This is a genomic window from Pseudomonas sp. B20(2017) (assembly GCF_002113125.1).
Classification (GTDB): Bacteria; Pseudomonadota; Gammaproteobacteria; order Pseudomonadales; family Pseudomonadaceae; genus Aquipseudomonas.
Genome location: NZ_NEJP01000005.1, coordinates 300,147 through 341,760 on the forward strand (window position 1 = coordinate 300,147; position 41,614 = coordinate 341,760).

The 41,614-nt window shown below is 60.8% G+C and carries 35 protein-coding genes, 2 tRNA genes and 1 pseudogene (1 of these 38 running past the window's edge); 20 read left to right on the forward strand and 18 right to left on the reverse strand.

Translation table 11 applies throughout. The features are described from left to right. The 5 genes in view from murI to hemA are tightly spaced (each overlapping or abutting the next) and all read right to left on the reverse strand, a layout consistent with a single transcriptional unit that may run on beyond the window. Positions 1 to 546, reverse strand: partial view of a glutamate racemase gene (gene murI / locus CAF63_RS09970; protein ID WP_085684801.1) — the 5' portion only. It extends 246 nt beyond the left edge of the window; the window shows 546 of its 792 coding nt (coding positions 1-546); it begins with the start codon at positions 544 to 546; the stop codon falls past the left edge of the window. Then, positions 539 to 1,294 carry a molybdopterin-synthase adenylyltransferase MoeB gene (locus tag CAF63_RS09975; protein WP_085684803.1) on the reverse strand — a complete coding sequence of 252 codons (756 nt, stop codon included), beginning with the start codon at positions 1,292 to 1,294 and terminating at the stop codon, positions 539 to 541. The genes murI and CAF63_RS09975 overlap by 8 nt, the downstream gene beginning before the upstream one ends. After that, positions 1,288 to 2,118 (reverse strand): peptide chain release factor N(5)-glutamine methyltransferase, encoded by an 831-nt coding sequence (gene prmC, locus CAF63_RS09980; protein WP_085684805.1) that lies wholly within the window; start codon positions 2,116 to 2,118, stop codon positions 1,288 to 1,290. The genes CAF63_RS09975 and prmC overlap by 7 nt, the downstream gene beginning before the upstream one ends. After that, a complete protein-coding gene (prfA, locus tag CAF63_RS09985; RefSeq protein WP_085684807.1) occupies positions 2,119 to 3,201 on the reverse strand; it encodes a peptide chain release factor 1 in 1,083 nt (360 codons plus the stop codon). Beyond that, on the reverse strand, positions 3,198 to 4,484 hold the full coding sequence (gene hemA, locus CAF63_RS09990; RefSeq protein ID WP_085684809.1) for a glutamyl-tRNA reductase: 1,287 nt from the start codon (positions 4,482 to 4,484) through the stop codon (positions 3,198 to 3,200). Before hemA ends, prfA begins: the two co-directional genes overlap by 4 nt. 182 nt (positions 4,485 to 4,666) lie before the next feature. Between hemA and CAF63_RS09995 the strand changes: the two genes are divergently transcribed. The 8 genes from CAF63_RS09995 (at position 4,667) to ychF (ending at position 11,591) form a co-directional block, all read left to right on the forward strand. Next, positions 4,667 to 6,391 carry a tetratricopeptide repeat protein gene (locus CAF63_RS09995; protein WP_085684811.1) on the forward strand — a complete coding sequence of 575 codons (1,725 nt, stop codon included), beginning with the start codon at positions 4,667 to 4,669 and terminating at the stop codon, positions 6,389 to 6,391. Positions 6,392 to 6,394: 3 nt separating this feature from the next. Beyond that, a complete protein-coding gene (gene lolB, locus CAF63_RS10000) occupies positions 6,395 to 7,012 on the forward strand; it encodes a lipoprotein insertase outer membrane protein LolB (RefSeq protein ID WP_085684813.1) in 618 nt (205 codons plus the stop codon). A gap of 3 nt (positions 7,013 to 7,015) precedes the next feature. Further along, positions 7,016 to 7,867: a 4-(cytidine 5'-diphospho)-2-C-methyl-D-erythritol kinase gene (ispE, locus tag CAF63_RS10005; RefSeq protein ID WP_085684815.1), complete on the forward strand. Its 852-nt coding sequence runs from the start codon at positions 7,016 to 7,018 to the stop codon at positions 7,865 to 7,867. 37 nt (positions 7,868 to 7,904) lie between these two features. Continuing rightward, positions 7,905 to 7,979 (forward strand) — tRNA-Gln (locus CAF63_RS10010). Positions 7,980 to 8,026: 47 nt separating this feature from the next. Then, positions 8,027 to 8,968 (forward strand): ribose-phosphate pyrophosphokinase, encoded by a 942-nt coding sequence (locus CAF63_RS10015; protein ID WP_003171603.1) that lies wholly within the window; start codon positions 8,027 to 8,029, stop codon positions 8,966 to 8,968. 141 nt (positions 8,969 to 9,109) lie between these two features. After that, positions 9,110 to 9,712: a 50S ribosomal protein L25/general stress protein Ctc gene (locus CAF63_RS10020; protein ID WP_085684817.1), complete on the forward strand. Its 603-nt coding sequence runs from the start codon at positions 9,110 to 9,112 to the stop codon at positions 9,710 to 9,712. 171 nt (positions 9,713 to 9,883) lie between these two features. Continuing rightward, positions 9,884 to 10,468 (forward strand): aminoacyl-tRNA hydrolase, encoded by a 585-nt coding sequence (gene pth, locus CAF63_RS10025; protein WP_007951726.1) that lies wholly within the window; start codon positions 9,884 to 9,886, stop codon positions 10,466 to 10,468. Positions 10,469 to 10,490: 22 nt separating this feature from the next. After that, positions 10,491 to 11,591: a redox-regulated ATPase YchF gene (gene ychF / locus CAF63_RS10030; protein ID WP_085684819.1), complete on the forward strand. Its 1,101-nt coding sequence runs from the start codon at positions 10,491 to 10,493 to the stop codon at positions 11,589 to 11,591. A gap of 63 nt (positions 11,592 to 11,654) precedes the next feature. On the opposite strand, the gene CAF63_RS10035 is transcribed toward ychF, so the two are convergent. Continuing rightward, complete coding sequence (locus CAF63_RS10035; protein WP_085684821.1) at positions 11,655 to 12,872, reverse strand: MFS transporter; 1,218 nt, start codon at positions 12,870 to 12,872, stop codon at positions 11,655 to 11,657. 333 nt (positions 12,873 to 13,205) lie between these two features. On the opposite strand from CAF63_RS10035, the gene CAF63_RS10040 reads away from it, so the two are divergent. Further along, positions 13,206 to 15,263, forward strand: coding sequence for a methyl-accepting chemotaxis protein (locus CAF63_RS10040; RefSeq protein WP_085684823.1), 2,058 nt, complete (start codon positions 13,206 to 13,208; stop codon positions 15,261 to 15,263). Positions 15,264 to 15,378: 115 nt separating this feature from the next. Beyond that, a tRNA-Met gene (locus CAF63_RS10045) sits at positions 15,379 to 15,455 on the forward strand. An 84-nt stretch (positions 15,456 to 15,539) separates the two neighbouring features. On the opposite strand, the gene CAF63_RS10050 is transcribed toward CAF63_RS10045, so the two are convergent. After that, the gene (locus tag CAF63_RS10050; protein ID WP_085684825.1) at positions 15,540 to 16,640 is read right to left on the reverse strand and encodes a M14 family metallopeptidase; all 1,101 of its coding nucleotides are present in this window, start codon (positions 16,638 to 16,640) and stop codon (positions 15,540 to 15,542) included. A 155-nt stretch (positions 16,641 to 16,795) separates the two neighbouring features. On the opposite strand from CAF63_RS10050, the gene ggt reads away from it, so the two are divergent. Next, entirely contained in the window at positions 16,796 to 18,628 is a 1,833-nt protein-coding gene (ggt, locus tag CAF63_RS10055) for a gamma-glutamyltransferase (protein ID WP_085684827.1), read from the forward strand. 96 nt (positions 18,629 to 18,724) lie between these two features. On the opposite strand, the gene CAF63_RS10060 is transcribed toward ggt, so the two are convergent. The 5 genes and pseudogenes from CAF63_RS10060 to CAF63_RS10075 form a co-directional block, all read right to left on the reverse strand. After that, positions 18,725 to 19,357 carry a LysE family translocator gene (locus CAF63_RS10060; RefSeq protein ID WP_085684829.1) on the reverse strand — a complete coding sequence of 211 codons (633 nt, stop codon included), beginning with the start codon at positions 19,355 to 19,357 and terminating at the stop codon, positions 18,725 to 18,727. Positions 19,358 to 19,431: 74 nt separating this feature from the next. Continuing rightward, positions 19,432 to 20,031: a flavin reductase family protein gene (locus tag CAF63_RS10065; protein WP_085684833.1), complete on the reverse strand. Its 600-nt coding sequence runs from the start codon at positions 20,029 to 20,031 to the stop codon at positions 19,432 to 19,434. Between the two features lie 87 nt (positions 20,032 to 20,118). After that, positions 20,119 to 20,550 carry a methyl-accepting chemotaxis protein gene (locus tag CAF63_RS29215; RefSeq protein ID WP_256574502.1) on the reverse strand — a complete coding sequence of 144 codons (432 nt, stop codon included), beginning with the start codon at positions 20,548 to 20,550 and terminating at the stop codon, positions 20,119 to 20,121. Positions 20,551 to 20,706: 156 nt separating this feature from the next. Beyond that, positions 20,707 to 21,435: pseudogene (locus CAF63_RS29220) on the reverse strand (PAS domain-containing protein); the annotation flags it as partial. 117 nt (positions 21,436 to 21,552) lie between these two features. Then, a complete protein-coding gene (locus CAF63_RS10075) occupies positions 21,553 to 22,866 on the reverse strand; it encodes an MFS transporter (RefSeq protein WP_085684835.1) in 1,314 nt (437 codons plus the stop codon). Between the two features lie 199 nt (positions 22,867 to 23,065). Here CAF63_RS10075 and CAF63_RS10080 point away from each other — a divergent pair, with 199 nt between their 5' ends. The 5 genes from CAF63_RS10080 (at position 23,066) to CAF63_RS10100 (ending at position 30,065) form a co-directional block, all read left to right on the forward strand. Continuing rightward, positions 23,066 to 24,484, forward strand: a complete 1,419-nt coding sequence (locus CAF63_RS10080; RefSeq protein ID WP_007951749.1) for a short-chain fatty acid transporter — start codon at positions 23,066 to 23,068, stop codon at positions 24,482 to 24,484. Between the two features lie 211 nt (positions 24,485 to 24,695). Continuing rightward, the gene (locus tag CAF63_RS10085; protein WP_085684837.1) at positions 24,696 to 26,393 is read left to right on the forward strand and encodes a molecular chaperone HscC; all 1,698 of its coding nucleotides are present in this window, start codon (positions 24,696 to 24,698) and stop codon (positions 26,391 to 26,393) included. Positions 26,394 to 26,404: 11 nt separating this feature from the next. Further along, entirely contained in the window at positions 26,405 to 28,123 is a 1,719-nt protein-coding gene (locus CAF63_RS10090) for a J domain-containing protein (RefSeq protein WP_085684838.1), read from the forward strand. Positions 28,124 to 28,184: 61 nt separating this feature from the next. Beyond that, the gene (locus tag CAF63_RS10095; protein ID WP_085684840.1) at positions 28,185 to 29,357 is read left to right on the forward strand and encodes a hypothetical protein; all 1,173 of its coding nucleotides are present in this window, start codon (positions 28,185 to 28,187) and stop codon (positions 29,355 to 29,357) included. 180 nt (positions 29,358 to 29,537) lie between these two features. After that, on the forward strand, positions 29,538 to 30,065 hold the full coding sequence (locus CAF63_RS10100; RefSeq protein WP_085684842.1) for an SET domain-containing protein-lysine N-methyltransferase: 528 nt from the start codon (positions 29,538 to 29,540) through the stop codon (positions 30,063 to 30,065). 8 nt (positions 30,066 to 30,073) lie between these two features. Here the strand turns inward: CAF63_RS10100 and can are convergent, their stop codons facing one another. Beyond that, on the reverse strand, positions 30,074 to 30,718 hold the full coding sequence (can, locus tag CAF63_RS10105) for a carbonate dehydratase (protein ID WP_007951756.1): 645 nt from the start codon (positions 30,716 to 30,718) through the stop codon (positions 30,074 to 30,076). A 142-nt stretch (positions 30,719 to 30,860) separates the two neighbouring features. On the opposite strand from can, the gene CAF63_RS10110 reads away from it, so the two are divergent. Further along, on the forward strand, positions 30,861 to 31,265 hold the full coding sequence (locus tag CAF63_RS10110; RefSeq protein WP_085684843.1) for a serine kinase/phosphatase: 405 nt from the start codon (positions 30,861 to 30,863) through the stop codon (positions 31,263 to 31,265). A 131-nt stretch (positions 31,266 to 31,396) separates the two neighbouring features. Here CAF63_RS10110 and rimI read toward each other — a convergent pair whose 3' ends face one another. Together rimI and CAF63_RS10120 are read right to left on the reverse strand one after the other, a co-directional pair. Then, a complete protein-coding gene (gene rimI, locus CAF63_RS10115; RefSeq protein WP_085684844.1) occupies positions 31,397 to 31,849 on the reverse strand; it encodes a ribosomal protein S18-alanine N-acetyltransferase in 453 nt (150 codons plus the stop codon). After that, positions 31,842 to 32,594: an energy transducer TonB gene (locus tag CAF63_RS10120; protein ID WP_085684849.1), complete on the reverse strand. Its 753-nt coding sequence runs from the start codon at positions 32,592 to 32,594 to the stop codon at positions 31,842 to 31,844. Before CAF63_RS10120 ends, rimI begins: the two co-directional genes overlap by 8 nt. Before the next feature lie 231 nt (positions 32,595 to 32,825). Between CAF63_RS10120 and mksB the strand changes: the two genes are divergently transcribed. From mksB to mksF, 3 genes are read left to right on the forward strand one after another with little or no spacing between them, the layout of a single operon-like run. After that, a complete protein-coding gene (gene mksB / locus CAF63_RS10125) occupies positions 32,826 to 34,106 on the forward strand; it encodes an Mks condensin complex protein MksB (protein ID WP_178081281.1) in 1,281 nt (426 codons plus the stop codon). Next, the gene (gene mksE, locus CAF63_RS10130) at positions 34,096 to 34,797 is read left to right on the forward strand and encodes an Mks condensin complex protein MksE (protein ID WP_007951764.1); all 702 of its coding nucleotides are present in this window, start codon (positions 34,096 to 34,098) and stop codon (positions 34,795 to 34,797) included. Before mksB ends, mksE begins: the two co-directional genes overlap by 11 nt. After that, entirely contained in the window at positions 34,794 to 37,634 is a 2,841-nt protein-coding gene (mksF, locus tag CAF63_RS10135; RefSeq protein WP_085684853.1) for an Mks condensin complex protein MksF, read from the forward strand. The genes mksE and mksF overlap by 4 nt, the downstream gene beginning before the upstream one ends. Positions 37,635 to 37,848: 214 nt before the next feature. Here the strand turns inward: mksF and CAF63_RS10140 are convergent, their stop codons facing one another. Genes CAF63_RS10140 through CAF63_RS10150 form a run of 3 tightly spaced genes read right to left on the reverse strand, consistent with a single transcriptional unit; the run spans position 37,849 to position 41,414 of the window. Next, positions 37,849 to 40,152, reverse strand: coding sequence for a PqiB family protein (locus CAF63_RS10140; RefSeq protein WP_085684855.1), 2,304 nt, complete (start codon positions 40,150 to 40,152; stop codon positions 37,849 to 37,851). After that, positions 40,145 to 40,768, reverse strand: a complete 624-nt coding sequence (locus tag CAF63_RS10145; protein ID WP_085684857.1) for a paraquat-inducible protein A — start codon at positions 40,766 to 40,768, stop codon at positions 40,145 to 40,147. Before CAF63_RS10145 ends, CAF63_RS10140 begins: the two co-directional genes overlap by 8 nt. Next, complete coding sequence (locus CAF63_RS10150; protein ID WP_085684859.1) at positions 40,755 to 41,414, reverse strand: paraquat-inducible protein A; 660 nt, start codon at positions 41,412 to 41,414, stop codon at positions 40,755 to 40,757. The genes CAF63_RS10145 and CAF63_RS10150 overlap by 14 nt, the downstream gene beginning before the upstream one ends. Between the last annotated feature and the right edge of the window lie 200 nt (positions 41,415 to 41,614).

Below are 41,614 nucleotides of genomic sequence, written 5' to 3' on the forward strand. Positions count from 1 at the left end.
GAGGATGATCGTGTCGCAACCGGCCCCCAACAGGGGGTCGACGTAATGCTGCAGTAGCAGACGCAATTGTGCGCTGTGCAGATCACCGCTTTCGATGAGTTCGACCAGCCCGGGACACGGTTGAGTAATCACTCGCACATCCGTGGCGAAGCGATCGAGCAAAGCGGCAAATTTGGCGCTCTGCAAAGTGCCGGTTGTGGCGAGCACTCCAACGACACCGCTGCGGGTCGCAGCGGCGGCCGGCTTGACCGCCGGTTCCATGCCGACAATCGGCCACTCTGGAAAGTCACGGCGCAGATCGGCGACGCCGGCCACGGTCGCGGTGTTACAAGCGATCACCAGCGCCTTGGCACCCTGCTCGCGGAAAAAACCAGCCATAACGCTGCAACGCTGGCGGATGAATTCCGGGGTTTTCTCGCCATAAGGAATGTGGCCGCAATCGCCGAGGTACAGCAGCGATTCATTCGGTAGCAGATGCTGGATTTCCGCCAGCACCGACAGACCGCCGACGCCGGAATCGAAGACGCCGATCGGCGCTTCACGCATGCTGCGAACCACAGACGCTGCAACCGGGATCGCGCTTGACTCGCAGCTCACGGAATCGTGAGCCCAATGCATCGATTAAAAGCAGACGCCCCACCAGTGGCTCGCCAAACCCCGCCAGCAACTTCAAGGCTTCCAGCGCTTGCAGGCTGCCAACCAGACCCACCAGCGGCCCGACCACGCCGGCTTCGCTGCAAGTCAGTTCGGCTTCGCTGCCGTGGCCGTAAAGGCAGTGATAGCAAGGGCTCTCGGCGCGACGCGGGTCGAACACCGAGAGTTGCCCTTCGAGGCGGATCGCCGCGCCGCTGACCAGCGGTTTACGCGCAGTCACACACGCGGCGTTGACCGCTTCGCGGGTGGAGAAATTGTCCGAGCAGTCGAGCACCAGATCCACCGCTGCCACCGCTGCGGCGAGAGAATCCTCGTCCAGCGCCTGACGATGGGGCACCAGTCGGATTTCAGGGTTGATCGCGCTCAGGCGCTTGAGCGCCGAGTCGACCTTGGTCATGCCGACGCTGTCGGTATCGTGGATGATCTGGCGTTGCAGGTTGGTCAGGTCGACCGTGTCGAAATCTGCCAAATGCAGTTCACCGACACCCGCCGCCGCCAGATACAAGGCCACCGGCGCACCGAGACCACCGAGGCCGACGATCAATACCCGGCTGTCCTTGAGCTTCAACTGGCCATCGATGTCGATGTGTTGCAGCAGGATCTGCCGACTGTAGCGCAACAACTCCTGATCATTCAGCACGGCAGGCGCCCCAGGCTGATCCGTTGATGGCCGCCCAGATCGGTGCGGCTGTGGACTTCTTCGAAACCTTGCGTCAGCAGCAGATCGCGCACGGCTTCGGCTTGATCATAGCCGTGTTCGAGCATCAGCCAGCCACCGGCCTCCAGATGCGCCGGCGCCTGGGCGATGATCAGGCGCAGGTCGTCGAGCCCGTCGACGCCGGCCACCAAGGCGCTTGCCGGCTCGAAGCGCACATCGCCTTCCACCAGATGCGGATCGGCGGCGCGGATGTATGGCGGATTGCTGATGATCAACTCGAAACGTTTGCCTTCGAGGGCGCTGAACCAGTGACTGCTCAGCACCGTGGCGTTGTTCAGGTGCAGGCGCTGGCGATTGCGCTCGGCCAGGGCCACGGCTTCCAGCACGCGATCTACGGCGGTGACCTTCCACGCCGGGCGTTCGCTGGCCAGAGCCAGGGCAATCGCCCCGCTGCCGGTGCCGAGGTCGAGAACTTTGGCCGGGGTTGCCGGCAGCAATTCCAGTGCGGCTTCCACCAGCAGCTCGGTGTCCGGGCGCGGGATCAGCGTGTGCGGCGCGACTTCCAGATCCAGCTTCCAGAAACCCTGCTGGCCCAGAATGTAAGCCACCGGCTCGCCGCTGCGACGGCGTTGCAGGTACTCGGCGAAGACCAGTGCGGCCTCGCTGGGCACGATGCGCTCGGGCCAGGTGTGGAGAAAACTGCGCGACTTGCCCAGCGCGGCGGCCAGAAGCAATTCGGCGTCCAGACGCGCGGTGGGCGAGTCCGGCAGTTCGGCGGCGCGCAACAGGCTGGCGATGATGGTCATTTACTCACCTATCGCTGCGAGCTGGTCGGCCTGGTATTCGGCCAGCAACGGCTCGATTACCGCTTCGACGCCACCGGCGAGGATTTCATCGAGGGAATACAGGGTCAGGTTGACGCGATGGTCGGTGACCCGGCCCTGGGCAAAGTTATAAGTGCGGATACGCTCGGAGCGGTCACCGGAACCCACCAGCAATTTACGTTCGCTGGCGATGGCGTTGGCCGCTGCAGCCGTCTGCTGGTCGTTGAGCTTGGCCGACAGCCAGGCCATCGCACGGGCACGGTTCTTGTGCTGGGAACGTTCTTCCTGGCACTCGACAACGGTGCCGGTCGGTATGTGCGTAATACGGATCGCCGAATCGGTGGTGTTGACGTGCTGACCCCCGGCCCCGGAGGAGCGGTACGTGTCGACGCGCAAATCCGCCGGGTTGATCTCGATGGCTTCACGCTCGTCCGGCTCGGGCAATACCGCCACGGTGCAGGCCGAAGTGTGGATACGGCCCTGGGATTCGGTGGCGGGTACACGCTGTACGCGGTGCGCGCCGGATTCGAATTTCAGCTTGCCATAAACGTTGTCGCCTTCGATGCGGGCGATGACTTCTTTATAGCCACCGTGTTCGCCTTCGTTTTCCGAAAGGATCTCCACCCGCCAGCCACGGCGTTCGGCGTAACGCGAGTACATGCGGAACAGGTCGCCGGAGAAGATCGCCGCCTCGTCGCCGCCGGTGCCGGCGCGAATTTCGAGGAACACGTTGCGCCCGTCGTTGGGATCCTTGGGCAGCAACATGCGCTGCAGGTCGGATTCCAGCGTGATCAGCAATTCCTTGGCTTCGCGGACTTCTTCCACAGCCATTTCGCGCATGTCCGGGTCGCTGTCCTTGAGCAGCGCCTGCGCGCCTTCGAGATCGCTTTGTACGCTGAGCAGCTTTTTATAGCCTTGTACCACCGGCTCAAGTTCGGCGTATTCCTTGGAATAGGCGCGAAATTTGGTCTGGTCGGAAATGACTTCGGCGTCGCCGAGCAGCGCGGTCAGTTCCTCGAAACGGTCCTGGAGGATGTCCAGCTTATTGAGCAGTGACGCTTTCATTGCGGTTTTTTATCCGAAAAGCTATCCGGTGAGCCCTCGAGGGCAAAGAGTTCCTGAGCCATGGCCAGCGCATCGAGGCGGCCTTCGGCAGAAAGCCTTTTCAACTGTACACTCGGGGCGTGCAGGAGTTTGTTGGTCAGGCCACGGGCCAATTGCCCGAGCACGTCTTCGGCGTTGCCGCCATTGGCCAGCAGGCGCAGAGCCTTTTGCAGCTCCTCGTCGCGCAGGCGTTCGCTCTGTTGACGATAGGCCTTGAGCACATCGACCGCTGCCAGCTCGCGCAGACGCACCATGAAGTCGTCGGCACCGACCGAAACCATCTCTTCGGCGGCCTGGGCTGCACCCTGACGGCTCTTGAGGTTTTCGGCGACCACTTCGTGCAGATCGTCGACGCTATAGAGGTAAACGTCGTCGAGCTCGCCGACTTCTGGCTCGATGTCACGGGGAACGGCGATGTCGACCATGAAGATCGGCTTGTGCTTGCGCAGCTTCAGCGCGCTTTCCACAGCGCCTTTACCGAGGATCGGCAACTGACTGGCGGTAGAACTGATAACGATGTCGCTGCGCACCAGTTCGGCCGGGATGTCCGAGAGCAACACCGCGTGGGCACCGAACTGCTCGGCCAGCAGGCTGGCGCGCTCCAGCGTCCGGTTGGCAACCACGATGCGCTTGACGCCCAGTTCATGCAGATGGCGGGCGACCAGGGTGATGGTCTCGCCGGCGCCGATCAGCAGGGCCTGGCTGCGCTGCAGGTCGCTGAAAATCTGTTTGGCCAGGCTGACGGCGGCAAACGCGACGGACACCGGGTTTTCGCCGATGGCGGTGTCGGTGCGTACTTGCTTGGCGGCATTGAAGGTCGCCTGGAACAGTCGCCCGAGCAGCGGCCCGATGGTGCCGGCCTCGCGGGCCACGGCGTAGGCCGATTTCATCTGGCCGAGAATCTGCGGTTCGCCCAGCACCAGCGAGTCGAGCCCGGAGGCGACGCGCATCATGTGACGAACTGCCGCATCATCTTCATGCACATAAGCACTCGCGCGCAGCTCATCGAGGCTTAAATGGTGATAGTCGGCCAGCCAGCGCAGCACGATATCGGCCGAAAGCTGATCCTGTTCTATATACAGCTCACTGCGATTGCAGGTGGAGAGGATCGCAGCTTCGCGGCTGTCGGTGAGTCGGCAGAGCTGCTGCAAGGCCTCCACCAGCTGCTCAGGGGTAAAGGCCACGCGCTCGCGGACGTCTACTGAAGCAGTCTTGTGGTTGATACCGAGTGCAAGGAAGGCCATTCAAGGTCGCTGATGGTGACGTGAAGCCGGCAATTGTCCTACTTCGTCAGATTCAGAACAACTACCGCTGACTATTGTCCCAATTGTCGGCCCCTATAATGGCCACAATCGAGACTCGGTTATGTTTGGCCGAAGGCTTGTGTCATGATGATCCGACCGCAGGTTAGTCGTCCTCTTCCTATATGAATAGATCTTCCGCGTTGCTCCTCGCTTTTGTCTTCCTCAGCGGCTGCCAGGCCTTGGCCCCCGTTTCGCAGGACGGTGCCTCACCGGTCGAAGACACCACGCCGGCCCCTGAAAAGCCCAAGGTTTACAGCTCGTTCAGCCAGGAAACGGTATTCAGCCTGCTGAGCGCCGAACTCGCCGGTCAGCGCAATCGTTTCGACATTGCCCTGGATAACTACGTGACCCAGGCCATCAACACCCAGGATCCGGGCGTTTCCGAGCGTGCGTTCCGCATTGCCGAGTACCTGGGCGCCGATCAGCCAGCCCTCGATACCGCGCTGATCTGGGCGAAAAACGCCCCGGACGACCTCGAAGCGCAACGCGCCGCTGCCGTGCAACTGGCCCGCGCCGGGCGTTATGACGACTCGATGGTCTACATGGAGAAAGTCCTGCAGGGCAAGGGCGACACCCATTTCGACTTCCTCGCGCTGTCGGCCGCCGACACCGATCAGGAAACCCGCAACGGCCTGATGAAAAGTTTCGACCGCCTGTTGCAGCGTCACCCGAACAACAATCAGCTGATTTTCGGCAAGGCCCTGCTGATGCAGCAAGACGGCGACACCAAAGGTGCGCTGACCCTGCTCGAAGACAATCCGCCGGAAGACGGCGAGATCGCCCCGATTCTGCTGCGTGCACGCCTGCTGCAAGGGCTCAACCGTGGCGACGAAGCCTTGCCGCTGTTGCAGAAAAGCATCAAGAAATACCCGGACGACAAGCGTCTGCGCCTGACTTACGCGCGGATGCTGGTAGAACAGGACCGGATGGACGACGCCAAGGTCGAGTTCTCCACCCTGGTTCAGCAATACCCGGAAGACGACGAGCTGCGTTATTCGCTGGCGTTGGTCTGCCTGGAAGCCAAGGCCTGGGACGAGGCCAAGGGTTATCTGGAAGACCTGATCGCCCGGGAAAGCCATGTCGATTCGGCGCACCTGAACCTGGGCCGCATCGCCGAGGAACGCAATGATCCGCAAGGCGCGCTCATCGAGTACGCCCAGGTCGGCCCCGGCAACGACTATCTGCCGGCGCAACTGCGTCAGGCCGATATTCTGATGAACAACGGCAAGACCGCCGAAGCCCAGAGCAAACTGGCTGCCGAGCGTGACGAACAACCGGATTACGCGATCCAGCTGTACCTGATCGAAGCCGAAACCCTGTCCGCCAACAATCAGGGCGACAAGGCCTGGAAAGTCCTGCAACAAGCCTTGCTGCAGTATCCGGACGATCTGAACCTGCTTTACACCCGCGCAATGCAGGCGGAAAAACGCAATGACCTGGCGCAGATGGAAAAAGACCTGCGCCTGATCATCAAACGCGACCCGGACAACGCCATGGCCCTCAATGCCCTCGGCTACACTCTGTCCGACCGCACCACCCGCTACGCTGAAGCCAAGGCACTGATCGAGCAAGCGCACCAGATCAACCCGGAAGACCCGGCGGTTCTCGACAGCCTTGGCTGGGTGAACTTTCGCATGGGCAATCTGGATGACGCCGAGAAATACCTGCGTCAGGCCCTTGAGCGCTTCCCCGATCACGAAGTCGCCGCGCACCTGGGCGAAGTCCTCTGGGCCAAAGGAAATCAGCGCGAAGCCAAACAAATCTGGGGCAAGTTCCTCAAGGACCAGCCTGACAGCACCATCCTGCGCAGCACCATCAAGCGCCTGACCGGATCCGAGACTCTTTAACTCATGTTTTTGCGCCACGTCATCGTTTTCAGCTTCATCGCCCTGCTCGCCGGTTGCGCGGGTTTCGGCGCCCGTGAGTCGGTCGAAGGCCACGGTAATCCGGGCCAATGGCGCGAGCACAAACAGCAACTGACCGGCCTCGACGGCTGGCAGATCGACGGCAAGATCGGTATCCGCGCCCCGAAAGACTCGGGCAGCGGCACGCTGTTCTGGCTGCAACGTCAGGATTACTACGACATCCGCCTGTCTGGCCCGTTGGGGCGTGGCGCCGCGCGACTGACCGGCCGCCCGGGCGCGGTGTCGCTGGAAGTGGCGAATCAGGGCCGTTATGAAGCACCGACTCCGGAAGCGCTGGTCGAAGAGCAACTGGGCTGGAAATTGCCGGTCTCGCATCTGGCCTGGTGGGTCCGCGGTCTCCCGGCCCCCGACAGCAAAAGCCGTCTGACCCTGGACGGCAACAGTCGACTGGCCAATCTGGATCAGGATGGCTGGCAGGTCGAATACCTCAGCTATGCCGAACAGAACGGTTACTGGCTGCCCGATCGGATCAAGCTGCACGGCAGCGATCTGGACGTAACGCTGGTCATCAAGACCTGGCAACCGCGCAAATTGGGGCAATAACGCATGACCGCTCCACGCCTGACGCTGCCATCGCCAGCCAAACTCAATCTGATGCTGCACATTCTCGGTCGCCGTGAAGACGGTTATCACGAGTTGCAGACGCTTTTTCAGTTCCTCGACTACGGCGACGAAATCACCTTCGCTGTGCGGGACGACGGCGTGATTCGCCTGCACACCGAATTCGACGGCGTGCCCCACGACAGCAACCTGATCGTGCGTGCGGCGAAAAAACTGCAAGAGCAATCCGGTTGCGCCCTTGGCATCGACATCTGGATCGACAAGATCCTGCCAATGGGCGGCGGCATCGGTGGCGGCAGCTCGAACGCGGCCACCACACTGCTCGGCCTCAATCACTTGTGGCAACTGGGCTGGAATGAAGACCGGCTGGCGGCACTGGGTCTGACGCTCGGCGCCGACGTGCCGGTGTTCGTGCGGGGCCATGCGGCTTTCGCCGAAGGGGTCGGCGAGAAACTGACCCCGGTCGAGCCCGCCGAACCGTGGTATGTCGTACTCGTTCCGCAAGTCTCTGTTAGTACGGCAGAAATTTTTTCAGATCCATTGTTGACACGTAACACGCCGCCCATTAAAGTGCGCCCCGTTCCCGAGGGAAACAGTCGAAATGACTGCTTGCCGGTGGTATCGAGGCGTTATCCAGAAGTACGTAACGCATTGAATTTGTTAGGTAATTTTACCGAAGCAAAACTTACCGGAACTGGAAGTTGTGTGTTTGGGGGCTTCCCAAGCAAAGCTGAAGCTGATAAAGTCTCGGCCCTTCTGACAGAGACCCTTACAGGGTTTGTAGCAAAAGGAAGCAACGTTTCGATGTTGCATCGCAAGCTGCAAAGTCTGCTCTAAAGGAATCAAGTGCCCGGCACTTGAAAGCAACAGATACAGGGGCGTCGCCAAGCGGTAAGGCAGCAGGTTTTGATCCTGCCATGCGTTGGTTCGAATCCAGCCGCCCCTGCCATTTTCCTATACTCATCCAGGTATACCCTCAGCCTTCAGGTACTGCGCGTGTCCAAGATGATGGTCTTTACGGGGAACGCTAACCCCGATCTGGCTCGGCGTGTCGTACGTCAGCTGCATATCCCTCTCGGTGACATCTCTGTCGGTAAATTCTCCGACGGCGAAATTACAGCCGAGATCAATGAAAACGTTCGTGGTAAAGACGTCTTCATTATTCAGCCGACTTGCGCTCCGACCAACGATAACCTGATGGAACTGGTAGTGATGGCTGATGCCTTCCGCCGCTCCTCGGCTACTCGTATCACTGCTGTTATTCCTTATTTTGGTTATGCCCGTCAGGATCGCCGTCCGCGTTCCGCACGTGTGGCTATCAGCGCGAAAGTCGTTGCTGACATGCTCACCGTAGTCGGCATCGACCGTGTTCTCACGGTTGATCTGCATGCTGACCAGATTCAGGGTTTCTTCGATATTCCGGTAGATAACATCTACGGCTCCCCTGTTCTGGTGGATGACATCGAAGATCAGCGCTTCGAGAACCTGATGATCGTGTCCCCGGACATTGGTGGCGTCGTGCGTGCACGTGCCGTTGCCAAGTCCCTGGGCGTGGATCTCGGGATCATCGACAAACGCCGTGAGAAAGCCAATCACTCTGAAGTGATGCATATCATCGGTGATGTCGAAGGGCGTACCTGCATCCTGGTCGATGACATGGTCGATACCGCCGGCACTCTGTGCCACGCGGCCAAGGCCCTGAAAGAGCATGGCGCAGCCAAGGTCTTTGCCTACTGCACACACCCTGTGCTGTCGGGTCGGGCCATCGAGAATATCGAAAATTCCGTGCTGGACGAGCTGGTGGTCACTAACACCATCCCGCTGTCCGCTGCAGCACAAGCCTGTGCACGTATCCGTCAACTGGATATCGCACCGGTTGTTGCCGAAGCGGTTCGCCGCATCAGCAATGAAGAATCGATCAGCGCGATGTTCCGTTAAGGGCCCTGCCCTTCTCGAAATGTCTCGTTGACGAAAAGCGCCCCGCCCCGGCATTCCTGCCGGGGCGGGGCTTTTTTGCCCATACCGTGTTCGGCGCTGGTCGCAAACGCCACTCGGTCATGGCTATTTTGGAGATACAAAATGAACGATTTTACTTTGAATGCTGAACTGCGTTCCGACCTGGGGAAAGGTGCGAGCCGCCGCCTGCGTCGTCTCGCCAACCTGGTTCCAGCTGTTGTTTACGGTGGCGACAAAGCCCCTGAATCCATCAGCATGCTGGCCAAAGAAGTTGCCAAACTGCTCGAAAACGAAGCTGCCTACAGCCACGTTATCGAACTGAACGTTGGTGGCACCAAGCAAAACGTGATCATCAAGGCTCTGCAGCGTCACCCGGCCAAAGGCCACGTGATGCACGCTGACTTCGTACGCGTTGTAGCTGGCCAGAAACTGACCGCTATCGTTCCTGTGCACTTCATCAACGAAGCTGCTCCAGTGAAGAAAGGCGGCGAAATCTCGCACGTTATTGCCGAGATCGAAGTTTCCTGCCTGCCAAAAGATCTGCCTGAGTTCATCGAAGTCGATCTGGCTGACGCTGAAATCGGCACCATCGTTCACCTGTCGGACATCAAGGCTCCTAAAGGCGTTGAGTTCGTTGCTCTGGCACACGGCGATGACAAGGCTGTTGCCAACGTCCACGCTCCACGTGTTGCTCCAGAAGCTACCGAAGAAGGCGCAGCAGAGTAATTCACTCTGTCATGCCTGAGTGAGCAGGTAACATCGCGGGCTGGAACGTAGCGAGAAAGCGGGCGGGAACGCGGAGTTTACATCCATGGTAAATGAGCATTTTTCGTCCACTTTCGCCGCCTTCACGGATTGCGGCGATGTTATCCACCACTCAAAGGAAGGGCCCCTATCGTGACTGCCATCAAACTGATCGTTGGCCTGGGAAATCCAGGCGCTGAATACGAGCAGACCCGGCATAACGCAGGGGCCCTTTTTGTTGAGCGCATCGCCCACGCACAGAACGTGAATCTCGTGGCCGATCGCAAGTATTTCGGCCTGACCGGGCGTTTTTCGCATCAGGGTCAGGACGTTCGTCTGCTGATTCCCACCACCTATATGAACCGCAGCGGCCAGGCCGTGGCGGCACTCGCCGGTTTCTTCCGCATCAAGCCTGAAGAAATTCTGGTGGCACACGACGAACTCGATCTGCCTCCGGGCGTCGCCAAACTCAAGGTTGGCGGCGGCCATGGCGGTCACAACGGGTTGCGCGACATCATTGCGCAATTGGGCAATCAGAATACGTTCCACCGCCTGCGGCTTGGCATCGGCCACCCGGGCGTCGCCAGTATGGTTTCAAATTTCGTCCTGGGTCGTGCGCCACGCGCCGAACAGGAAAAACTCGATGCCAGCATCGACTTTGCCCTCGGCGTGCTGCCGGATATCCTCGCCGGTGAATGGAACCGCGCGATGAAAAACCTGCACAGCCAGAAGGCCTGACTCTAATCCGAGGGGAAACACCATGGGATTCAATTGCGGCATCGTCGGCCTGCCTAACGTCGGCAAGTCCACCCTGTTCAACGCCCTGACCAAATCCGGGATCGCGGCCGAGAACTTCCCCTTCTGCACCATCGAGCCGAACAGCGGCATCGTGCCGATGCCGGACCCACGCCTGAATGCTCTGGCGGAAATCGTCAATCCAAAGCGCATCCTGCCGACCACCATGGAATTCGTCGACATCGCAGGCCTGGTGGCAGGCGCGTCGAAAGGTGAAGGCCTGGGCAACAAGTTCCTGGCCAACATCCGCGAAACCGACGCCATCGCTCACGTCGTGCGCTGCTTCGAAGACGAAAACGTGATTCACGTTTCCAACAGCGTCGACCCGAAGCGCGACATCGAAATCATCGACCTGGAACTGATCTTCGCCGACCTCGACAGCTGCGAGAAGCAACTGCAGAAGGTCGCACGCAACGCCAAGGGTGGTGACAAGGATGCGGTGGCCCAGAAGGCCCTGCTTGAGCAATTGATCCCGCACTTCACCGAAGGCAAGCCTGCACGCAGCCTGATGAAGAACATGAGCGCCGAGGAAAAGGCGATCATCAAGGGCTTTCACCTGCTGACCACCAAGCCGGTCATGTACATTGCCAACGTCGCTGAAGACGGTTTCGAGAACAACCCGCACCTGGACGTGGTCAAGGCCATCGCCGAAGAAGAAGGCGCCATGGTCGTTCCGGTCTGCAACAAGATCGAAGCGGAAATCGCCGAGCTGGACGACGGCGAAGAGAAAGACATGTTCCTCGAGGCCCTGGGCCTGGAAGAGCCAGGCCTGAACCGCGTGATCCGCGCCGGCTACGAAATGCTGCACCTGCAGACCTACTTCACCGCCGGTGTCGAAGAGGTCCGCGCCTGGACCGTCCGCGTCGGTGCCACCGCCCCGCAAGCCGCTGGCGTGATCCACACCGACTTCGAGAAAGGCTTCATCCGCGCCGAAGTGATCGCCTACAACGACTTCATCCAGTACAAGGGCGAAGCGGGCACCAAGGAAGCCGGTAAATGGCGTCTGGAAGGCAAGGACTACATCGTCAAGGACGGTGACGTGATGCACTTCCGCTTCAACGTGTAAAAGCTGCACCCAAGGAAAAGCCGCGTTTGATACGCGGCTTTTTTATGCCTGAAATTCAGCCCGTCAGACCTTTTTGGTTCTTGGCAGGAAGATCGCCAGCACCCCGAACAGCGGCAGGAACGAGCACAGGAAGTACACGTATTCGATGCCGTGAATGTCCGCCAGATGACCGAGCAACGCCGCGCCAATCCCGCCAAAACCGAACATCAGCCCGAAGAACACCCCGGCAATCATCCCGACATTGCCCGGCACCAGTTCCTGCGCATACACCACGATCGCCGAAAACGCCGACGCGAGAATGAAGCCGATTACCACGCTCAGAACGCTGGTCCAGAACAGGTCGACATGCGGCATCAACAGGGTGAATGGAGCCACGCCAAGGATCGAGAACCAGATCACCGCCTTACGCCCGATCTTGTCGCCAATCGGCCCGCCGAAGAATGTGCCCGCCGCCACCGCGCCGAGGAACAGGAACAGATGCAGCTGGGAACTTGCCACCGACAGGTCGAACTTCTCGATCAGGTAGAAGGTGAAGTAACTGGTCAGGCTGGCCATGTAGAAGTACTTGGAGAACACCAGCAATCCGAGTACCACCAATGCACTGATCACCCTGCCCTTCGACAGTCCATGAGTGGCGGCCTGGCCGGTCTTGAGCTTGAAAAGGTTCAGGTGATGGGCGTACCAGCGGCTGATGCGATAGAGGACGAACAGCGCAAACACCGCGAACAGGCCGAACCACGCCACGTTGCCTTGCCCAAAGGGAATGATGATCGCCGCCGCCAGTAACGGACCGAATGCCGAACCGGCGTTACCGCCGACCTGGAACGTCGATTGCGCCAGACCGAAACGCCCACCCGATGCCAGCCGCGCGATACGAGAAGCTTCAGGATGAAAGGTCGAAGAGCCAATGCCAATCAGCGCCGCCGCCAGCAGAATCAACGGGAAACTGCCGACCATCGACATCATCACAATCCCGATCAGCGTACACACCGAACCCGCCGGCAAGAGCCACGGTTTCGGATGCCGGTCGGTGTGATAACCGACCCACGGCTGCAACAGCGAAGCGGTCAACTGGAAGGTCAGGGTAATCAGGCCGACCTGTGTGAAGCTCAAGCCATAATTGGCCTTGAGCATCGGATAGATCGACGGCAGCACTGACTGGATCAGGTCATTGATCAAATGCGCCAGCGCCACCGCGCCGATGATGCGCATCACCAGTGGACTGCTTTGAGGAGAAGCGGACGCCGGGGCAGCGGCGGTCTGAACGTTGCTGATAGCCATGGGAGTTTCCGGACTGCAGATGGGTGCACGCGGGCAGGTGCGTCAATGTGCCATTTTTCGGTGCGCCAGCGCCATCCCCTTAGCCAGCTAACGAACTATTCATTCGTCGTCACTGAAGTGATAGCGCAACGCCATGGTCTGAATCTTGCCTTGCTTATCCGCTTGAACGCGGCGCCCTTACAAAGGGCATCGAGAATGGGAAGTTTCGCTACAGAGCCAGCCTACAGAGCGGGCGAGAGTGAACTTTCGAGGCCTTTTAGCAGGGCACCAATCCCGGTCGCAACGACCGCGATGCACGCCGATGGTGCGTGGTGTCCAGAGGAGTCATGAGGCATGCAGGCTTTTTTATCACCGGGGATCGGATTGCTGGGGCGGTTTGGCTTCGCGCGTAAATTCCAGTTGTTGTTTCTACTGTTTATCCTGCCTTTGGCCGGCAGCCTGTTGATGATCGGCCAGGATTATCGCGACAAACTCAATCTGATCGCCGGCGAGCGCGCCGGTGTGCGGCAATTGCTCGCCCTCGATGCACTCGACAACCTGCTCGCCGCCCAACGCGACCGCGCCGCCCGCTGGCGCGCCACGGAAACCAACCGTCAGCCGACGCCTGCAACCCTTGCGGCGATGGCTGCGTTCGATGGCGTACAACCTGCTCTCGCCCAAGCCACGCTGGATCTGGGCAATGCCTTGCAAGCCGAAGGCGCGGAAGGCGAAACCCTGACCCGCTATCAGGCCCTGCAAGCCGCGCTCAATGGTCTGGACTCGAAAAGCCTTTCCGGTGTTGGTTGGTGGCCGGACGGTTACGACCGTTTCACCAACGCCCTCAGCGCCCTACAAGCCTTGCGCGAGCAGATCGCGATGGACAACCGCCTGATCCTCGCGCCGTGGCTGGAAACCTATCTGCTGACGCAAATTTCCACCCAGCACGCGCCAGATCTGATCGAGCGTGTCGGCCGACTGGCAGCTGTGGGTCAGGCGTCCGTGGTGTCCGGCCAGTTCACCCTGCAAAGCCGTCTGCAACTGCGCGACCTGCGCAGCCGCATCGGCGATGCCCGCGAACAACTAGTGAAAACCGCGAGCTTGCTCGAAGCGCGTCTGCCGCCGGCCCTGCAAGGCTGGGCCGGGCAGTATCACGACAGCCTCAAACAGCTGGATGCCGGTTTGAAAGTGCTGGATGACGGCGTGTTCGGCGGCAGCATCAATCTCAAGCCTGAAGAATTCGAGCGCAGCCTCGACGCCCTGCTCGGCAACCTCGCCACGCTGCGCCAGCAATCGCTGGTGTCGCTGGATCAGCGGCTGGATGACTACCACGGATCGGCGATTCGTCAGTTCATTCTTGTCGCGGCGGTCTTCGGTTTCCTGTTGCTGGCGGCGCTGTACTTGTTCATCTGCCTGCAAGCCTCGATCCGCCGCAGCGCCAGCGGCATCACGCTGCTGGCCGAGGCCTTGCGCGACGGCAATCTGAGCCTGCAAGTGCCTGTCGTGGGCCGTGATGAACTGGCGTCGATCAGCACCGCACTCAACGTGGCCGTGGTGCAATTGCGCACCAGTCTGCTCGGTGTCGATCACGAGACTTCGCAATTGAGCAACGCCGTGCGCAGCCTCAACGATCACTCCAGCGGCGCTCTCAGCGAAGTCGAAGCGCAGCAATTGCAGATCAGCCAGATCGCCGCAGCGGCCACGCAACTGGCTGCGACGTCTCAAGGTGTGGCGCAGAGTTGTGAACAGGCTTCCGGCAGTGCCCAGCAAACCCGGCGCATCGCTGCCGACAGCAGCCGCGACAGTCAACGGACCACGGCGAGCATTCAACAGCTCAATCAGCGCCTGAACGAAACCGCAGCAGCGCTCGGCCGGGTCAGCGAGCAAGGGCAGCAGATTCAATTGGTGGTCGACACTATTCGTGGCGTCGCCGAGCAGACCAACCTGCTCGCACTCAACGCCGCTATCGAAGCAGCTCGCGCCGGAGAACAAGGTCGTGGTTTTGCCGTGGTGGCCGACGAGGTGCGCAGCCTGTCGCAACGTACGCAATCGTCCACGGCGCAGATCGCCGGCACGGTCGACAGCCTGCGCAACACGGTCAATGAAGCCGTGAGCCTGATGGAGGCTGCGTGCGGCCAGGCGCAATCGGACGCGGAAGCGGTCACGGGACTTGGCGAACGCCTGGGAGAAATCGCCAGCGCCGTGCAGAGCGTCACCGACACCCTCGCCCAGATCGCCACGGCGGTCGAAGAACAGGCCAGCACCGCCGATGAGGTCAGCGGCAATATCCAGCAGGTGGATCAGGCGGCGGTTCGCCTGCTCGAAGGCGCGCGGGCCGTGAACCTCGCGGCGGACACCTTGAGCCAGGGCAGCCATGCCTTGAGTACCAACACCGGAAGATTTCAGCTGCATTGAAAGCCCCTCCCGCCCCGATTTTCGGTGCGGGAGGATAAGCGGTTGAAAATAAGAAGAAATATTTTGAATTTACGCTTGACGCTTTTCCATTTCAGGGGAATAATGCGCGCCACTTGGCTACATAGCTCAGTTGGTTAGAGCATAGCATTCATAATGCTGGGGTCCGGGGTTCAAGTCCCTGTGTAGCCACCAAGTACTAAAAACGGCTTACCGAAAGGTAGGCCGTTTTTTTATGCCTCGAGAAAAGTGCCGGCCATCGTCAGCCGGCATTTTCTTTTATCCGGCCAGTGCCGCCAGCCCTTTCGCCCAGATCTGCCGCGTGCGTAACCCGACCATCGCCCGCCAGTCCGGGTCGGCGGGATAGAACTGCTCCAGCAAATTCAATTTGATCTCGCGCCCCGTCGCATCCAGCGGATCGCCATGCAGATGCAGCCAGTGATCATCGCGCAGGTAACGATGCACGTCCGGCCCCGGATAAGTCCCGCACTCGATCACGAACGGCATCAGTTGCACAGTCGGCAGCGCATTGAGCAGTGCCTGCGAGGTGTAACCGGTGGCGGTTGCCGCAACGCCGGTTTCACTCAGGGTTTCGGCACCGGTGTGCAGCGTGTAGAGCCACGGACCGTAAATCGATTGCGCCTTGGCCAGCGCTGGATACGGCGCCTGGGTAATCGTCAGCAGCATCGGATGGCCGTACTCGCCGGCGCCGGTGTGCAGGTCGAAACACATCACGGCTTCAGCACCGGCCAGATGATTCCCGATGATTGAATGCAACGTGCGATTCGACCAGCTCGGCGCGAGTCCGCCAAAGAACAATCCGTCGGGATGACTGTGCTGCCCGCCCTCGACAATCGACATCACCGCCGGCCAGCCGTGCTCGGCAATTTGCGCATCGAGCAAGGCATCAGCCTTTTGTCGCTCGGGGCCGTTCAAATCGGTACAGGCGTAAATTTCATGGAGCGCCGCGTAAGCGCGGTTATCCGGAAGCGGTCGGTTGAAATCCAGATGATTGCGGTTGAGGTCGATGTTGTCTTCGTTGACCCGCCGCAGCCATGCCGTGCCCCACGGGTTGATCAGGTGAATCATCACCACCGCGACATCCTTCGGCAGCGACTCCGGCGTGAAATGCTTGAGCCAGTCGATCTGGCACTCCGAACCGTAATAGCCCTCAACTCCGTGGGTGCCGCTGAGCGCCACCAGGCGCCGCTTGGCCGCTGGATTCCCCAGCACCGCGACATCGGTACTCAAAGACTCGCCAAACGGCCCATTGAGCGGGTGCGCGTACGAAGAGAGCGTGGCACCCGCCACCTTCGCGGCGGCTAGAAAGCGCTCGCGCTGTTCGCGATAGCTGGGCCGGGTCGGAAACTCGTTGTGCATGGCGACCTCTTGTTGATTGTTCTGGCTTCACGTTTGCCCATGACCCTACAGAAAATCCGCCAAGGCATGAAGGACAAAAATACCTGCGGTTTGCGTCGTACACGGTCGGTCGATACAGTCCGTCAGACTTTTATCCCACGGACGGAGAGCCCCGCGTGTTTCCAGCCCTGCCCCTGAACCGTTTTCGCCTGCCCGCCCTGACGCTGATCATCAGCGCCATCGCCCTCACGGCCTGCAACGCCCCGCCCTCCTCGACCCTGCCGCTGGCGCCGGAAGCCGCCTCCGGCTATCGCACCGGCCTGCAAGCCAGCCACGCCGAGAAACACATGGCCGCCGCTGCCAATCCGCTGGCAGCCGAAGCCGGTCGCGAGATGTTGCGTAAAGGTGGATCGGCCATCGACGCGGCCATTGCGATGCAAGCCGTGTTGACCCTGGTCGAGCCGCAGTCCTCCGGGATCGGTGGTGGCGCGATGATCGTGCTGTGGGATGGCAAACAGGTGCGCACCTACGACGGTCGCGAAACCGCACCGGCCGGCGCGACCGAGAAGCTGTTTCTACAGGCCGACGGCAAACCGATGCCGTTCCCGCAGGCGCAGATCGGTGGACGCTCTGTCGGCACACCGGGCGTGATGCGCGCGCTGGAGCTGGCGCACAAAAAGCACGGCCGCTTGCCGTGGGCGACGTTGTTCGAGCCGGCGATCAAACTCGCCGAGCAAGGGTTCGCAATCTCGCCTCGCCTGCATTCGCTGCTGGAATCCGATCCGGTGATTCGCCACTCGCCAGACATGGCCAGCTATTTTCTGAACAGCGACGGCAGCGTCAAAGCCGTCGGCACTCGCTTGCAAAACCCGGCGCTGGCCGCCGTGCTCAAACGCATCGCCAATGAAGGTGCGGACGCGCTGTACAAAGGCGCAATCGCCGAAGAGATCGTGGCCAAGGTTCAGGGCCACACCAACCCCGGCAGCCTGTCGCTGAACGACCTTCAGCACTATCAGGCCAAGGAGCGCGCGCCCCTGTGCACCGACTACAAGCGCTGGCAGGTTTGCGGCATGCCGCCGCCATCATCGGGCGGGATTGCGGTGGCGCAGATTCTCGGCACCTTGCAGGCCCTGGAAACCCGCGATCCGCGCCTGTCCCTGACGCCGCTCAAACCTGTGAAGACCGATAAGCCCGCCGGCATCGAACCTGCCCCGCAAGCCGTGCACCTGATCGCCGAAGCCGAGCGCCTGGCCTACGCCGACCGCGCGCAATACGTGGCCGATACCGACTTCGTGCCGGTGCCGGTCAAAGGCCTGGTCGATCCGGGTTACCTGGCCAGCCGCGCCAGCCTGATCGGCGAACGCAGCATGGGCAGCGCTAAACCCGGCACACCGCCGGGCGTGCAGGTCGCCTACGCGCCGGATCGCTCACCGCTGCGCATTTCCACCTCACAAGTGGTGGCCGTGGATGATTTCGGTGGTGCCGTGTCGATGACCACCACCATCGAAGCAGCGTTCGGCTCGCACCTGATGGTTCAGGGCTTTTTGCTCAACAACCAGATGACCGACTTCTCGTTCATTCCCGAAGAGAACGGACAGAAAGTCGCCAACCGCGTAGAGCCCGGCAAACGACCGCGCTCATCAATGGCACCGACCCTGATCTTCGACCGCAACAGCGGCGAGTTCGTCGCCACCGTCGGCTCTCCCGGCGGCTCGCAGATCATCGAATACGTAGCCAAAACCACCGTCGGCCTGCTCGACTGGAACCTCGACCCGCAAAGCGCCATCAGCCTGCCCAACTTCGGCAGCCGCAACGGCCCCACTGAACTGGAACAGGGCCAGTTCAGCCCGACGCTGATCCAGGCGCTCAAGGACAAGGGCCACACCGTCAACGAAATCGACATGACCAGCGGCACCCAGGCCATCGTGCGGGTCAAGGATGCTCAGGGGAAGGCAACGCTGTCGGGTGGGGCGGATCCTCGGCGTGAAGGGGTAGCGTTGGGGGATTGAATTCCCTACCAGCCAACTGAAAAAGGCTTACCGAGAGGCAAGCCTTTTTTGTAGGTCCTTGGAGGTAGAAAAGCTCGGTTGCAGCGCGGTTCGTCATCAGCGATTAGCCACCAGATTCGCACCAAACAACAGATAGCAACCACCCGCCAGCCGATCCAGCCATTTGCGTGAGCGTTCATAAACGCCGGCAATGCGTCGGCTGGCGAAGAACAACGCCACACTGCAATACCAGCTGAAGGACAGCGTGGCCATGGTCAGGACCGCCAGCGCCAGCAGCATCGGGGGGACGTGGGCCGGCATGGCGGTGGCGAAGATCGTCGCCACGAACAGCGCCGATTTGGGGTTGGTCATGTTGCCCAGAAATCCTCGCCCATAGGCACCGAGCAACGTTTGCTCCGGGGCGTCCGGGGTTCCTTGCGTGACAGGGGTCTTGCGCCTGAACTGCTTGAGGCCCAGATAAATCAGGTAGCAACCACCGACAATCTTGAAACTAAGATAAAGCGCCGGTGCTGCACTGAACAGCGACTGGATGCCCAGTCCGCCGGCCAGCCCCCACAACACCGTGCCGCTGGCCACCCCGAGCGCCGCCACCACGCCATGACGTCGGGAACGGCTGACAGCCAGTTGCGCGATATTGAAAAAGTTTGGCCCGGGCGTCACCACGGCAACCGTCCACAACAACGCCAGCGACAGCAACGGAGCAAGATAACCGGAAAAGGAAAGGTCCATGGAGCACGCGCCTGACGGTTTAGAAAAGACCCTTACCTTGCAACATCCAGCAATGACTTGTCATCAAGCGGCGCTCAAACCGAAAGCGTCTTGCCATCCACCGGATCGCCAATCGTCAGGAAATGCCCGCCGGCCACGTGATGCAGCGTGCGCAAGCCGTCATGCCCTTCGAAGTGCCAGCGTCCATCGCTGAACACCCGCGAGTCAGCCTGCGCCGCGATCACCTCGGCCAGGAACAGATCGTACTGTTCATGATTGCGCGGCTCCGGCAGCAACCGGCATTCGAGCCAGGCGACACAACCGTCGAGCATTGGCGCATCAACCTGCTCAGCAGCGAAGGTCGGCAGGCCATAAGCCTGAAACTTGTCCTGCCCTTGATCGCGATTGATTTCCAGGCCCGAGGTCGAGCCGACGGTCTGCACGATGTCAGCCTGATTCACGCACGGCACGTTGAGAACGAAAGTGCCCGACGCCTCGAGCAGTTGCCGGGTCCAGGTGGATTTGTCGAGGACCACCGCGACTTTCGGCGGTTCGAAATCCAGCGGCATGGCCCACGCAGCAGCCATGATGTTGCGCTGCCCGTCATGGGCTGCGCTGACCAGCACGGTCGGCCCGTGATTGAGCAGGCGGTAGGCTTTGTTCAGGGGAACCGGGCGACGGAAGGACTCGCTCATGGGATCTGCTCCGGGAAAAAGAGCCGATTGTAGCGGGATGAAAACAACGAAGGGATTGCCGTGGGCAATCCCTTCGCCTGTCAGGCATCAGCTGGATAACTGATTGGCGAACTGGCCGACCGCGTTCACCACTTTCTGCGCGCCGTCCTGGATCTCGACGATCACCGTACCCGCCTCTGCCGCCAGCGCCAGCCCTTGTTCGGCCTGTTGCTTGCCGTCAGTCATCAGGGCCACGGCGTTGCGCGCCATGTCCTGGTTCTGGCGCACCACACCGACGATTTCTTCGGTCGCCTGGCTGGTGCGCGAAGCCAGTTGCCGCACTTCGTCGGCCACCACCGCAAAGCCTCGGCCCTGCTCACCGGCGCGAGCGGCTTCGATGGCGGCGTTGAGCGCCAGCAAGTTGGTCTGTTCGGCAATGCCGCTGATGGTCTTGACGATGGTGCCGATCACCTGGGATTGCTCGTTCAGCGCCTCGATGCCTTCGCCCGCAGTCTGCATGTGCTTCGACAGATCGCGCATCACGTTGACCGCTTCAGTCACCACACGGGTGCCGCGCTGAGCGGTGCTGTCGGTTTGCAGGGACGTGCTGTAGGCGATGTTGGCAGCGTCGGCAACGGCCTGTTCCTGATTGACCTGATCGGTGATCACCGTGGCGAACTTCACCACTTTGTAGAGTTTTTCGTTGGCGTCGAGCACCGGGTTGTAGGACGCCTCCAGCCAGACCGTCCGACCATGGCTGTCGACCCGCTTGAAACGGCCGGCGACGAATTCGCCGTTGTTCAGGCGACGCCAGAAGTTCTGGTACTCGGCGCTGTTGTACTCCTCCGGCTCACAGAACTGGCGGTGATGTTTGCCCTTGATCTGCGCCAGGCTGTAACCCATGCCCTGGAGGAACCGGTCGTTGGCAGTCAGCACATTTCCGCTGAGGTCGAACTCGATCACGGCGGTCGAACGTACCAGCGCGCCGATCAGGTTCTCGTGTTCGCGGGAGGCCTCGATGGTGCGGGTCAGGTCGCTGGAGAAAATCGAGAAATGCTTGATCCGGCCATCCGATGAACGAATCGGCTGGGCGATCGAACGCAACCACGCCTCTTCGCCATTACCGCGGGAAAGACGCACAGCGCCGGCGAAATGCTCGCCACGGGTCAAAGCGGCCTTGAAGCGATGATGAAAATCGTCGGACTTCACATGGGCCGGCACGATGTCTTCGATCGCTCGGCCGATCAGGTCCTGGCTCTTGTAGAACATTTCACTGAGGAAATTCTGGTTGACCGACTGAATCCGTCCGTCGGGCTCAAGGGTGAGCACCAGCATCTCGCTTTCCAGGCTTTCCTTCACTTGCAGAAGGCTGGAGAGTTCTTCACGAAGAGCCGCCAGCTCTTGCTTCAGGCGTTTGTTGAACATGGGAAAGCACCGATGGACTGGATGGATAGCGGGTATGCAGCCTAACCATCGGCCTTGGAAATCTTTTCTGAAGAGCGCTTGAGGCTTGTCCTACAAAAATAGTTACGCCTCGACAATTCAGGCGGTGCCGGCCACCGGACACTGTTCTGCGCGCGGCATGCGCGAGCCGAAATACGCGGCAGTGACGACGCCCACCACGCCCATCACCGTGCAGAACATCACGCAGATCCACGGACTCCATGGCATCAGACCGATCAGCAGCAACGGTGTGACACTGGCCCAGCCGGCGTAGGCAATGTTGTAGGTGAAGGAGATCCCGGAAACGCGGATCCGCGCCGGGAACAGGCTGACCATCACCGAAGGCACCGCACCGACCACGCCACAGCACAACCCGGCGATGGCATAGGCCAGACCGACCCAATCCCCACCGCTGATCAGGCAGGTGTAAAGCAGGCCGATCCCCAGCGGCAGCAGCAGACTGTAGAGCATGACCGTGCGCCAGGCACCGATGCGATCCACCAGTCGTCCGGCAATCACGCAGCCCATGTTCAAAAAGACAATGCCCAGCGCGCTCAACGCGAAGGTGTGGCCGGCAGTCATGCCGAAGGTTTTCTGCATCATCGTCGGGGTAATGACCACGAACACCACCACTGCCGAGGTCAGCACGCAGGTCAGGAGCATCGCCGGCAACATGGCCAGCCGATGATCTCGCAGCACGGTGCGCAACGGCAGCTCGACCCGTGCCTCGCGCTGCGCTTCCATGGCCATGAACACCGGGGTTTCGCTCAGCCAGCGACGCAGCCAGACACCGATCACGCCGAACACACCGCCCAGCAGAAACGGATAACGCCAGGCGTAATCCAGCACCTCAGCCGGAGTGAACACCTGCGCAAGAAAGGTCGCGGTCAATGCGCCGATCAGATAACCGAAGGTCAACCCGGCCTGCAGAAAGCCCAGTGCATAACCGCGATGCCCGGTCGGCGCGTGCTCGGCCACGAACACCCAGGCGCTCGGCACTTCACCGCCCACCGCCGCGCCTTGCAGGATGCGCAGCGCCAGCAGCAGCAACGGTGCGAAATAACCGATCTGTGCATAAGTCGGCATGATCCCGATCAGCAGGCACGGCAGCGCCATCATCAGGATGCTCAGGCTGAAGACTTTCTTGCGCCCCAGCCGGTCGGCGAAATGCGCCATCAGGATTCCGCCCAGCGGGCGAGCCAGATAGCCGGTGACGAAGATCCCGAAGCTTTGCAGCAGGCGCAGCCACTCGGGCATTTCTGGCGGGAAGAACAGTTGGCTGAGGGTCAGGGCGAAGAACACGAAAATGATGAAATCGTAGATCTCCAGCGCCCCGCCCAGGGCCGCGAGGCCGAGGGTCTTGTAGTCGGAACGGCTGAACGGCGCCGGTCGGGCAGTGGAATGGGCAGTCATGGCAAAGAACTCTGGCAGGCAAAAAACCAAGGCGCCCATGGTCTACGCAAACGGGCCGCCGGACAACCCGTTAGACCATAGTCTGATTCAGCAAAACACGGTCACAAAAATCCGCCGGTTGATTTACTGTTGGCACCTGTCCAGACGGGCCGGCCAAGCCCCGAAGACCACAATAAACATAAAAATCCGAGGTACTCCCGTGGCCGTTGATATCGAAGATAGCCGCTCTGCGCGCTTTGCCTTGCGCTGTTCAAGTTTTGCCGAACGCTGGTTTCCCGACTCCTGGGTGTTCGCCGCGCTGGCGGTGATCATCGTCGCACTGGCGACCCTGGCCATGGGCGCCAAACCCACCGACGCCGCCATGGCGTTCGGGGACGGGTTCTGGAGCCTGATCCCGTTCACCATGCAGATGGCCTTCGTGGTGATCGGCGGTTATGTCGTGGCCAGTTCGCCGCCTGCCGTGAAACTGATCGATCGCCTGGCGCGGATCCCGAAGAACGGTCGCTCGGCCGTGGCCTGGGTTGCGCTGATTTCGATGGTCGCATCGTTGCTCAACTGGGGTCTGTCGCTGGTGTTCGGCGGTCTGCTGGTCCGCGCCCTCGCCCGCCGCACCGATCTGAAAATGGACTACCGCGCCGCCGGTGCCGCCGCCTACCTTGGCCTCGGCGCCGTGTGGGCGCTGGGGCTGTCATCGTCCGCCGCGCAGTTGCAGGCCAACCCGGCCAGCCTGCCGCCGTCGATTCTGTCGATCACCGGGGTAATTCCGTTCACCCAGACGATTTTTCTCTGGCAGTCGGGAGTCATGCTGCTAGCGCTGATCGTGATTTCGATCATCATTGCCTACGCCACCGCGCCCGGTCCGAACTCGGCGCGTGACGCCAAGGCCTGCGGTATCGACCCGGCCTTCAACCTGCCGCCGCTGCAACCGCGCACCCGGCCCGGCGAGTGGCTGGAGCACAGCCCGCTACTGATCATCCTGCTGGTGCTGCTGGCGGCCGGATGGCTGTTCCACGAGTTCTCGACCAAACCGGCGATCACCGCGATTTCCGGGCTCAACACCTACAACTTCCTGTTCATCATGCTCGGCGCGTTGCTGCACTGGCGTCCACGCAGTTTCCTCGATGCGGTGTCGCGCGCCGTGCCGACCACCACCGGGGTGCTGATCCAGTTCCCGCTGTACGGCTCGATTGCCGCGCTGATGACCACGGTCAAGGGCACCGATGCCCAGACCCTGGCACATCACATCTCGACGTTCTTCGTCAGCATCGCCTCCCACGACACCTATGCGTTGCTGATGGGCGTGTACTCGGCGATTCTCGGTTTCTTCATTCCGTCCGGCGGCGGCAAGTGGATCATCGAGGCGCCGTACGTGATGCAGGTGGCCAACGATCTCAACTATCACCTCGGTTGGGCGGTGCAGATCTACAACGCCGCCGAAGCCCTGCCAAACCTGATCAACCCGTTCTACATGCTGCCGCTGCTGGGCGTGCTGGGGCTGAAGGCGCGGGATCTGATCGGTTTCTCGTTCGTGCAATTGCTGGTGCACACGCCGCTGGTGCTGGTGTTGCTGTGGGCGCTGGGCACGACGCTGTCGTACTTGCCGCCCGTCATGCCTTAAGCGATGACGACAGGGCGCCGGCTCCGGCGCCCTGTCTTTCCCTTCGCCCCCTTCGACAAAAAGCGACCCGAACGATCCCTCCTGCGGTTGCCTGTCGCAAATAATGGCCCAGAGCCATCATCTTTCTTTACCGCGCCACTGCCTCGGTAATATTCTTGCGCGCCCATTATCTGTTTCATTTTTTGTCTGAGCGCAAAGGGAGTTCGTTGCAATGATCGTCGGGATTGACCTGGGAACCACCAACAGCCTTGTTGCCGTATGGCAGGGCGACGCCACCGAGCTGGTGCCCAACGCCCTGGGGCAGTTCCTGACACCCAGCGTGGTGGGTCTGGACGATCAAGGCCGGATTCTGGTCGGACAAGCCGCCCGTGAGCGTCTGCACACTCATCCGCGCCTGACCGCGTCGCTGTTCAAACGCCATATGGGCAGTGCGACGGAGGTCTGGCTCGGGGATAAAAAATTCCGTCCCGAAGAGCTGTCGGCGCTGGTGCTCAAGAGCCTGAAAGAAGACGTCGAGCGCACTTACGGCCAGACCGTCACGGAAGCCGTGATCAGCGTGCCGGCCTATTTCAGCGACGCCCAGCGCAAGGCCACGCGCATCGCCGGTGAGCTGGCGGGCCTGAAAGTCGAAAAGCTGATCAACGAACCCACCGCCGCCGCACTCGCCTACGGCCTGCACCAACGGGACAAGGAAACTTCGTTCCTGGTGTTCGACCTGGGCGGCGGTACGTTCGACGTGTCGATTCTCGAACTCTTCGAAGGTGTCATGGAAGTGCGCGCCAGCGCCGGTGACAACTTCCTCGGCGGCGAGGATTTCGACAACGTGCTACTCGAGCACTTTATCGATCAGCATCGCAACGTGTCGGACTTCCCCGAGCGCTCCACCATCCTCCAGCCGCTGCGCCGCGAAGCCGAGCGTGTACGCCGTGCATTGGGCCAGGACGCCAGCACCGAATTCAGATTGCAGGTCGGCGAAAAGCAATGGACTCAGACCATCACTCAGGCGCAGATGGCGACGTTGTACATGCCGCTGCTCGAACGCCTGCGCGCGCCGATCGAACGGGCCCTGCGAGACGCACGCATCCGCGTCAGCGACCTCGATGAGATCCTGCTGGTCGGCGGCACCACCCGCATGCCGCTGGTGCGCAAACTGGCTGCCGGGTTGTTCGGCCGCTTCCCGTCGATCAGCCTCGATCCGGACCAGGTGGTGGCTCAAGGCGCCGCCATTCAGGCAGCGCTCAAGGCCCGTTCGGCTGCGCTGGAAGAAGTGGTGCTCACCGATGTCTGCTCCTACACCTTGGGAATCGAGACCTCTACCCAGGTCGGTCGCCAGTATGAAAGCGGTCACTACTTGCCGATCATCGAACGCAACAGCATCGTCCCGGTCAGCCGGGTGAAAACCGTGCAGACCCTTCACGACAACCAGGAACAGGTCGTCGTGAAGATCTTTCAGGGCGAAAGCCGCCTGGTCAAAGACAACGTGGCGCTCGGCCAACTGGACATCAAGGTGCCCAAGCGCAAGGCCGGCGAAGTCGAGCTGGATGTACGCTTCACCTACGACAACAACGGCTTGCTCGAAGCCCAGGTCAGCATTCCCCTGACCGGTCAGCAACACTCGCTGGTCATCGAGAACAACCCCGGCGTGCTGACGCCCGAGGAGATCCAGCAGCGTCTGCAAAGCCTGGCGCAGCTGAAGATCCATCCGCGCGAGCAGCAAGTGAACACCCTGCTCAGTGCACGGTTGGAACGTCTGTATCAGGAAAGCCTGGGCGACCTGCGCGATCAGATCGGCCATTGGGCCAAGCAATTCCAGCAGGCGCTGGATTCCCAGGACGAGCGGCAGATCCGCGAAACCCGCACCGAACTGAGCAAGCAGTTGAGCGCCCTCGACCGCAGCCCCTGGCAATAAGGAAGCACGACATGGAATGCTGGTCCGTCCTGCAACTGCCCGAAGACGCCGGGCTGCGTGATATCAAGCGTAGCTATGCGCGTCTGTTGAAAGTCTTCCGGCCCGATGAAGATGCCGAAGGCTTTCAGCGCCTGCGCGAGGCTTACGAGAGCGCACTGTCGATTGCCCAGTGGCGCCTTGAAAACGAAGAGACCGAGGAGCACGGCGACGTCATGCTGGCTCCGAGTCTCGGGTTCGCTGCGCTGGCCGGACAAGAGCAACCCATCGCTCAACCACTGCAAAAGACCGGGACCGATGCGTGGGATTATCCCTCGCCGCCATTCGAACCGGTGACCCCGGCCGCGCCCGAAGCACCGCTCGAATTACCAATCTTGCGGGCACAACCCCTGAATCCAGCCCCCGTGGAACCGACCGCTGACCCGGCCGTTGAAGCCGCGTCGCAATTGCTGAACGGCCTCTCGGACACCAATCTGGACCACCGCTGGGAACAAGCGCGCCAGCAGGATTGTGCGCAAGCGTTCCAGACACTGTTGCTGACGTTGTGCTTCGACCATCCCGCCCTGCGCCTTTCGATTGCTCGTTGGGCAGTGCAGCACCTCGGATGGCTGGGCCCGTGGCAGGAGATCGTGATCGGCGACGGGCAGCGCGGCATTCTCGCCACCGAGTTGCTGATGGATTACCGGCAATCGCTGGAGGCATTGCTCGCCTCGCAGAACGAGCGTGAATTTCTCGCGCAGCTCAAGACTTATACGGCCCAACCCTGGCTCCAGGTGTTCGACCGTCGGGAACACTGGCAGCAGATCATCCTGCAACTGCTGCAGGACACGGAATGGAGCGTGCCGCTGTTCGACCGTGTGTCCCAACTGTTCGGTTGGGACGACACCAAGGGCATTCATCCGCAACCGGACTGGCTCTGGCAAGAACTGATCGAGCGCTGCAACCAGGAAAGCCTCTACAACAATCTTTGCGCCCGCGCCGAAGATCAGCGCAACGGGTCGTCCGACGCGCTCGCCGCGCGCATGCTGATCAGCCCGATGAAGCCGCGGCAACAGAAAGACATGACCGACCGGTTCATTCCCGCTGACTGGCAGGCCTGCCAGCAGCTGTCGGAAACCCTCAAATGGCGTTTCCCCGATTTGCTCGCCCGTTTGCCGTACGCCGACGTTTTCTACTGGCGACGGTTTCTGCCGCGCTACGTTGCCGACGAGACCTCATTGCGGACATGGGCCGCGATTGCGCTGGCGCTGTGGTTGTTCTATTTACCCACCGAGCACAAAACCACGGAGATGAGCATCATCATCCCGCTGGCGTTCGCCTGCGTCCCGACGTGGTTTTTCCGTAACACCTTGAGTTGGTGGGTGCCCCTCAGCGCCGAGGTGATCGTTCAAGACCTCTGGCTGACCGAAAGCCTGATACCGCGCCGATGGAACCCCGACACTCGCTGGCTGGTAATCCGCCACGGCGTGCCGCAAGCCATCATGATTGCGATGTTCTCGGTACTGCTCGGCGGTCTGGGGGCTTTCACTTACATCGGCACGATCCTGATCGGGCTCTGGCACAGGCGGCGCATCGGCACCCTCGATCCGGAACTGAGTAACCGTCGCCCTTGGCTGACCGCGCTGCACTGGGCGCATTTCAGTCCGTTGCAAGTGTTGTTTCTGGTGGTCATGACCGGCGTGATTCTCGCCAGTCAACTCGGTTATTCGCTGAAACACCTGTTCCCCGGCTAGGCTAGATGCGGGCCGGATTGCCCTCCACCAAGGTTTTACCCTCGCTGAAAAGGATCTGAGCATGTTGAAACTCGCAGGCCTCACCCTCGCGGCGCTCACGTTGAGCGCTGCAGCCCACGCCGATGTCGACCTGAAACTGGGCAGCACCGAACGCGTCACCCGCCTCTTCGCCTATCCCAATAATTGCAGCGTGATCTGCTTTCGCAACTGGACGCTGGAGCAGACCGTCGCCCATTACCTGAGCCAGAGCGTGCAGCGCGACGGCTACACCGACGCCAAAGTGCTGGTGAAAAACGATAACGATCAGCTCTACGCCGAAATCAGCGGCGTACCAAAAGGCTACGACAAGCCGCTGACCGCGCTGCTGGACGCTGGTGACCTGGCCTACAACGGCGCGAGCAAACTCAACGCCGACGGCAAGTGGGCGTACAGCTGGTATCTGTTCCTGCCACTGGGCATGGCCCTGGAAAACCGCAAGAGTGTCGAGTTGCTGCACTTCCCGCCGGATTACTCGCTGACCCAGGCCCAGGATTACCTGCGCTCCAACACCACCGACCGCTGGGCCGCGCTGCTGACCGACAATGGTATCCCCGACGACCAGACGCCGGCCTACCAGACCATCATCGACATCGCCCCGATCGCCGCACCCGCCAGCGCCGGCAAGGATCTGGAAGGCGTGTACGACTACTTCAAGGATTACCAGACCACGATGGTCAAGCAGGTCAGCCAGAACGCCAGTGGCGACGTGCTGCCGATGGTTGCCTTTGGTGCGCCGGTGCGTAACTGGATCAAGCAGCAATACGGTGCGACCGTGAATGTACTGGGCCTGGCCACCATCAGCCCGAGCGCGGGCGTGAACGTGCCGGTGCTGGGCTCCAACCATCCTAGCTACATCTGGTACGCCGCCGACCCGAGCAACTACACCGGCGACGATGCCCAGGCCAAAGCCGATGCGGCGGGTCTGAAGGTGATGGGGCAAGACTTGAGCGCCGCCTGCTGGCAGGCCGGGATGGGCAGCAAACCGGGCACCGATCCGAAGACACTGCTCAACAGCTGCACCCAGACCTGGCAAGTGACGCAGAAAGCCAAGACCTGCGAACTGTTCTACACCACGATCCGCAACCAGACCGTGGCAGAGGCTGACAAGACCTGCTCGACGGCACCGGTCAAATCCCAGCTGCAACAATTGAAGAGCCCGCTGCCGGCCATGGCCGCACCTGCTGCCCACCTCTGAACGGACAGGAGATGTTCCCGCGTCAGCCTTGGCTGACGCGGGAAGTCGTCTATTTCGCTTGTCAGATCTGACAGTAGACCGCTAGTGTGATTTACGGGATCTTGGATCCTATTATCGTGTTGCAGGACTGACAGGATGTCAGCCGAGGGAAGTCGCGACACCCCGCCAACAGGGACCGTTATGAACACTTACGCATTACCGGGTAAACCAGCACGCGATACCGAGGGCATTTATCCTTTTGCCGGGCTCCCCGTCCGCTTGGGATTTCCGTCAAAGCATGATTTCGAAATTGTTCACGATTCCGAAGGAGTGACCACCGCTGTCGTAGCGTGCCGGGCGTTTCTGCGCGTCTCCCGCATTTGCCGGGTTTCAGGCCTGCTGCTGCCCTATCGCTGCCGGCAGACCAGACAACTGCTCGCCGGTATCCACCTTTACGATCCGCGCTTTTGCGGCGCGTTCGAGCATTGCTGCGACCCGAACACCTTTCTCGACATGAACGAGTTATGGGTGTGGGCCCTGCGAGATATTGCCAAGGGTGAACGGCTGACCATGGACTACACCGCCACCGAAGACAAACTGCTGCAGCAGTTCGCCTGCGGTTGCGGGTCCTCGCGCTGCCGTGGGTGGATCACCGGTTACGACGAATCACCCAATCTCGAAGGCCAGCGCTATTTGCTGAGCTGGCGACGTCGGCAAGGTTTACGCTGAATGGCCGATCAAGGCGCGCCGACCGGACGCAAGCGGTACTGCGGCGGCAATTGCTCGAAACCGCTGATCGTGGTGTTCAGGCTCTTCCAGCGACCATCCTTGATGCCGTAAATGCAGCCGTGGATCGACAGGCTCTGCCCGCGATGCCAGGCGTTCTGGATGATGCTGGTGTGGGCGACGTTGGCCACTTGCTGGATCACGTTGAGCTCGCACAGACGGTCGACCTGTTCTTCTTCGGTCGGCAGCTTGGCCAGTTCTTCGCGTTTTTCGTAGTACAGGTCGCGGATCGAACGCAGCCAGCCGTCGATCAGGCCGAACTGGCGATCCTGCATCGAAGCCCGTACACCGCCGCAACCGTAGTGCCCGGTCACCAGGATGTGTTTGACCTTGAGCACGTCCACCGCGTACTGGATCACCGACAGACAGTTGAGGTCGGTGTGCAGCACCACGTTGGCGACGTTGCGGTGAACGAACAGATCGCCCGGCAGCATGCCGACGATTTCGTTGGCCGGCACCCGTGCGTCGGAGCAGCCGATCCACAAGTATTCAGGCGTCTGCTGGCGAGCCAGCTTGGCGAAGAAATCCGGGTCTTCCTTGGTGATCGCGTCAGCCCAACGCTCGTTGTTATCAATCAGGTCTTGTAAGTCATGCATGCGGTAAGGCCTCAAGAAAGATGCGCTGGTATGACAGTCGACCGCCTGTCGGGGTCACGGATCGATTACAGGTGATTTCGTTGGAATTTCCACCGTGCCCGGTGAGTCCACCCCAGTAAGGCCCACAGCATGAGGAATTGCCATGACTGATTCACGACGTCCATACGATGCGGTGCAACCGGAGCCCATCGATGATAACGAAGACCGCATGGGTTCAGTGCATGAGCTGGACTTCGACGACGAACAGCCCAGCGCGAAGATCGGCGAGGAACTGCCCGAGCGCGAGCGCGAACAGTTGTTGCCCCGTGAGCGTGTGCGCGAAGCGGGTTTCACCGGGGCATCGACCGCCGACCATGAGCCCACCGACGATGACCTGAGCCCGGAAACTCTGATCCATGAAGATGGCGCCCGGGATGCCCATGAGGTCGGCGAAGGCAATCACGCCGATTGGGATTTGAGCGTGGTCGACGAAGACGACATTGGCGGTGGCAACGGACTTGATGAAGCGGAACTGGCGCGCCGCGATCCGCTGGATCGCAAGCGTTGATTTGTATTGCCTGACAGGACGCTATCGCGGGCAAGCCCGCTCCCACAGGGATCCTGGTCGTACTCAAACTATGTCTACGACACTAAAACCAAAACCTGTGGGAGCGGGCTTGCCCGCGATGCTTTAACGCTTCAATCGACCAGGGTGCAGGCCATGACCACGGCATCTTCACGCCCGCCGACCGCCGGGTAGTAATCCCGGCGCCGGCCGATCTCGTTGAAGCCATAGCGCTCGTACAGGCGAAAGGCCGACGTGTTGCTGTCGCGCACTTCCAGGAAGCATTCCCGGGCATCGGCGGCGTAAGCTCGGGACATCAGGTATTCGAGCAGGATTAGCCCCAGCCCGCGGCCCTGGTTTTCCGGCTTGACCGTGATGTTGAGCAGGTGCGCTTCATCGAGAATGATCTGCACCACCCCGTGGCCCACCTGCTGCTCACCTTCGAACATCAGCCAGATCTGGTACTTGCCCAGGCCGTCGAGAAAAATCCCGCGAGTCCACGGATGGCTGTACGCGGCGAATTCAATCTTCAGCACAGCGTCCAGATCCGCCTCGGTCATCGGGCGAAACGATACAGCGTCACTCATTCGATTCTTTCCAGCGCGCCATCAGCCGACGCATGGCTTGCCACACGGCGGCCTTGCGCTGTGGCTCTTCCATCAACAATTCCAGCCCCGGCACGGCCCACGCCGAACCCAGGCCCTCGATTTGCAACTCGCGGTTGAATGCCTCGGCATCCGCCTCACCGGCAAACCGTACCGCCGGCAGGCCGATCAGCCAGACACAGGCACACGGCGCCGCCTCCATCTGCACCGACAGGAAACCCTGAACGAAATCCCGGGCCGCTTCAGGGCCCTGATCCAGCGTGCCGCGGTTCAGCCAAGGCCAGCGCACCGGCTCACCGACAATCTGCGGCGCGTCCGGCAGACCGGCGGCACGCAGCATGTCCTTGAGCAACAGATAGGCAGGATCGCGCGACTGGAAGGCTTCGCCTGTGGGTAACTCCACCAGCAGCAGGCAACGGCCGGCGCGCAGCAATTGCAGGGCAAAACGCGGTGGCGGCACCGGTGCCGGCTTGGCCACCACGGGTGTTTCGTCGACTTCTTCGACCGGCTTGGCGCCCGTGCGGGTGCTGACCAGCGAAGGTCGCGGAACTTCGATTTTCGGCCGTTCGACCGGACGCGTGGCCGGCTGCTCCGGCGCTTCGGCCGGGGTTGCCGGAAACGCCGGCGCAGCAATCTCGGGCTCGGGCTCGGGCATGTCCAGCAGCTCGGGCCGCGACGGCGCGGCAAAGGGCAATTCGGTGCGCGGCAGCCAGTTGACCACCTGCATGGCGTTCAAATAGGCGCGGCGGCGGGACTCGATTAGCAAGGGTCGGCCACTTGTGGATAACTGAAGTGCGCTGATTCTACCGCCCTTCGCTCAAGATCGCGCGCTGTTGATCGATAGTCTTGACCGATACCTTGACGCAAAGAAAAGCGACAGCCCGTCCCGAGAGTGAATCGCATCCTTCGTGATGCAGTACAATCGCGGCTTTTAATCGCCAACCAGCCGGCCATTCCGATGATCGAACCCAAGCGCGTCTTGCGCGCCCTCGCTGAACACTGGGCACTTCTGGAGCCACTGTGCGAGCACTTCGACCAAGGCACACTGAGCCTCAACGAACTGCGCACGCAACTGGCCGCCCAACAACTGGACAGCACGCCGCAGGACATCACCAGCCTGCTCGACGTGTGGATCCGCCTCGACATTCTGGTTCCCGTGGCCAAGAGCCCGAACCGTTTCGAGCTGAACGCGCAGATTCACGATTTCCTCGCCTACCTGCGCCGCGAGCACCGTCTGGGCCTGTGCCTGGAGATCGAAGCCTATCTGCGTCACCTCGAGCGTCTGGCCGGTTATATTCAGGATGCGTTCGATGTCCGTGACGGCAATGATCTGGCGCGTCAGTTGCGTCTGCTCGACATGCGCGTGCGCGACGTTCTGAAGAAACTCGACAACGACGAACAGGCGCTGGTGGCCGTGGCCGAACGGGCCAAGACCAGCGACCGGCAGATTCCGCTGCGTCAGCGTTACGCCGAAGTACTGGCGACCTGGGACGAATACGTCGAGCCGATGATCGATCTGGTGAACGCCGACGGCGCCTTCGAGCAAGGCGTGCGCAAGGTCGAAACCGTGCTGCTGAAGATGCTCAGCGAACAGCAGCGCCTCGGCCATCTGGTCGATGACGACATGCTGCTGCGCACCCATGCGCGCATCCTCGAAATGCAGACCAGCGCCCAGCTGACCTTGCGTCACGCTCGGGAATTGCTGCTGCCGCTGCGTGAAGAAGCACGCCGACACAACGCCGTGACCCGTGGTGCTGCGCTGGCGCTGGCCGCGATCCGCCGCAAAGGTATCGACGCCGTACCACAAGCCGCGATGCCGCTGTTCACCCGGCCGCAAAGCACCTTCCTCGGCAGCGCCAGTCAGGTTGAAGCCTACGTTTACGCCCTGGCCCGTTTCGAGCCGAAACCGGCGCGTTTCCCCAAGGCGCACAAGTCGCAGAAGACTGGCGATGCCCCGCGTGCACCGCGCACCGTGCGCGAGATGGTCGACCGTTGCGAAGAATCCCTGCCGATGCCGGATCTGATGACCTGGCTTCTGGAGCAGGAGCCGGACGGCGCGACCGACGAATTGCTTTACTGGTTCTCGCGCCTGTCGCGGGAAAAACGCTTCAAGCGCGAGCGTCTGGAACGTCGCGAATACCACACTCACGAGCACCAGGTCAGCCTGCGCTCCTTCGCCCTGCTCTCGGCCGGCGACACCGCCGCCGAGAATTCTGCGAGCATCCCCAATGCATCTTGATCTATCCGAACTGTCTCAGCTGGCGCCGATCTTTCGCGAGCTGTTCAAGGGTTACCACGTCAGCCGCCGCGACCCGGAGCTGTACGCGCAACTGTCGAACTTCCAGGACCAGTACCGCACGCTGTTCAAGGCACTGGGCTTCGAACTGGTCTGCGACACCCGTGGTTTCTATTACTTCGTGCCAGACATGGCGGCTGCGGCGGTGAACAAGACTGCTCAGCGTCTGGCGCTGTTCACCTTCATCCTGGTCGAGCATCTGGCCGATCAGGGCCGCGATCCGATCGCTGTTCTTGATGGCGGCAGCCTCGGCCGCGAAGAGCTGCCGTCGTTGCTGGAGAAGTACCGCGACCTGTTCATCCAGGCCGAAGTACAAACCGTTGAAGAGCTGGAAGAAAAGATCATGCGCCGCATGACCCAGCTCGGCTTCGCCAGCGAGGAAAACGGCGTGTACCGTTTCCTGCCGCCGATGCACCGTTTCCTAGACGTCTGCCTGTCGGTTCAGCAGGACCGCGACCTGGCGGCCAGCGTGCACAGCGTCCTGCCGCTGCCGGCACCGGTGCTGATCGACGAAGCCGCCGAGGCCAAATTCCTCGCCACCGACGACCCGCTTGATCTCAGCGAATTTGAGGAAGAGAGCGAAGAAGACGCACTGGCCCGCGCCATTGCCGAAGAACAGGAGTCCGATGCATGAGCCAGGAACGCTACGGCATCCGCCGCTTTGCCCTTTTGAACACCGCCGGTTACAGCCTCGGCCTGTTCCCGCTGGAAGAGCCGCTGTCGGTCTACGGCGCGAACAACCTCGGTAAATCCGCCTCGATCAACGCCTTGCAGTTCCCGATCCTGGCACGCATGTCGGACATGAGTTTCGGCAAGTACAGCCTGGAACAATCCCGGCGCTTCTACTTTGCCTCCGACACCAGCTATATCCTCGTCGAAGTGAACCTGCCCCACGGCCCGCACGTGATCGGCGTGGTCGGTCGCGGCCCGGGTGGCGGTTTCGGTCACCAGTTCTTTGCCTACGCCGGCAAGCTCGATCTGGCGCACTACCAGAAAAACGACACCTGCCTAAGGCAGAAAGAGCTGTTCAGCAACCTTGAGAAAGAAGGCCTGAAAGCCTACGAACTCAAGCCGGATGAGCTGCGTCGTTTGCTGGTTGGCGGTCACACGTCGATCCCGCTCGACTTGACGCTGATCCCGCTGCGCTCCACCAGCGAGCAGAGCCTGAAGACTTTCCGCGCGCTGTTCATCAACCTGCTGCACATGCGCGAAATCACCGCAGCCAAGCTCAAGCAATTGTTCCTCGATGCCTTCGAACACAGCCTGCGTTCCGGCAGCGTCGATTACATCGCCGCGTGCGAAGAAGCCTTCCGCGATGTGCGGCGCATGGAACAGGACTACAACTCGCTGGTGGCTGCCGGCCCGTTGGTCGAAGCCCTGTCCAACGGTGTGAAACAGCGCGATGTGCTGCGCGGCAAGCTGCATCGCCTGTCGCCGCTGCTCGATTCGTTGCTCGGCACCTGGTCGGACTACGCCACGGCGCGCAAGGAAGAGCTGACCATTCAGGCCGAGCACTACCGTCGCGAGCAGGACGACCTGCAAAACGATCAGCGCGGTGGCACTCAGGAACTGATGCGTCTGGAGCGGGAAATCTCCGGCATCCAGCGCTGGCTCGGCGAGTTGTCCGTTCTGAAGAACCGCTTCGCGCTGGTCGATGACGTCAAAATCCTAGAGCAGCAACTGCTGGCGGCCAAGGACGCTCACGACGAATTGGCAGGTGCATTGGCGCAGTCTCGTCAGTTCAGCGCCGAGGATCTGGAAGAACGTCTTCGCGATCTGGAAAAGCGCCTGAAGTCAGTGAAGCAGCAACTCGATCACGCCGATAACAACAGCTACGCCCGCCTGCGCGAAGAATTCTCGCAGCAGGACGTCGAGCGCCTGATGCGCCTGTTCAACAGCGCGCTGTTCAGCCTGCCGCTGGGCGAACACGGGATCACCCTCGACGAGAACGGCGAATGGGTGAAGTCGGTGGAACTGATCCTCGACGGTTTCAAGGGCGAGCGTTTCGAAGTGCCGGGCCTGTCGATCGACATCTCGCACATCGAACCGCCGGCCCTGCAAGCACTGGCCGACCGTGCCGCGCTGCGCGATCAGAAAGAGCGTCTGGAAAAAGAACTCAAGCAACTGAAAACCCAACAAGCCGTGGCCGCCGACCGCGCCGCGAGCAAGACCCAGACCGAAGCGCTGTACCAGCAGGTTCTGGATGCTCAGAAAGCGCTGGAAGATTTCCGTCGTACCCAGACCCTGAGCGCCGAAGAGGGCGACAAGCTCGAGCAACTGGCGCAGATGGAAGCCGCGCAGGACGAACTCAAGCGCTCCAGCGATGCGTTCACCGAGCGCGTCCAGCAACTGTCGGCCAAGCTGCAACTGGTCGGCCGGCAGATCGCCGACATGGAAGCCAAGCAACGCACTCTCGACGACGCCCTGCGCCGTCGTCAGTTGCTGCCGGCAGATCTGCCGTTCGGCACGCCGTTCATGGATCCGGTCGACGATTCGATGGACAACCTGCTGCCGCTGCTCAACGACTATCAGGACAGCTGGCAAGGCCTGCTCCGCGCCGACGGCCAGATCGAAGCCCTGTACGCACAGGTGCGTCTCAAGGGCGTGGCCAAGTTCGACAGTGAAGACGATATGGAGCGCCGTCTGTCGTTGCTGATCAACGCTTACGCGCACCGTACCGACGAAGCCCTGACCCTGGGCAAGGCCCGTCGTGCGGCGGTCACCGATATTGCGCGTACCCTGCGCAACATCCGCAGCGACTACGACAGCCTCGAGCATCAATTGGCGTTGTTCAACCGCGAGATCAACAAGCGTCAGGTGTCCAACCTGCAGAGCTTCCGTATCGTCCTCGCGCCGAACAAGGAAGCGCTCAAGCACATCGACCAGATCATCCACAGCGCCGGTCAGTACGAAGAAGGCGAAACCCTGTCGGTGTTCGACCTGAGCCAAAGTGCAGAACAGGACAACAAGAACGAAGAGGCCAAGGAATACCTGGCACGGCTGGTGGCGGCGAACCACAACCAGCTCGGCCTCAAGGACTTGTTCGAACTGGCGTTCGAGATCACCAAGGTCAATGGTCAGCCGGTTATCCACACCGACATCGACGGCGCGGCGTCCAACGGCACCACGATGACCATCAAGGCGCTGACCAACATGTACTTGTTGCTGCACTTGATGGATCGCGACCTGGCCGGTCGCGTGCGCCTGCCGTACTACCTCGACGAGGCGGCGGACATCGACGAGAAGAACCAGGCAGCATTGCTGGAAACCAGCCTGCAACTGGGCTTCGTGCCGATTCTGGCGAGTGTGAAGCCGCAGGTCTGCGCCAGTGTCGCCATCGACCTGGAAGGCGGCAGCGGCCCGGCCGGTATTTACATCGATGAGGCGGACTGGAAGTACATCCGTCGCCACGATGTGGTGAAGGCCACCATCAATGTCCAGGCCGACGAGCCGGAGCTGGATGCGGTTTGATGCGTAACTGACGGGCACAAAAAAGGGCCGCGATCCATTGGATCGTGGCCCTTTTTTATGTCTTGGAATTTTGTGCTGAATGACAGGACCTCTTCGCGGGCAAGCCCGCTCCCACAGGGATTGATGTCTTACACAAATTTGTATTCAACACAAAAACCTGTTGGAGCGGGCTTGCCCGCGAAGGCGTCCTCAACGATGCCCCATATTTCCCCGATTATTTGCCGAGGGGGATTTTCGGCGCCCAGTTCAGCCACTCGTCTTCGAACTTGTCGAAGAGCGGGAAGGTTTGTTCGGCGCGCGCGGGGTTGCCCATCTGCTCGCCGTCCGGCGTGGCGAAGGCGATACCGCCCTGAATCACTGTCTCCAAAGACTCGGTGCGTACGGTCACGCCTTTGAACAGGCCGATGTCGAGACCGACACCACTGGTGTTCCAGAAGCGACTGCCGCTGCGCACCAGTGGCGCGTACTTCGGTTCGATCAGGATGTGTACCAACACGCGATCCGCTGTCTGGCCCAGTTCGTAACCGGTGACTTTACCCACGGTGATCTCACGGTAAGTCACCGGAACACCTGGTTTGAGCGAACCGCGACGGGCAGCGCTCAGTACCAGACTCAAGCCAGCCTCTTGCTTGGTGACTTCCGGCGCATTGGCCAGGGCCACGAAGTTCTTCTGCGGGCCGAGGTTCTTGGCGGCCGGTTGCACTTCGATGTATTGGCCGGTGACCAGCGTCTCCAGGTTTGAGGTCTTGATCAGACCCAACTCCGGTTTGACTACCCAGAACTGGCTGCCGACCCGGGCGATCTTCTCCGGCACTTCGGTGATGCGCGCGGTGAGGATCACCGATTGCAGATCATCGGTCAGGTCGACACTTTCGATCTTGCCGACGTCCAGGCCCTTGAAGCGAACCGGGGTGCCGCTGCGCAGACCGTCCGCGCGATCGACCTTGATGGTGACGACGGCACCTTTCTGATTGGCTTCATCATGGTTGGCGAACAGACGGAAACGCGGGATACGTTTTTGCAGCGGTGCCTTGGCTTGCGGCGTTTCGAAGGCAATGCCGCCAGCCATCAGGGTCTGCAACGATTCACTCTTGACCTGAATGCCGCCCGTCAGACCGCCAGTCAGCGTGACGCCGCTGACGTTCCAGAACCGGGTCGAGGCGTTGACCAGGTTTTCGTATTCCTTCTCGATGTGGACGCCGATCACCAGTTGCTTGCGGGTCTTGGAGAACTGATAGCTCTGCACCGAACCGACCTTCACCTGCTTGTAGAGAATCGGGCTGCCGACATCGATCGAACCGAGGGTGTCGGTGAACAGCACAAGGTGCAGGCCCGGTGCCTTCAGATCCAGGGGTGGAGCTTTCGGCCGAGCCTCGAACTCGCGCTGCGGCGCGCCGCCCTTGTCGCCCGGGCGCACGGCGATGTAGTTACCTTTGACCAGTGCTTCCAGACCGGTGATACCGGCCAGGGAAATCGACGGTTTGACCACCCAGAACTGCGTGCCGGTGACCAGATAGTCTTCGGCCAGCGGATCGAGGGTCAGTTCGGCGGTCGCACTGGACAGGTCCGGATCGATCTTCAGGGCTTTCAGGTTACCGACCTGAATGCCTTTGTACATCACCGGTGTGCGCCCGGCTTGCAGGCCTTCGAAGTCACTGAGTTTGACCTTCACACGGATGCCGGCGGCAGCCGCATCGAAGTCTTCGTAGAGACGGAATGGCAGGCTCGGATCGGTGGGCGGGCTGTCCTTGCGGTTCTCCGGGGTGGCGAAGGCGATACCGCCGGCGACGATGCTGGCCAGGGATTCGCTGCGCACTTTCACGCCGGACAGGTTGGCGTCGATGCTGATGCCGCTGGCGTTCCAGAAACGGGTGTGTTTGCGCACCAGTTTGGCGTAGGTCGGTTCGATGAACACCTTGAGCTCGACGGTGCTCTGGTCTTCCGACAGCACGTAGCTTTTGATCTGACCGACTTTGATCTGCTTGTAGAACACCGGGCTGCCACGATTCAACGAACCGAGGCGATCGGCTTTGATCGTCAGATGCAGGCCCGGTTTGGAGTCCGATAGAGGCGGCTCTTCTGCCAGGGCCTTGAATTTGCGGGTCAGCTCGCCTTCACCCGGGCTGATCGCGACATAGTTACCCGATACCAGGGTTTCCAGGCCAGTGATCCCGGCCAGGGTCACGCTCGGCTTGACCAACCAGAAACGGGTGCTGGTCTTTAGGTACTGATCGACATCCTTGTTCATTTCGATGGTGGCGATCACGCCTTTGGTGCCGCCTTCGTCGTCGAGCTTGAGGGCTTTGACCTTGCCGACCGGCATGCCTTTGTAGACCACTTCAGTCTTGTTGGCCTGAATGCCTTCACCGCTTTCAAACCGCACCTGAATCTCGATGCCGGTTTCGTTATAGGCACGCCAGCCGAGCCAGCCGCCGATAATCAAAGCGATCAGGGGCAACACCCAGATAGCAGACCAGTTCGAAGCCGGTCGGGTTTTCGCTACAGGCAAATCAGTCATGGTCGGCGTCCGACTCCGTGTTATCCCAAATCAGTCGGGGATCGAAAGTGACAGCGGCGAGCATCGTCAGAATCACCACACTGGCGAAGGCGATGGCGCCAAGATTGGCTTCGACACTGGCAAGCCGGCCGAAGTTGACGACCGCCACCAGAATGGCGATCACGAAAATGTCGAGCATCGACCAGCGACCGATGAACTCGATGAAGCGGTACATCCAGATCCGCTGACGGGCGGACAACGGCTGGCGGCGCTGTACAGAAAACAGCAACAGCGCAATGCCCACCAGTTTGAACGTTGGCACCAGGATACTGGCGATGAACACAACGGCGGCAATTGGAATCATGCCGTGCTGCACCAGCTGGATCACACCGGACATGATCGTGCTTGGATCACCCTGCCCCAGAGAACTGACTGTCATGATCGGCAGTACGTTGGCCGGGATGTAGATAATCGCCGCTGTGATCAGCAGTGCCCAGGTGCGGTTGAGGCTATTCGGCCGGCGAGCGTGAACCAAGGCACCGCAGCGGGTGCAGGTTTGCTCGTCGGTATCCGCTTCCTGTCTGTTCAACTCGTGGCATTCGGTGCACGTCAGAATGCCCGCATCAATCGCCCGCATGAGTATCTTCCCCTGATAACGCCTGCCAGATCTGATGCGGTGACATCACCACCTCCAGCCATACCTGCACCAACAACAATCCAATAAAACACGCCAAGCCGAGACCGACAGTGATCGCCGCCATGTCCGCCAGTTTGACGATCGCCACCAGTACGCCCATGAGGTAAACCTCGAGCATTCCCCAGTCTTTGAGGTGGTGATAGATGCGGTAAAGCAAAAGACCGTAACTGCGGCCGGCGTTGAAACGAATTGTCAGCAAAACGAACAACTGGCACAGCAACTTGAGCAGCGGAATGGCCATGCTGCACAGGAAAACAACAATCGACACACCCTGCATGTCAGTGTTGAACAGCCCGACTACGCCACTCCAAACCGTATCCTGCGAGGATTGTCCAAGGATATTGAGTTGCATGATGGGTAAAAAGTTTGCCGGGATGTACAGCAATAATGCTGCGATTACCAAGGCAAGGCTGCGCTGCACCACATTGTGGCGGTGAGCGTACAGTTCGTAACCGCAGCGAGGGCAGAGGGCTTTCTCGCCGTGGGCAAGTGTTGGCTTGCGCATCAGCAGGTCGCACTCGTGACAGGCCACCAAGTCTTCCAGCGGTAAATCTGACAGCCCGGGGGCGTCAACCGACTCTGACATAAAGGCTCTGGCTCCGAATAAGGTGGGGCTATTCTAGTGTTCTGGTTTGAAAATAACTGTGCAAATTTGTTCGCTATTACGAGCAAAACTTTTTCGCAGACAAAACAAAACCCCAACTGCTTTCGCAATTGGGGTTTCGGAATTTAATCTTGACGATGACCTACTCTCACATGGGGAAACCCCACACTACCATCGGCGAT

Coding starts and splice junctions, on each gene's coding strand:
- rimI (WP_085684844.1), bottom strand. CDS start 31,849: ATGAGTGACGCTGTATCGTTTCGCCCGATGACCGAGGCGGATCTGGAC.
- CAF63_RS10100 (WP_085684842.1), top strand. CDS start 29,538: ATGAACACTTACGCATTACCGGGTAAACCAGCACGCGATACCGAGGGC.
- mksE (WP_007951764.1), top strand. CDS start 34,096: ATGCATCTTGATCTATCCGAACTGTCTCAGCTGGCGCCGATCTTTCGC.
- ychF (WP_085684819.1), top strand. CDS start 10,491: ATGGGATTCAATTGCGGCATCGTCGGCCTGCCTAACGTCGGCAAGTCC.
- CAF63_RS10075 (WP_085684835.1), bottom strand. CDS start 22,866: ATGACTGCCCATTCCACTGCCCGACCGGCGCCGTTCAGCCGTTCCGAC.
- prmC (WP_085684805.1), bottom strand. CDS start 2,118: ATGACCATCATCGCCAGCCTGTTGCGCGCCGCCGAACTGCCGGACTCG.
- prfA (WP_085684807.1), bottom strand. CDS start 3,201: ATGAAAGCGTCACTGCTCAATAAGCTGGACATCCTCCAGGACCGTTTC.
- CAF63_RS10065 (WP_085684833.1), bottom strand. CDS start 20,031: ATGAGCGAGTCCTTCCGTCGCCCGGTTCCCCTGAACAAAGCCTACCGC.
- lolB (WP_085684813.1), top strand. CDS start 6,395: ATGTTTTTGCGCCACGTCATCGTTTTCAGCTTCATCGCCCTGCTCGCC.
- CAF63_RS10060 (WP_085684829.1), bottom strand. CDS start 19,357: ATGGACCTTTCCTTTTCCGGTTATCTTGCTCCGTTGCTGTCGCTGGCG.
- CAF63_RS10145 (WP_085684857.1), bottom strand. CDS start 40,768: ATGCGGGCGATTGATGCGGGCATTCTGACGTGCACCGAATGCCACGAG.
- CAF63_RS09995 (WP_085684811.1), top strand. CDS start 4,667: ATGAATAGATCTTCCGCGTTGCTCCTCGCTTTTGTCTTCCTCAGCGGC.
- mksF (WP_085684853.1), top strand. CDS start 34,794: ATGAGCCAGGAACGCTACGGCATCCGCCGCTTTGCCCTTTTGAACACC.
- hemA (WP_085684809.1), bottom strand. CDS start 4,484: ATGGCCTTCCTTGCACTCGGTATCAACCACAAGACTGCTTCAGTAGAC.
- ispE (WP_085684815.1), top strand. CDS start 7,016: ATGACCGCTCCACGCCTGACGCTGCCATCGCCAGCCAAACTCAATCTG.
- CAF63_RS10095 (WP_085684840.1), top strand. CDS start 28,185: ATGTTGAAACTCGCAGGCCTCACCCTCGCGGCGCTCACGTTGAGCGCT.
- CAF63_RS10140 (WP_085684855.1), bottom strand. CDS start 40,152: ATGACTGATTTGCCTGTAGCGAAAACCCGACCGGCTTCGAACTGGTCT.
- CAF63_RS10035 (WP_085684821.1), bottom strand. CDS start 12,872: ATGGCTATCAGCAACGTTCAGACCGCCGCTGCCCCGGCGTCCGCTTCT.
- CAF63_RS10020 (WP_085684817.1), top strand. CDS start 9,110: ATGAACGATTTTACTTTGAATGCTGAACTGCGTTCCGACCTGGGGAAA.
- CAF63_RS10110 (WP_085684843.1), top strand. CDS start 30,861: ATGACTGATTCACGACGTCCATACGATGCGGTGCAACCGGAGCCCATC.
- CAF63_RS10090 (WP_085684838.1), top strand. CDS start 26,405: ATGGAATGCTGGTCCGTCCTGCAACTGCCCGAAGACGCCGGGCTGCGT.
- CAF63_RS10040 (WP_085684823.1), top strand. CDS start 13,206: ATGCAGGCTTTTTTATCACCGGGGATCGGATTGCTGGGGCGGTTTGGC.
- mksB (WP_178081281.1), top strand. CDS start 32,826: ATGATCGAACCCAAGCGCGTCTTGCGCGCCCTCGCTGAACACTGGGCA.
- CAF63_RS10085 (WP_085684837.1), top strand. CDS start 24,696: ATGATCGTCGGGATTGACCTGGGAACCACCAACAGCCTTGTTGCCGTA.
- CAF63_RS29215 (WP_256574502.1), bottom strand. CDS start 20,550: ATGCGCGATCTGTCGAAGCACATGCAGACTGCGGGCGAAGGCATCGAG.
- CAF63_RS10150 (WP_085684859.1), bottom strand. CDS start 41,414: ATGTCAGAGTCGGTTGACGCCCCCGGGCTGTCAGATTTACCGCTGGAA.
- can (WP_007951756.1), bottom strand. CDS start 30,718: ATGCATGACTTACAAGACCTGATTGATAACAACGAGCGTTGGGCTGAC.
- CAF63_RS10120 (WP_085684849.1), bottom strand. CDS start 32,594: ATGCAGGTGGTCAACTGGCTGCCGCGCACCGAATTGCCCTTTGCCGCG.
- CAF63_RS10050 (WP_085684825.1), bottom strand. CDS start 16,640: ATGCACAACGAGTTTCCGACCCGGCCCAGCTATCGCGAACAGCGCGAG.